Annotated in this window: 60 protein-coding genes, 1 tRNA gene and 1 pseudogene (1 of these 62 only partly in view); 20 read left to right on the top strand and 42 right to left on the bottom strand. The window is 49.4% G+C overall.

Translation table 11 applies throughout. The features are described from left to right. Positions 1-1,049 precede the first annotated feature (1,049 nt). Positions 1,050-1,832 (top strand): EI24 domain-containing protein, encoded by a 783-nt coding sequence (locus IE074_RS08070; protein WP_189384965.1) that lies wholly within the window; start codon positions 1,050-1,052, stop codon positions 1,830-1,832. Positions 1,833-1,995: 163 nt separating this feature from the next. Here IE074_RS08070 and IE074_RS08075 read toward each other — a convergent pair whose 3' ends face one another. The 5 genes from IE074_RS08075 to hemA form a co-directional block, all read right to left on the bottom strand. Then, on the bottom strand, positions 1,996-2,562 hold the full coding sequence (locus tag IE074_RS08075) for a UbiX family flavin prenyltransferase (protein ID WP_189384966.1): 567 nt from the start codon (positions 2,560-2,562) through the stop codon (positions 1,996-1,998). Beyond that, entirely contained in the window at positions 2,555-2,884 is a 330-nt protein-coding gene (gene grxD, locus IE074_RS08080; protein ID WP_189384967.1) for a Grx4 family monothiol glutaredoxin, read from the bottom strand. The genes IE074_RS08075 and grxD overlap by 8 nt, the downstream gene beginning before the upstream one ends. A 64-nt stretch (positions 2,885-2,948) precedes the next feature. After that, positions 2,949-3,770 carry a peptide chain release factor N(5)-glutamine methyltransferase gene (gene prmC / locus IE074_RS08085; RefSeq protein ID WP_189384968.1) on the bottom strand — a complete coding sequence of 274 codons (822 nt, stop codon included), beginning with the start codon at positions 3,768-3,770 and terminating at the stop codon, positions 2,949-2,951. A gap of 19 nt (positions 3,771-3,789) precedes the next feature. Continuing rightward, on the bottom strand, positions 3,790-4,869 hold the full coding sequence (gene prfA, locus IE074_RS08090; RefSeq protein WP_189384969.1) for a peptide chain release factor 1: 1,080 nt from the start codon (positions 4,867-4,869) through the stop codon (positions 3,790-3,792). Positions 4,870-4,940: 71 nt separating this feature from the next. Continuing rightward, complete coding sequence (gene hemA, locus IE074_RS08095) at positions 4,941-6,215, bottom strand: glutamyl-tRNA reductase (RefSeq protein WP_189384970.1); 1,275 nt, start codon at positions 6,213-6,215, stop codon at positions 4,941-4,943. Positions 6,216-6,533: 318 nt separating this feature from the next. On the opposite strand from hemA, the gene IE074_RS08100 reads away from it, so the two are divergent. From IE074_RS08100 to hpaI, 3 genes are all read left to right on the top strand, one after another. Beyond that, positions 6,534-6,609: transfer RNA gene (locus IE074_RS08100), tRNA-Phe, on the top strand. Between the two features lie 428 nt (positions 6,610-7,037). After that, entirely contained in the window at positions 7,038-7,853 is an 816-nt protein-coding gene (hpaH, locus tag IE074_RS08105) for a 2-oxo-hept-4-ene-1,7-dioate hydratase (protein ID WP_189384971.1), read from the top strand. 9 nt (positions 7,854-7,862) lie between these two features. Further along, on the top strand, positions 7,863-8,666 hold the full coding sequence (gene hpaI / locus IE074_RS08110; RefSeq protein ID WP_189384972.1) for a 4-hydroxy-2-oxoheptanedioate aldolase: 804 nt from the start codon (positions 7,863-7,865) through the stop codon (positions 8,664-8,666). A gap of 161 nt (positions 8,667-8,827) precedes the next feature. On the opposite strand, the gene ppk2 is transcribed toward hpaI, so the two are convergent. After that, a complete protein-coding gene (gene ppk2 / locus IE074_RS08115; protein WP_189384973.1) occupies positions 8,828-9,733 on the bottom strand; it encodes a polyphosphate kinase 2 in 906 nt (301 codons plus the stop codon). A gap of 485 nt (positions 9,734-10,218) precedes the next feature. On the opposite strand from ppk2, the gene IE074_RS08120 reads away from it, so the two are divergent. Then, complete coding sequence (locus tag IE074_RS08120; protein ID WP_189384974.1) at positions 10,219-11,175, top strand: siderophore ABC transporter substrate-binding protein; 957 nt, start codon at positions 10,219-10,221, stop codon at positions 11,173-11,175. 112 nt (positions 11,176-11,287) lie between these two features. Here IE074_RS08120 and IE074_RS14855 read toward each other — a convergent pair whose 3' ends face one another. The 5 genes and pseudogenes from IE074_RS14855 to IE074_RS08140 form a co-directional block, all read right to left on the bottom strand. Continuing rightward, positions 11,288-11,716 carry a VOC family protein gene (locus IE074_RS14855; protein ID WP_229793949.1) on the bottom strand — a complete coding sequence of 143 codons (429 nt, stop codon included), beginning with the start codon at positions 11,714-11,716 and terminating at the stop codon, positions 11,288-11,290. 87 nt (positions 11,717-11,803) lie between these two features. Next, positions 11,804-12,196 (bottom strand): annotated as a pseudogene (locus tag IE074_RS14860) (YybH family protein); the annotation flags it as partial. An 89-nt stretch (positions 12,197-12,285) separates the two neighbouring features. Next, positions 12,286-12,675, bottom strand: a complete 390-nt coding sequence (locus IE074_RS08130) for a COG4315 family predicted lipoprotein (protein WP_189384976.1) — start codon at positions 12,673-12,675, stop codon at positions 12,286-12,288. A 286-nt stretch (positions 12,676-12,961) separates the two neighbouring features. Continuing rightward, positions 12,962-13,744, bottom strand: a complete 783-nt coding sequence (gene badI, locus IE074_RS08135) for a 2-ketocyclohexanecarboxyl-CoA hydrolase (RefSeq protein WP_189384977.1) — start codon at positions 13,742-13,744, stop codon at positions 12,962-12,964. A gap of 51 nt (positions 13,745-13,795) precedes the next feature. Next, a complete protein-coding gene (locus tag IE074_RS08140; protein ID WP_189384978.1) occupies positions 13,796-14,563 on the bottom strand; it encodes a glucose 1-dehydrogenase in 768 nt (255 codons plus the stop codon). Positions 14,564-14,624: 61 nt separating this feature from the next. On the opposite strand from IE074_RS08140, the gene IE074_RS08145 reads away from it, so the two are divergent. Then, positions 14,625-15,095, top strand: a complete 471-nt coding sequence (locus IE074_RS08145; protein ID WP_189384979.1) for a MarR family winged helix-turn-helix transcriptional regulator — start codon at positions 14,625-14,627, stop codon at positions 15,093-15,095. A gap of 3 nt (positions 15,096-15,098) precedes the next feature. Here the strand turns inward: IE074_RS08145 and aliB are convergent, their stop codons facing one another. Beyond that, positions 15,099-16,247: a cyclohexanecarboxyl-CoA dehydrogenase gene (gene aliB / locus IE074_RS08150; RefSeq protein WP_189384980.1), complete on the bottom strand. Its 1,149-nt coding sequence runs from the start codon at positions 16,245-16,247 to the stop codon at positions 15,099-15,101. Positions 16,248-16,508: 261 nt separating this feature from the next. On the opposite strand from aliB, the gene IE074_RS08155 reads away from it, so the two are divergent. The 4 genes from IE074_RS08155 (at position 16,509) to IE074_RS08170 (ending at position 20,340) form a co-directional block, all read left to right on the top strand. Next, positions 16,509-18,143, top strand: a complete 1,635-nt coding sequence (locus IE074_RS08155) for an AMP-binding protein (RefSeq protein ID WP_189384981.1) — start codon at positions 16,509-16,511, stop codon at positions 18,141-18,143. Positions 18,144-18,187: 44 nt separating this feature from the next. Beyond that, entirely contained in the window at positions 18,188-18,307 is a 120-nt protein-coding gene (locus IE074_RS08160; RefSeq protein ID WP_373297793.1) for an enoyl-CoA hydratase-related protein, read from the top strand. Positions 18,308-18,356: 49 nt separating this feature from the next. Further along, entirely contained in the window at positions 18,357-19,049 is a 693-nt protein-coding gene (locus IE074_RS08165; RefSeq protein ID WP_189384983.1) for a nitroreductase, read from the top strand. Positions 19,050-19,158: 109 nt separating this feature from the next. After that, a complete protein-coding gene (locus IE074_RS08170) occupies positions 19,159-20,340 on the top strand; it encodes an MFS transporter (protein WP_189384984.1) in 1,182 nt (393 codons plus the stop codon). Positions 20,341-20,442: 102 nt separating this feature from the next. Here the strand turns inward: IE074_RS08170 and IE074_RS08175 are convergent, their stop codons facing one another. Beyond that, positions 20,443-20,814, bottom strand: coding sequence for a hypothetical protein (locus IE074_RS08175; protein WP_189384985.1), 372 nt, complete (start codon positions 20,812-20,814; stop codon positions 20,443-20,445). A gap of 127 nt (positions 20,815-20,941) precedes the next feature. Between IE074_RS08175 and IE074_RS08180 the strand changes: the two genes are divergently transcribed. Next, the gene (locus IE074_RS08180) at positions 20,942-21,163 is read left to right on the top strand and encodes a putative signal transducing protein (protein WP_189384986.1); all 222 of its coding nucleotides are present in this window, start codon (positions 20,942-20,944) and stop codon (positions 21,161-21,163) included. A gap of 51 nt (positions 21,164-21,214) precedes the next feature. On the opposite strand, the gene IE074_RS14975 is transcribed toward IE074_RS08180, so the two are convergent. The 22 genes from IE074_RS14975 to gor all read right to left on the bottom strand — a co-directional run bounded on the left by IE074_RS14975 (position 21,215) and on the right by gor (position 41,166). After that, the gene (locus IE074_RS14975) at positions 21,215-21,349 is read right to left on the bottom strand and encodes a hypothetical protein (RefSeq protein ID WP_268247310.1); all 135 of its coding nucleotides are present in this window, start codon (positions 21,347-21,349) and stop codon (positions 21,215-21,217) included. Positions 21,350-21,362: 13 nt separating this feature from the next. Beyond that, a complete protein-coding gene (locus IE074_RS08185) occupies positions 21,363-22,358 on the bottom strand; it encodes an asparaginase (protein WP_189384987.1) in 996 nt (331 codons plus the stop codon). A gap of 23 nt (positions 22,359-22,381) precedes the next feature. Beyond that, complete coding sequence (locus IE074_RS08190; RefSeq protein WP_189384988.1) at positions 22,382-23,461, bottom strand: tartrate dehydrogenase; 1,080 nt, start codon at positions 23,459-23,461, stop codon at positions 22,382-22,384. Between the two features lie 188 nt (positions 23,462-23,649). Further along, positions 23,650-24,444: an ABC transporter permease gene (locus IE074_RS08195; RefSeq protein ID WP_189384989.1), complete on the bottom strand. Its 795-nt coding sequence runs from the start codon at positions 24,442-24,444 to the stop codon at positions 23,650-23,652. Between the two features lies 1 nt (position 24,445). Further along, entirely contained in the window at positions 24,446-25,255 is an 810-nt protein-coding gene (locus IE074_RS08200; RefSeq protein WP_189384990.1) for an ABC transporter ATP-binding protein, read from the bottom strand. A gap of 6 nt (positions 25,256-25,261) precedes the next feature. After that, positions 25,262-26,296 carry an ABC transporter substrate-binding protein gene (locus IE074_RS08205; RefSeq protein ID WP_189384991.1) on the bottom strand — a complete coding sequence of 345 codons (1,035 nt, stop codon included), beginning with the start codon at positions 26,294-26,296 and terminating at the stop codon, positions 25,262-25,264. A 199-nt stretch (positions 26,297-26,495) separates the two neighbouring features. Continuing rightward, a complete protein-coding gene (locus IE074_RS08210; protein WP_189384992.1) occupies positions 26,496-27,770 on the bottom strand; it encodes a mechanosensitive ion channel family protein in 1,275 nt (424 codons plus the stop codon). A gap of 93 nt (positions 27,771-27,863) precedes the next feature. Further along, positions 27,864-28,622 (bottom strand): phosphonate metabolism protein PhnP, encoded by a 759-nt coding sequence (gene phnP, locus IE074_RS08215; RefSeq protein WP_189384993.1) that lies wholly within the window; start codon positions 28,620-28,622, stop codon positions 27,864-27,866. Positions 28,623-28,685: 63 nt separating this feature from the next. Continuing rightward, positions 28,686-29,291 (bottom strand): phosphonate metabolism protein/1,5-bisphosphokinase (PRPP-forming) PhnN, encoded by a 606-nt coding sequence (phnN, locus tag IE074_RS08220; protein ID WP_189384994.1) that lies wholly within the window; start codon positions 29,289-29,291, stop codon positions 28,686-28,688. After that, positions 29,291-30,436 carry an alpha-D-ribose 1-methylphosphonate 5-triphosphate diphosphatase gene (locus IE074_RS08225; RefSeq protein WP_189384995.1) on the bottom strand — a complete coding sequence of 382 codons (1,146 nt, stop codon included), beginning with the start codon at positions 30,434-30,436 and terminating at the stop codon, positions 29,291-29,293. Before IE074_RS08225 ends, phnN begins: the two co-directional genes overlap by 1 nt. Beyond that, positions 30,426-31,130 carry a phosphonate C-P lyase system protein PhnL gene (gene phnL, locus IE074_RS08230; RefSeq protein ID WP_189384996.1) on the bottom strand — a complete coding sequence of 235 codons (705 nt, stop codon included), beginning with the start codon at positions 31,128-31,130 and terminating at the stop codon, positions 30,426-30,428. Before phnL ends, IE074_RS08225 begins: the two co-directional genes overlap by 11 nt. Positions 31,131-31,140: 10 nt before the next feature. Then, the gene (gene phnK, locus IE074_RS08235) at positions 31,141-31,956 is read right to left on the bottom strand and encodes a phosphonate C-P lyase system protein PhnK (protein WP_189384997.1); all 816 of its coding nucleotides are present in this window, start codon (positions 31,954-31,956) and stop codon (positions 31,141-31,143) included. Continuing rightward, positions 31,956-32,834 carry an alpha-D-ribose 1-methylphosphonate 5-phosphate C-P-lyase PhnJ gene (locus IE074_RS08240; RefSeq protein WP_373297794.1) on the bottom strand — a complete coding sequence of 293 codons (879 nt, stop codon included), beginning with the start codon at positions 32,832-32,834 and terminating at the stop codon, positions 31,956-31,958. The genes phnK and IE074_RS08240 overlap by 1 nt, the downstream gene beginning before the upstream one ends. Then, a complete protein-coding gene (locus tag IE074_RS08245; RefSeq protein WP_189384998.1) occupies positions 32,831-33,931 on the bottom strand; it encodes a carbon-phosphorus lyase complex subunit in 1,101 nt (366 codons plus the stop codon). The genes IE074_RS08240 and IE074_RS08245 overlap by 4 nt, the downstream gene beginning before the upstream one ends. Before the next feature lie 2 nt (positions 33,932-33,933). Further along, on the bottom strand, positions 33,934-34,527 hold the full coding sequence (phnH, locus tag IE074_RS08250; protein ID WP_189384999.1) for a phosphonate C-P lyase system protein PhnH: 594 nt from the start codon (positions 34,525-34,527) through the stop codon (positions 33,934-33,936). A 3-nt stretch (positions 34,528-34,530) separates the two neighbouring features. Continuing rightward, complete coding sequence (phnG, locus tag IE074_RS08255) at positions 34,531-34,974, bottom strand: phosphonate C-P lyase system protein PhnG (protein WP_189385000.1); 444 nt, start codon at positions 34,972-34,974, stop codon at positions 34,531-34,533. Beyond that, complete coding sequence (phnF, locus tag IE074_RS08260; RefSeq protein WP_373297795.1) at positions 34,910-35,686, bottom strand: phosphonate metabolism transcriptional regulator PhnF; 777 nt, start codon at positions 35,684-35,686, stop codon at positions 34,910-34,912. Before phnF ends, phnG begins: the two co-directional genes overlap by 65 nt. A gap of 40 nt (positions 35,687-35,726) precedes the next feature. Next, a complete protein-coding gene (phnE, locus tag IE074_RS08265) occupies positions 35,727-36,521 on the bottom strand; it encodes a phosphonate ABC transporter, permease protein PhnE (RefSeq protein ID WP_189385002.1) in 795 nt (264 codons plus the stop codon). 63 nt (positions 36,522-36,584) lie between these two features. After that, entirely contained in the window at positions 36,585-37,580 is a 996-nt protein-coding gene (gene phnD, locus IE074_RS08270) for a phosphonate ABC transporter substrate-binding protein (protein WP_189385003.1), read from the bottom strand. A 15-nt stretch (positions 37,581-37,595) separates the two neighbouring features. Next, positions 37,596-38,642: a phosphonate ABC transporter substrate-binding protein gene (gene phnD, locus IE074_RS08275; protein WP_189385004.1), complete on the bottom strand. Its 1,047-nt coding sequence runs from the start codon at positions 38,640-38,642 to the stop codon at positions 37,596-37,598. Positions 38,643-38,669: 27 nt separating this feature from the next. Beyond that, positions 38,670-39,518, bottom strand: coding sequence for a phosphonate ABC transporter ATP-binding protein (gene phnC, locus IE074_RS08280; protein WP_189385005.1), 849 nt, complete (start codon positions 39,516-39,518; stop codon positions 38,670-38,672). Positions 39,519-39,810: 292 nt separating this feature from the next. Then, positions 39,811-41,166, bottom strand: a complete 1,356-nt coding sequence (gene gor, locus IE074_RS08285) for a glutathione-disulfide reductase (protein ID WP_189385006.1) — start codon at positions 41,164-41,166, stop codon at positions 39,811-39,813. Between the two features lie 285 nt (positions 41,167-41,451). Between gor and IE074_RS08290 the strand changes: the two genes are divergently transcribed. After that, positions 41,452-41,943, top strand: coding sequence for a C40 family peptidase (locus tag IE074_RS08290; protein ID WP_189385007.1), 492 nt, complete (start codon positions 41,452-41,454; stop codon positions 41,941-41,943). Positions 41,944-42,057: 114 nt separating this feature from the next. Here IE074_RS08290 and IE074_RS08295 read toward each other — a convergent pair whose 3' ends face one another. Continuing rightward, positions 42,058-42,594, bottom strand: coding sequence for a VOC family protein (locus IE074_RS08295; RefSeq protein ID WP_189385008.1), 537 nt, complete (start codon positions 42,592-42,594; stop codon positions 42,058-42,060). Between the two features lie 194 nt (positions 42,595-42,788). Between IE074_RS08295 and IE074_RS08300 the strand changes: the two genes are divergently transcribed. From IE074_RS08300 to IE074_RS08310, 3 genes are all read left to right on the top strand, one after another. Further along, the gene (locus tag IE074_RS08300) at positions 42,789-43,235 is read left to right on the top strand and encodes a MarR family winged helix-turn-helix transcriptional regulator (RefSeq protein ID WP_189385009.1); all 447 of its coding nucleotides are present in this window, start codon (positions 42,789-42,791) and stop codon (positions 43,233-43,235) included. 70 nt (positions 43,236-43,305) lie between these two features. Next, entirely contained in the window at positions 43,306-44,115 is an 810-nt protein-coding gene (gene thiD, locus IE074_RS08305) for a bifunctional hydroxymethylpyrimidine kinase/phosphomethylpyrimidine kinase (RefSeq protein WP_308429754.1), read from the top strand. A 73-nt stretch (positions 44,116-44,188) separates the two neighbouring features. After that, entirely contained in the window at positions 44,189-44,866 is a 678-nt protein-coding gene (locus IE074_RS08310) for a protein-L-isoaspartate O-methyltransferase family protein (protein ID WP_189385010.1), read from the top strand. Here IE074_RS08310 and rfaE2 read toward each other — a convergent pair. From rfaE2 to ubiE, 5 genes are all read right to left on the bottom strand, one after another. Then, on the bottom strand, positions 44,863-45,372 hold the full coding sequence (gene rfaE2, locus IE074_RS08315) for a D-glycero-beta-D-manno-heptose 1-phosphate adenylyltransferase (protein WP_189385011.1): 510 nt from the start codon (positions 45,370-45,372) through the stop codon (positions 44,863-44,865). The genes IE074_RS08310 and rfaE2 overlap by 4 nt on opposite strands. A 14-nt stretch (positions 45,373-45,386) precedes the next feature. After that, a complete protein-coding gene (gene ubiB / locus IE074_RS08320) occupies positions 45,387-46,961 on the bottom strand; it encodes a ubiquinone biosynthesis regulatory protein kinase UbiB (protein WP_189385012.1) in 1,575 nt (524 codons plus the stop codon). Further along, a complete protein-coding gene (locus tag IE074_RS08325) occupies positions 46,958-47,587 on the bottom strand; it encodes a ubiquinone biosynthesis accessory factor UbiJ (RefSeq protein WP_189385013.1) in 630 nt (209 codons plus the stop codon). Before IE074_RS08325 ends, ubiB begins: the two co-directional genes overlap by 4 nt. 209 nt (positions 47,588-47,796) lie before the next feature. Then, positions 47,797-48,783, bottom strand: coding sequence for a Tim44 domain-containing protein (locus tag IE074_RS08330; RefSeq protein WP_189385014.1), 987 nt, complete (start codon positions 48,781-48,783; stop codon positions 47,797-47,799). A gap of 171 nt (positions 48,784-48,954) precedes the next feature. Beyond that, entirely contained in the window at positions 48,955-49,722 is a 768-nt protein-coding gene (ubiE, locus tag IE074_RS08335) for a bifunctional demethylmenaquinone methyltransferase/2-methoxy-6-polyprenyl-1,4-benzoquinol methylase UbiE (RefSeq protein ID WP_189385015.1), read from the bottom strand. Positions 49,723-49,840: 118 nt separating this feature from the next. Here ubiE and phoB point away from each other — a divergent pair, with 118 nt between their 5' ends. The 5 genes from phoB to IE074_RS08360 all read left to right on the top strand — a co-directional run bounded on the left by phoB (position 49,841) and on the right by IE074_RS08360 (position 54,481). After that, the gene (gene phoB / locus IE074_RS08340) at positions 49,841-50,536 is read left to right on the top strand and encodes a phosphate regulon transcriptional regulator PhoB (protein ID WP_189385016.1); all 696 of its coding nucleotides are present in this window, start codon (positions 49,841-49,843) and stop codon (positions 50,534-50,536) included. 102 nt (positions 50,537-50,638) lie between these two features. After that, complete coding sequence (phoR, locus tag IE074_RS08345) at positions 50,639-51,976, top strand: phosphate regulon sensor histidine kinase PhoR (protein ID WP_189385017.1); 1,338 nt, start codon at positions 50,639-50,641, stop codon at positions 51,974-51,976. Next, a complete protein-coding gene (pxpB, locus tag IE074_RS08350) occupies positions 51,930-52,670 on the top strand; it encodes a 5-oxoprolinase subunit PxpB (RefSeq protein WP_189385018.1) in 741 nt (246 codons plus the stop codon). Before phoR ends, pxpB begins: the two co-directional genes overlap by 47 nt. After that, positions 52,651-53,655 (top strand): 5-oxoprolinase subunit C family protein, encoded by a 1,005-nt coding sequence (locus tag IE074_RS08355; protein WP_189385019.1) that lies wholly within the window; start codon positions 52,651-52,653, stop codon positions 53,653-53,655. The genes pxpB and IE074_RS08355 overlap by 20 nt, the downstream gene beginning before the upstream one ends. Positions 53,656-53,737: 82 nt before the next feature. Then, a complete protein-coding gene (locus IE074_RS08360; protein ID WP_189385020.1) occupies positions 53,738-54,481 on the top strand; it encodes a LamB/YcsF family protein in 744 nt (247 codons plus the stop codon). 39 nt (positions 54,482-54,520) lie between these two features. On the opposite strand, the gene IE074_RS08365 is transcribed toward IE074_RS08360, so the two are convergent. Continuing rightward, on the bottom strand, positions 54,521-57,108 hold the 3' portion of the coding sequence (locus tag IE074_RS08365) for a DUF3683 domain-containing protein (protein WP_189385021.1). 1,351 nt of this gene lie beyond the right edge of the window; the window shows 2,588 of its 3,939 coding nt (coding positions 1,352-3,939); its start codon lies beyond the right edge, outside the window — the gene reads right to left on this strand; the stop codon is at positions 54,521-54,523.

Consider the following 57,108-nt stretch of genomic DNA (forward strand, 5'->3'; position numbering starts at 1 on the left):
TTTAATCTCTGTATAATTGCCATCTACTGTTTTATGGTAAATGGTCGCTGCTTCACTCAAAAGAAAATAACGTTTATATGTATAAACCTTACTTCTTCATTTCAAGTGAGCGCTTAAAGTATAAATTCAGCATCACCAGCATTGCTGGTGTGGCCTCTTACATTCCAAGCGCCCACACTTATCGGCTGTTATATTGTTAAAGAGCATACAACACGACCCAACGGTCATGAGGCTGACATAAACCCGCGATAAACTTCATTCAGGTCTTGTCGCATTCAGCTCAACCCGACCCAAACCCGAAGGTTTATTACATCAGACTGACTTGACTGCGTTGCTGTGTCAGCAGCAGAGAAACGAGATTATGAAGCATGTAGTTTTGTTTGTCAAGAACTTTTTTAAAGAATTTTTAAAACCGTTCTTTTTAAACCACCCAGCGAATCGTTAAAACCAATCTGCCAGACCACCTTCTTCACGTTGCCCAGATTAAACTAAATTGCTCATATCTGAACTTCGTTTCACTTTTCACCGCCTGGCGTTTTGGGGTAAACCCTAGCGCTGTTGCTGCGAAAGAATGTAACTATAGCGAACCCAAGCCCACCTTGGCAAGTACTTTCTTCAAATACTTGTAGGTATTTTACACCAAAATCCACAAGCCATTGTTTTATTTGGGAATTGTTGCATATTCATGATTTGTGTTTTTATTGCAACAATGCAACATGGCCTGATTTTTACCCGTTTATCCGGCTGGCAGCGAACATTGTATTAATTATTTATATAAGCCAACAGAAACCTGTCCCCCCCAGCATCAACCAAGTTTGGCAAGCCATTGAAGTTATCGCCACTATATCCCGTTCTTTTTTTACTACAGGGCTGTCCTCAGATTATTTAAGTCAATTACCCAAGCAAATATTTCTTTATTCATACCCCAGCGTCCTTATCCGGGAATTATCCTGAAATGCTTTTTTCCTTACCAGAACGTTTATCACTTGCTTAACACCGTATGAACTGCATATAGTGTGGCAGTCTGTTTTTTTTCTTTTACTATATATATGCCAGCAACTTCCTTTTCAGGCTTAAACCAGGCATTCAGTCGGGGCTTTGTTTCACAGTTACGCCCCAAGATGCTTTTTGCCATTATCCTGCCTTTTTTTGTCGCGCTCATTTCCGCTATTATTTTATTGTCTTTTGCCTGGTCACCACTGGACAACTGGTTTTATGAAAGCGCCTCTTCCTGGAGCTGGTTTCAAACAGCCGCCAGCAATTTATCTGGTTGGGGCTTTCACACAATGAGTGACTGGCTTGCCGGACTGTTTTCTTTTATTGCCTTATGCGCCATTAGCGGCATTATCGGCCTTGCCTTTGCATCTATTGTCATTATGCCTATGGTACTTAAACAGCTTAGCCAGTTTAATTATCCTGACCTGGAGCGCAAAGGCGTCAACGCAACCACTACCAGCATTACCAATGCCATTAAAGTATCCTCTATTTTTATTATTGGCTGGTTGCTTACCCTGCCGTTGTGGTTTATTCCCTTTATGCCTGTCGTACTTTCATTATTCTGGGGCGCATATGCCTTTTCACATATGAGCCGACTTGACGCCATTGTTGAACACGCGACTCCTCAGGAACGTAGCTTCATCCTGAAAAAACACAATAAAGGCTTCTGGCTAATTGGCCTGATTTGTGCCGCCATTGCGCTTATCCCGCCGCTTTCCCTGATAATGCCCGTTTACTCCATTCTGGTTTGTACCCATTACGGCCTTAACGCCTTGCAGGAAACTCGCAAGCAACAATTAATCGGTAACGCCCAGACGGCACCCCGCAAAAGCTGACCTCATTAATAACCATTATGCCTAAGGATTGATTTACAGGCATACCGGTCCAACACCAGTTCAGTCAATAAAAACAGCCCATGAAATTGAACACGGCATTCAATTTCATAGGCTGTTTTTATTAGACAAGGTTTTTACTAACAAAGCATTGCGTGACGGCTGATCAGGTTCCTTCCCATTCGGGACCACCCACATCAATATCAAACAATGCCAGCAAACGCGCGACCGTATGATCCACCATTTCTTCAATGGTTTTGGGATGATGATAAAACGCAGGCAAGGGTGGAAAAACAATACCGCCCATTTCCGTTACCTGAGTCATATTACGTAAATGCGCCAAATTGAAAGGAGTTTCGCGAACCGCCAGCACCAGACGTCTTCGTTCTTTAAGATGAACATCTGCCGCACGGGTAATCAGGTTATCCGAGAAACCGTGCGCAACCGCTGCCAGCGTTCGCATTGAACAGGGCAAAATCAACATACCTGCCGTTGCAAAAGCACCGCTCGCCAACACCGACCCGACATCCCTGAAGTTATAAACATGATCGGCCAGATCGAAAACAGCTTGTCGATCCAAGTCCAGCTCATATTTAATATTCAGCACGCCCGGTGGCGAAATAACCAGATGCGTTTCAACATCCGGGACCTCGCGGACGCGCTCTAGCAAACGAGTTGCGTAAATCGAGCCGGTTGCGCCAGATATACCAACAACAAGCCGACGTTTAGTCATCCAGGGCGCCTGATTCTTGCAGGACCGTTTTCAGCTCGCCACTGGCATGCATTTCTGACATGATGTCAGATCCGCCAATAAACTCACCCTTCACATACAACTGGGGGATAGTAGGCCAGCTGGAATATTCTTTAATACCATCACGAACCTCGGCATCTTCCAGTACATTGACGGTTACCAGTTTTTTGACACCCAGTTCACGCAAAATCTGAATCGCCTTGCCAGAGAATCCGCACTGGGGAAACTGTGCCGTTCCTTTCATGAAAAGAACAACGGGGTGCTCGGTTACGGTTTCGCGAATAAAATCCTGTACTTCACTCATTATATTTTCACCTAATCAACGTTTAAACAACTGTTCCAGCAGAACAGATTAATACCCGAGTATTTTACTCTGAAATTACCCATTGGCCACCAGAAATTCGTTCTATGCCCGATAAGTCTCTGCGACTTTCGACATTAGCGAACCCGGCTTCCATTAACAGTGACCGGACACTTTCCGCCTGATCCCAACCATGCTCAAGCCAAAGCCAGCCACCACCCTGCAAAAAATCTCCTGCTCCGGCAATAATTTTCCGGATGGCGGCCAGGCCATCGCTAAAATCGGTCAGGGCCTGAGGTGGCTCAAACCGAAGATCACCCTGCTCCAGGTGACTGTCTGCATGATGAATATAAGGGGGATTGGAAACAATAAGATCAAACTTGCCAACGGGCAGTTGCTCATACCAGTCACTTTCAACAAAAACCACCCGCGCACCAAGATTTTGGGCATTTTCTCGCGCTACGGCCAGCGCCTCGGCACTCGTGTCAGAAGCCATGACTGCTGCCTGTGGACAATAGTGAGCAACAGAAACCGCAATAGCGCCACTGCCCGTTCCCATATCAAGCATCGTTGCACCGGGCCGGTTTTGCAGTAAATCAATGGCGGTTTCAACCAGCAACTCGGTATCGGGGCGCGGTATCAGAACCGAAGGGTTAGTTTTGAAAACCAGCCCCATAAACTCGCGCTGCCCAAGTATATAGGCCATTGGCTCACCGGAAAGACGGCGCCTGAACATTTCCTGAATTGACACCAAACTTCCGGCTGCGATGGAATCGCTATCATGCGCGATCATCCAGGCTCGGGATACATTTAATACATGCCCCACAATCATTCTTGCTTCAAGCAATGGCAAACCTGATTGGGCAATAACCGAGCGAACCGTATTCATTGATGCCTGCATTCAAACATTAATGATCGCCAAGCTGGGCCAGCAGTTCTGCCTGACGCTCGGCGATCAGCGCTCCGGTCAGCTCATCCAGAGAGCCCTCCATAATTTGCTGTAATTTATATAAGGTTAAATTAATACGATGATCGGTGACCCGGCCCTGCGGATAATTATAAGTACGGATACGTTCTGAACGGTCTCCGGTTCCCACCAGGCTCTTGCGCTCGGCCGATTCTTTGGCCTGCTGCTCCTGACGCTGAATATCATTAATGCGGGCCGCAAGCACACTGAGGGCGCGGGCCTTGTTCTTGTGTTGAGAACGATCATCCTGGCATTCTGCCACGATACCGGTTGGAATATGGGTGACCCGAACGGCGGAATCGGTCTTGTTAATGTGCTGACCACCCGCACCACTGGCCCGGAAAGTATCAATACGCAAGTCAGCCGGATTCAAGGTCACTTCGGCCAGTTCATCAGCCTCGGGAAGAATCGCTACCGTGCAGGCAGATGTATGAACCCTGCCCTGGGACTCGGTCTCGGGAACGCGCTGCACACGATGCGCCCCCGATTCATATTTCAGGCGTCCATAAACCCCATCACCATCAATCCGGGCAATAATCTCACGGTACCCACCCATTTCCGAAGGGTTCTCGGACATGACTTCCACTTTCCAGCCTTTTTCTTCGGCATAGCGACTGTACATCCGGAACAGGTCTCCTGTGAAAATGGCGCTTTCATCACCACCGGTTCCTGCCCGAATCTCAAGAAACACTCCACGCCCGTCATCAGGATCTTTGGGCAACAATTCCAGCTGCAAGGCTTCTTCAAGCTCTGCGATCCTGTCTTTTGCCGCCTTCATTTCCTCTTCGCCCATCTCCTTCAATTCCGGGTCTGACATCATTTCCATGGCTGTTTCAAGATCAGCTTCAGTTGATTCATAGCTTTTGAACAGCTCAACAACCGGATCAATTTCAGCACGCTCGCGCGACAGCTTACGGAACCGGTCCATATCATTAGCGATTTCCGGTTCAGCCAACAGGGCATCTACTTCTATTAAACGTTGGGACAGCTGTTCCAGACGGGAACGCATGGACTGTTTCATAAATAACTCGAAATGGGAAAGAAAGGAAAAGTGGACGGAACAAGAGCGCGATGGCAAAAAATGCAACGGCGCTAATGTTCGTTTTTCTGATAAGGGAACAATTTGGGCAAACAGCCAATAAGCTGTTCACGCTCTGCACCCTGAGAACGGTTTAAGGCAACCATGGGTGCATGAAGAAATTTCTGGGTAAGGCTGCGGGCAAACTGCTCAAGGACTGCCTCGGGGTCTTCACCTTTGGCCAGCATTTTACGGGCACGATCAAGCTCAGCTGCACTGATTTGATTGGCACCCTCGTTAAGGTCGCGAATAACCGGCACAACAGCGCGGGATTGCATCCAATGCATGAAATTTTGCACACGGCCATCAATAATCGCTTCTGCCTGGACCACTGCGGCCTGACGGGAATCATTGCCCTGCTGCACATAACGACCAAGATCATCTACTGTATAAAGATAGATATCGTTAAGCTGCCCCACTTCGGATTCAATATCCCGGGGCACGGCAAGATCCACCATGACCATGGGTTGATGACGACGGGCCTTTGAGGCTTTTTGCACCATTCCCAGACCCAGTATAGGCAGGGAACTGGCCGTACAGGAAACCACAATGTCGAATTCAGCCAAGCGATTGGGCAAATCAGCCAGTTTCATGGTGCTGCCATCAAACTTGCAGGCCAGGCTTTCTGCCCGTTCAAGGGTACGGTTGGCCACCACCATTGATTTTGGTTTTTGTGCCGCGAAGTGCGCAGAGCAAAGCTCTATCATTTCACCGGCACCAATAAACAATACTTTGGTAGCTGAAATATCACCAAATACGCGTTGCGCCAGACGGACCGCCGCGGCAGCCATGGAAACGGACTCTGAACCAATCGCGGTTTGAGTACGCACTTCTTTGGCAACCGAAAAGGTTTTCTGAAACAACTGGTTTAGCAAGGTTCCCATGGCACCGGCATCGCTGGCGGCACGCACGGCGGTTTTCATTTGCCCCAGGATTTGGGTTTCACCCAATACCATGGAATCTAACCCACTTGCCACACGAAACGCATGACGAACCGCCTGATCTTTATTGTATTGATACAAGTGCGGCTTCAGGATACCTGTTTCAAGGGTGTTGAAATCTGCCAGCCAGCGTGGCACATGCTCGGCAATTTCAGGCGATGCGGCACAATAGATTTCCGTACGATTACAGGTGGAAAGAATGGTGGCTTCTTTCAATGAGCCACCAAAAGCCGAACGCAGGCCGTCAAGTGCCGGGCGAATGAGTTCGCCAGACATGGACACGCGTTCACGCACCGACACCGGAGCGGAATGATGATTCAGGCCAAAAGTGAGGACATCAAGTGACATATGTATATAAGTCAATTAAGAAAGAATTGTGTCTATTATAATGCCGAGCCAGCGATTTTGTTATACCCGCATGATTTCTGACAACTTTTTAAGCACTATCATGCCAGTCCTTGATAAAAATCATGATGAAAACACCCTTTTGTATGATCCGGGCACAAAACCGGGACTTAATTCCTGAAAATGGTGCACAAAGGACAACACACAACCAAAATGATGCACACTCACAACAAAAAACTTTATAAAATCATTTTTTAGTTATTATTTTGACATAGGGCTTTACAAGAATCGAAACCATGGTGTAATATTTAAATCTTTCACGGCCAGGTAGCTCAGTCGGTAGAGCAGAGGATTGAAAATCCTTGTGTCGGCAGTTCGATTCTGCCCCAGGCCACCAGAAATTCCTGAAAAGAAAACGCCAACTTGCATAAGTTGGCGTTTTTTTTTCGTCAGTCTTTTTGATTAACGAGTATAGTTAGTTGGGATTTCATCAACTGGTTTTTGTTACTGCCTTGACCTTTCATTGGTTTCACATATGGCAGTTCATGTCATGCTACTTTGCGTATCTCTTCCATCCAATCTTACTTCTGCTAACTCGCCCCGCCATAACCAGAATTTCAGACCAGCGGCTTAGGAATCATAAGGGCGGTACTGCGTCAGTTTTTATCATGACTCTTGCCACCCTGCCGCCAATTGGCATTATTGCCATCAAGACCATACCCTGTTCTCAATTATCCGCACCAAACCGTTAAACTGTTACAAGACATTTAACCCGATTTGGTTTTTTCTTTTTCATCAACCCTATTTTAAAAACGGTCTTACCGCATGTTTGACACAGAACGTATAGAACAGCTGGCTCGTGAACTGAACCAGTCAAAAAACACCCGTACCCCACTTCAGCAATTCACACAACGCTTTCCCGATATGACGATTCAGGACGGCTATAAAATCAGCCGGGCCTGGGTAGCCATGCAATTGGCACAAGGCAAGTCAATCATTGGTCATAAAATAGGACTAACCTCACGGGCGATGCAAATTGCCATGCAAATTTCAGAGCCCGACTATGGCACTTTGCTGGATGACATGCAGTACACCTGCACACCGGGGCAAACACTGGATATCCCGCTTGACCGCTTCATTACCCCCAGAGTTGAAGTTGAACTGGCTTTTGTACTGAAATCCCCCCTGCAAGGCCCGGATGTTTCTATTGAACAAGTACTGGCCGCCACAGACTATGTCACACCGGCGGTTGAAATTATTGATTTCAGGATTGCGCCTGTTGATCCGCTTACCGGCTCTATCAGCAAAGTCTTCGACACCATCAGCGACAATGCCGCCAACGCCGGCATTATTATCGGTGCAGAAAAAATCGCCCCTGATAAACTGGATTTACCCTGGTGCGGTGCCATCCTGAGTCAAAATGGCATTATCGAAGAAACCGGACTGGCCGCTGGCGTACAAGGCCATCCTGCGATTGGTGTGGCCTGGCTGGCCAACAAACTGGCCCCATGGAATGAAACCATGCTACCTGGACAAATTATTCTGGCCGGCTCATTCACCCGACCCGTTGTCGCAAAAGCCGGAGACACTTTCAAGGCCGATTATGGTCCACTGGGCACATTATCATTTCGTTTTTTCTAAGGATGTTTCATGCAACTCCCTATTAATAGCTTTAAACAGGCCCTGCGTCAGGGCAAGCCTCAAATCGGACTCTGGCTTGGCCTGGCCGACCCCTATGCCGCCGAAGCCGTGGCGGGCACCGGATTTGACTGGCTGCTGATAGATGGTGAACATGCTCCCAACGATTTACGGCAAACCTTGGCCCAATTACAGGCTGTCGCCCCCTATCCGGTTCATCCGGTTGCCCGACCGGTAAGTGGCGATACCGCTTTAATCAAGCAATTGCTGGATATCGGCGCACAAACCTTGCTTGTACCTATGGTGGAAACCGCTGAGCAGGCAAAGCAGATAGTTCAGGCTACCCGCTACCCGCCTGTCGGCATCCGTGGTGTAGGCAGCTCACTGGCCCGCTCATCGCGCTGGAGCCAGATTGACAATTACCTTCATCAGGCCGATGCGCAAATTTGTGTGTTAGTTCAGGTCGAAACAAAAAAAGGACTGGAGAATCTTCAGGCAATTACCAACGTTGAAGGCGTTGACGGTGTGTTTTTCGGGCCCGCCGATCTTTCCGCCTCTATGGGCCACTTGGGTGACCCATTACACCCGGCTGTTCAGCAAGCCATTATCGATGGCATTAAAACGGTTTGCCAATCGGGCAAAGCCCCGGGCATATTAATGTCCAACCAAACACTGGCCCGCCAGTATCTTGAACTGGGCGCCCGTTTTGTCGCGGTCGGTGTGGATACAAGTTTATTGGTAAGCGCAGCCACTACACTGGCCAAGGCATTCAAGCCTGAAGCAGCCACCACCACCAAACAAGGGAACGTATATTGATTTCCAACAAGGCATTTGCTGCCAGACAACGTACACTCCCCTGTCAAGGGGCTTGTCAATATCCGTTAGCAGCAAAATCCGGCCTTTTTTTTTCAAGCGGGATTTGCGTTATATTCATACAAAACCCGCTTGCTCTTGACTGCCCATGACCGCAACAAAAATCAATAAATAGCCGGCACAATTATTTCTTTGGGCGTCGGATTACGAATATAGTCAGGATGATGCTCACGCGCCGGCAGCTCGATAGGCTCCCTATGTACGTCACCATAAGGAATCTGCGACAGCAAATGCGAAATACAATTCAAACGGGCCCGTTTCTTGTCTACGCCTTCAACCACCCACCACGGTGCCTCGGGAATGTGCGTCCGTTCTATCATTTCCTCTTTGGCCTTGGTATAAGCCTCCCAGCGACGGCGTGACTCCAGATCCATAGAGGACAACTTCCATTGTTTCAGGGGATCATGCATACGCAGCAGAAAGCGACGATGCTGCTCATCATCACTAATCGAGAACCAATACTTGATCAAGACAATACCGCTACGCGCCAGCATTTTTTCAAATTCAGTTACATCACGGAAAAACTGCTCCAGTTCTTCATCAGTGCAGAAACCCATGACCCGTTCCACACCTGCGCGGTTATACCAGCTACGGTCAAACAGGACAATTTCACCACCCGCGGGCAAGTGAGACACATAACGCTGGAAATACCACTGGGTCTGCTCACGATCACTGGGAGCCGGCAAAGCCGCAACCCGGCAGACACGCGGGTTCAGCCGTTGAGTAATGCGTTTAATCGCTCCTCCTTTACCCGCCGCATCCCGTCCTTCAAAAATAACCACCACCTTAAGCTTTTGGTCAACCACCCAATCCTGCAACTTGATCAACTCTCCCTGCAAACGCAGCAGTTCACGGAAATAAACCCGACGGTCCATGCCATCGCCAGTCGATATTTCACCCAAAACATCATCCAGGCGATTATCATCAATTTCCATTTCCAGCTCTTCATCAAAACTGTCGATCATGTCGGCATAAAGACGCTGAGTGTGTTCAGATAAATTTTCCGTCATAAGAAAACAACTCCTTAAATAATTAATGAAATTTATAGCTTTTATATGACGCGTATATGACTGGGAAATCATCCGCGCGGGTAAGCCGGCGCCGCTCATCACAGATCATCAGATCAATGTGTGATTCACTCATTCTACCGCTTCCAGGATTTAATGAAAGAGGTGCCGATACCAACTGCACGGGCACCAGCCATGCGCATAAAAGAGAATTTGCCCTGCTCACTCTTATATAAGAGCACTGAAGATGAGAATGGTTTCAAAACTGCGGAGTTCTCAACAGGGACGGGCATCCAATAGCTGAAAAAACACAAAACATAATAATAAAAATAATTCTCATTTACAAATAAATAGTTTTTAGAGATAATGATTCCCATTATTTTTTATATGATTGAAGGAAGCTTACTCCAGCCTGCAGGTGGCATTTTTTGCCACTCATGCACTAATGTTTACCCCTTATTTACCCTATACAAACAAAGGATACTTAAATGAAGCCCAAGTTACAAAAAACGAAATGGCTCACCTTGCTGCAGGCAGCGATAGCCATCACTTTTGCCACGACTACCGGGCCTGCTTTGGCACAGGATACGCAAGTCAAAGTGCAACATGCCAAAGGCGTGGCCAGCATCAAGGCCCAGCCCGCCAAAACCGCCGTTTTTGATTTGCCAACCCTGGATAACATGCAAGCATTGGACATTCAGGCAAGCGCAGTGGCCAACTCGCGCTTTCCTGAGTTTCTCGCGGCTTATAACGAAGAAAACATACCCAGGGTAGGCACCCTGTTTGAACCCGATCACCTGGCGCTTGCCAACGTTGCCCCGGACTTGATTTTTGTGGGTGGCCGCTCCAGTGACAAATTTGATGACGTGCTTAAAATTGCCCCAACCTTGGACATGAATATTGATACAAAAGCCCCCCTGGAAAGCATCAAGCGCAACGTGAACACCCTGGGCAAGATTTTTGACAAGGAAGCACAGGCAGCCGAAGCCCTGGATAAACTGAATGCATCCATAAACACCTTGAAAGCCAAATCCGCCAAGGCCGGCAATGCCATGATGATTCTGTCCATCGGTGACAAAGCCAGCGCTTTTGGACCCGGTTCCCGCTTTGGCATGATTTATGACGTATTTGGCTTTACACCCAATGCCGCGGTCAAAGACCTTTCCACCACAGACCGCCACCCCTTCAAACTGGAAGATATTGCCAAGGCCGACCCCGACTGGCTATTTGTGATTGATCGCCACGCAGCCACGGGCAGCAACACCGACAAACCTTCCAGCAAGGAAGTACTGGAAAAATCCATCATCGGACAGACCCGTGCTGCCAAAAACAACCAGATTGTTTATGTCGACCCATACAACTGGTACATCCTGGGTAGCGCGGGTTTGACTTCTATGCAACAGAATATTGACCAGATTTCTGCCGCACTGGATGCAAAAAAATAAAACCGGATTTTGAAATTTGAATTGCCCCCAAAACCCTGTGACCTACAGACGTTATGAGGGCAATTTCCCGGGTGCCGCCAAGCAGCACAAAAAACAGTAAAGTAAATAATCCTCAGGCACACCCCTTCACAGCTTCACGGATATCCTCCTCGCTCACATCCCGCATATGCGTTGCTATAGACCAGTTATGCCCAAACGGGTCTTTAAGGACACCATAACGATCTCCCCAAAAAGTATCATCCATTGGCATAACGGGGGTTGCACCGGCTGCAATGGCCTGCTCATAAATCGCATCGGCGTTGTCCACATATAAATGCACCGTAACCGGTGATCCATTAAGTGCAACAGGCCCCAGCGCACCCCATTGTTTGTTCTCATCCATAAGCATGACAACCGAATCACCGATACGGATTTCAGCATGCATCAACTTACCATCCGGATCGGCCAGACGGGATATTTTTTTTGCATTAAAGGCTTTTGTATAAAACTCGATTGCCTTGCTGGCACCAGCACACACCAAATGTGGCGTCACCGTATTCATGCCCGACGGCACTGACCTGACTTTATGTTCATTATCAGGGTCAAGATCAAACAAAGCCTTAAAAGACATCATATCGAACGGCACAGAAAAATGCTCATGTTCGATCAGCCATTGCCCGTCCACTTTTTTATAGCCGGATGTAATCCTCATCCAAGAGACATGCTGCTGACCGCTTTCATCCTTTTCTCCGCAACGAACCAGACAATAAACCAGCGCCAGCCCCCCGCTAACGGAAATATGCATCTCGGCAGGTTCAAATACCATGTCATTGGCACACATTTCAAGGCAGAACTGCCAATGTTTGCCATAAGCCTCTTTACCCTTGAAACGCAACTGCAAAACGGCATCGTAGGCAACCACATCGGGTGTATAGCTTGACATTATCTGATTGATATCCCGCGTCTGTATTGCACCCTGCCAGCGTTGTATTGCCTGCCTGACTTCTGACTGTGCTGCCGAGTTTCCATTTGAAGCATTCATCACACTGCTCCCATTGCAAAAAATGGCAAGGCTACTTAAACAATAAACAACACTGAGATAACTGCTTCAATAGCCCTGCCAAAATAACACTACTGTTTAATCACATGCCAGACATTCTGGACATCATCCCCAACCATGTCTCCCTGCTTCATGTCTCTTTTATACAGGTACAAAGGCTGTCCCTTATAAGCCCATTGCCTGCTTGCATCATCGCGCATGATAATACTGTAATCCCCTTCGGCATTGCCATCTGCAGCAGCCAAAAGCGGTGGCCAATTCTGGGCACACCGGTCATTACAGACACTTTTACCTGGCATATCGCGGTCTTTATCATAGGTATATAAAGTCATGCCTTCGACATTAACCAATATACCGTTCATTGCTTTTACCGGCGGGCCTGCCGCACGGGCACTTTCACTGGCGAATCCACAACCCAAACTGGCCAAGGCCAGCATAAGTAATAGCTTCCTCATTTTCATCTCCCTTATGGCTAAAAAAGACAAGAGAAACTGGCTTGTATTGCTATTGGCCAGCCTATACAGGATAAACCTAAATCATTGAAAACAAATAACTTTTTTTAAAATCACAAATTATTTTTTATTTCCGGTTTGTAACCTTGTGGGCAGGCATGGGGTCGTTCCCACTCAGGAGCATCGGAACGAGATAGAAAAAAGAAACTCCCACGCAGGAGCGTGGGAGCCAGAGACGGATATTGCCCGCCAGGGACCCTATGGCTGCACCAACCTGCAGCCAGCTTGTTAAGCTTTATTTCACATATTTGCGGAATTCGGGTTTGCGTTTCTCACGGAAAGCGTTACCACCCTCTTTGGACTCATCAGTGTCGTAATACATTTTCAGGGCGTGCATGGACAGTGAAGACATGGCACGGATCATTTCGCTATCCACGTTGAATGAACGTTTTGCCAAGGCAATGGCGGTTGGACTTTTCTCGTTGATTTCATCGCACCATTTCTGTACTTCTTCGTCTAACTGGTCATGTGGCACCACGGCATTGACCAGCCCCATTGCCAATGCTTCCTGGGCCGTATAACGGCGGCACAAATACCAGATTTCACGGGCTCTTTTCTCTCCGACCACACGTGCCAGGTAAGCCGTACCAAAACCGGGATCAACCGAACCCACTTTAGGGCCCACCTGACCCAACTGGGCCTTGTCAGAAGCAATAGCCAGGTCACATACCGTTACCAATACGTTACCGCCACCTACTGCAAAACCGTTAACACGGGCAATCACGGGTTTATTGATATCGCGGATAACGCTTTGCAGTTCCTCTACCGGCAGGCCAATCACACCTCGACCGCCGTAATCACCATCTTTACCGGATTGGTCACCACCGGTACAAAATGCCTTGTCTCCGGCCCCTGTCAATACAACCACGCCTACGCTTTTATCTACTTCAGCGCGCTTGAAAGCGTCAATCAGTTCTTCGCAGGTTTGTGCATCAAAAGCATTATAAACTTCAGGTCGGTTAATGGTAATACGTGCTGTGCCATTGTTAACCTCGTACAGAATTTTTTCGTATGACATGATGAATCCCTCTTCCAGAATAATTTGTTTTAACTTGAAGCAAATAACAATTTAACCAACCATGGTAAGACCACCAGACACACTAATCACCTGTCCGGTAATGAAAGCAGCCTCGTCACTGGCCAGGAAAGCCACTGCACCCGCCAAGTCTTCGGGCTGACCAAGACGACCGAAAGGAATTGCACGGGTCAAGCCGTTGCGCAGTTTTTCACCGTACTCGCCTTCACCGCAGAAATCGCGGAACAACAGCGTATCGGTTGGGCCAGGACACACCACGTTAACGTTGATCTGTTTTCTTGCCAGCTCACGGGCAATGGTTTTGGAGAAGGCGATTAAACCGCCTTTGCACATGGCGTACACGGATTCGCCACTGGAGCCAACGCGGGCTGCATCAGAGGCAATATTTACCACACGACCCTTGCCGCGCTCTGACATGCCTTTGAGTACCGCATGGTGCATGTACAACACACCAAAGAAGTTGATGTCGACAATTTTTTCCCACAATTCCTTATTGGTATCCAGGAAATTGCCGGCCCGGTCCCAGCCTGCGTTATTAACCAATACATCAATCGGCCCCAGTGTGCTTTCAATGTTGTTCACACACTCAATGACTGACTCCTGATTGGTCAGGTTTACCAGGAAAGTTTGCGCGAAGCCACCCGCTGCCTTGATTTTTTCTACGGTTTTATCGCCGGCTTCCTGGTTGATATCAACCACTGCCACTTTGGCACCCGCCTGACCAAACCGCTCGCAAATGGCGCTGCCAATACCACCACCACCACCGGTCACCAATACAACTTTATCTTTTAATCCAAACATTATGTTTCTCCACTAAAATAAGTCTATATGCTTAATGAACCCATTCTTCACTTAAATAATCATGACTACTTCCGATCAAGACAAAGAAGCAGCAATTTATGAAATCAATAACCGGCTTTTTTTCCGTTTTTTCCAGGCTGCCAACACCCTTCATACCAAAGGCACTCAGGCTCTGGAAGAGTTTGGCGTAACCACCCAGCAATGGTCTGTGCTGGGTGCCTTGTCCAGACCCAAGGCGGAAAACGGCATGAGCGTGAATGAGCTGTCCCGCTATCTGCTGATTACCCGCCAGAACCTGACCGGCCTGCTTGGCCGTCTTGAGCGTGATGGCTATATCGTCCGCACACCCAGTACCGAAGACCGCCGATCCATCAGGGTTTCCTTAAGCCCCAAAGGAAAAGAACTCTGGAAGAACCTGGCTGAGCCTATTCATCAGTTTTATGACCTTGCACTGAAGAACATTTCCTTTGATGACCGCCTGGCCCTTATCCATTACATCAATACCTTGCAGCAAAATATGTCAAAAATTTAAGTTTCAACTTAATTTAAGGCCTGTTTTTGTACGGGCAATAATCATTTTCATGATTTGTGCGGTACCATCGCCAATTTGCAGGCCAAGCACATCCCTTAGACGCTGCTCATAAGGGTAATCTTTGGCATAACCACCATGCCCATGAAACAGCAGACACTGGTAAATAATGTCATAAGACAGTTTTGGCCCCCACCATTTGCACATGGCCGCCTGTGAGGTATGGGGCAAATCCTTGTCTTTAAGCCAAAGCGTTTCCAGGCAAACCAAGCGGGCAGCCTGGTAATAGGTTTCATATTCGGCCAGCGGAAAACTGACCCCCTGGTTTTCCACGATGGGCTTGCCAAAAGTTTCACGCTCTTTGGCATACTCCCAGGTTTCATCCAAAGAGGCACGCGCCACGGCCAGGCATTGCAACCCGATTAACGCCCGGCTATAGTCAAAACCCTGCATGACCTGGGTAAAACCTTTACCCTCTTCGCCCAGCATATGACTGGCAGGCACTTTGACCCCATCAAAAAATATTGAACCCCGCCCCACACAACGCGTACCCAGGTCATCAAAAGCGGTACGGGTAATACCTGGAAAATCCATGGGTACCAAAAATGCGCTAATCCCTTTGGCACCCTTGATATCGCTGTTGGTTCGGGCAAAAACCACGGCCACATCGGCCTGATCAGCCAGTGAAATTGAGGTTTTTTCACCCGTCAGGACATAATGATCACCTTCTTTAACCGCCTTTAATTGCAAAGCAGCGGCGTCAGAACCGGCTGAAGGCTCGGTCAATGCAATCGCAATCAGTTTTTCTCCGGCAATGATTTTTGGCAACCATTCCTGCTTGATGGATTCGCTGGCAAAACGGTTCACGATTTGACCGCATAATGACACCAGCAAGCTGACATAAGCCATGTTGAAATCCGAAGCGGACAGCTGCTCAAGCAGCAGACCGCTGGTTACGCAGTCCATACCCATACCGCCATAAGCCTCGGGCATTTCCACACCCAGCAAGCCCAAATCACCCATCTGGCGCACAATCTCCAGTTCAAGGCGTCCTGTTTTATCTCGGTGCTGATAGCCGGGTGCCAGTACCTCTCGTGCAAACCTGCCTGCACTTTCCACCAATACCCGCTGATCTTCTGTAATTGAAAATTCCATATTGCCTCTTCAACCTAATTGGAATATATGTAAATATATTTACCTATTTGCCTATAATTACATAATCCTTGACCAAGTTCAACAAAATTTACCCCTGATTTAATAAAAAAAGCAAAATGAAGGGAAAACACTAGTATTTTAATTACGGTCAATGGTGAAGAATAATAAAAATATTATGCAAATATATTTACGTAAATACGTAAGGAACATATTCACCAATCCATAAGAATTTTTCATCCACTACTACCCACGAGACAGATCATGAAATTTGACACATCCCTGATTGATGCACGCAAAGAAAAAATGACAACAAACGGCTTCTGGAAAAACAGGACTATCGAACACTTCTTCAGACAGGCACTGGAAACGCATCCGGATAAAACTGCCGTTGTTGCCTATAAGGTCGATGGTAAAAACAGTGCTCCCGTGCGTCTTTCCTATCACCAGCTTAATGCGCATATTGACACTATTGCCAAATCCCTTATCCGCCTGGGCATTCAACGCTCCGATGTAGTTAGTTTCCAGATTCCGAATAGCTGGGAGTTTATTGCCATATCCCTGGCATGCGCCCGGATTGGCGCGGTGGCAAACCCCTTGATGCCCATTTTTCGCGATCGTGAATTAAGTTATATGCTAAAGTTTCTTGAATCCAAGGTCTTTATTGTCCCGTCCGTATTCAAAAATTTCAATTATGAAGAAATGGCCAACGGCCTGCTACACAAAATAGACACCCTCCAGCATATTGTGGTCGTTGGCGGTGAAAGCGAAAACAGCTTTGACAAACTCCTGCTGACAGACACCTCTTCCGCCCCCCTTGTTGCCGGTCCGGTTGAACCAGACGACATTCTTATCCTGATGTTCACATCCGGCACCACCGGCGAGCCGAAAGCGGTCATGCATACTTCCAATACGCTGTTTGCCGCCCTTGACGGTTTCGTTGACGCCCTTGAACTGAAAGACAGCGAAATTATCCTGGGCGCCTCTCCCATGGCACACCTTACTGGTTACGGTTATCTGGCCATGTTGCCCATCATGCTTAATTCAACCACCGTAGTCATGGACAGTTGGGACCCCAATTTTGCATTGCAAATCATCAATAAAGAAGCTGTTACCTTCAGCATGGCCTCCAGCCCCTTTGTTTTGGACATGTGCAATGCGACTGAAAAGGGAGCACCGCGATCCCCGCAATTTACCAAGTTCTGCTGCGCTGGCGCCCCCATTCCACCCGTTGTGATAGAACGGGCCCATCAAATCATGAACCTGACCGTATGCTCAGCCTGGGGCATGACCGAAAACGGCGCCATCACCATTACGACCCCCTCGAAGGCGCTGGAAAAATCCAGTATCAGCGACGGCAGGGCCATTCCCGGCATTGAGCTGAAGATCGTTGATGGCAATGACAATGAGTTGCCACGCGGTGAAACAGGACGCCTGCTGGTAAGAGGCGCTTCCCAATGTGTTGGCTATTACAAAAAACCCGAACTTAACGCACTGACCGAAGACGATTGGTTTGATTCGGGTGACCTTGCCTTCATGGACCAAGAGGGGTATATCCGCATCAATGGCCGCAGCAAGGATATCGTTATTCGCGGTGCGGAAAACATCCCCGTGGTTGAAATTGAAAACCTGCTTTACCAGCACCCCTCCATTGCCACGGTTGCCATTGTAGGCTTTCCTGATGAACGGCTTGGCGAAAGGGCATGTGCCTTTGTAACGCTTAAAGAAGGTGCCAGCTTCTCTTTTGAGGAAATGATTCAATATCTGAAAGAGAAAAAAGTGGCTAACCAGTACTTCCCCGAGAAACTGGAAATAAGGAGTGATTTACCCAGAACACCTAGCGGCAAACTGCAAAAATTCATGCTGCGCGAGGAAGCCAAATCCTTCCAAATCAACTAATCCGTCATGCGGGGACACTCCGGTCCTGTATAAAACCAGGGTCATTGAATGAAGGGCTCGCCTTTGAGCGAAAAATGCTTTATGCTACTTTTGCACTGGAGGATCGCAAGGAAGGCATGAATGCCTTTATTGAAAAACGACCGGCCAATTTCAATAATCGTTAATAAAAAAACGGACCAGGTCCGTTTTTGACCTATCAGGCATTTTATATACATGGACACGATTGAACACTCCCCCCAAAACACTGCATTAGCGGCCATTACCAGCCGCAAAAGCATCCGAGGCTTTCTGCCAGACGCCATTCCAGCACCAGTGTTACACACCCTGCTGCAAACTGCATCACGCGCCCCCAGTGGCAGCAATATCCAGCCCTGGAAAGTGCATGTTGTTTCGGGCCAGGCCCGCGATGCCTTATCTGCCGCCCTGCTTGATGCCTTCCATGCCAACACACCCAACCAATGCGAATACCAGTATTACCCCAAAGAATGGCGTGAACCCTATCTGGCCCGGCGTCGTGAAAACGGCTGGTCGCTTTACAATATTCTGGGTATCCAAAAAGGCGATAAAGCAGCCATGCAACGGCAGCATGCCCGCAATTTTGAATTTTTTGACGCACCCGTTGTCTTATTCGTGACGCTTGACAACAACATGGAACAAGGCAGCTGGCTGGATACCGGCATGTTCATACAAAACATCATGATTGCAGCCCGTGCCCTGGGCCTGCACACCTGTCCGCAGGTCGCGCTGGTCAATTACCCGGCCATTGTCAAACAGCATCTGTCTATTCCTGCAGAACAAACCCTGGTCTGTGGCATTTCACTTGGCTATGAAGATACGTCCAACCCTGCCAACAAATTGCAGACTACCCGGGTGCCTCTGGAGGAATTCGTGACTTTTCACGAGTAATCTTCAGGCAGAAATAATAAAGCTTCCAGGTCTATCGCCTGTTAATGGAAGTCGGTTGAAGACTTAAGGTACACTTTCATACTGTTTTTACAGATCTCCTTTTAATAACATGCAAACCACATGGAGACCCTTTGCCTGGGTCGGTGCCGCACTGTGTGCCGGCACCATGGGAACTGCACTTGCAAGCCCCCTCTATCCTTTTTACCAGCTACTGTGGGACCTGAAACCCAGCGAAATCACCTATATTTTCATTGCCTATATGGCAGGCGTCCTGGTTACCCTGCTTTTTCTGGGTAAAGTCACCGCCCACTACGGTTTTTTACCCGTCCTTAAAGGGGGATTGGTTTTTTCCATTATTGGCTTAGGCATTTCCTCCCTGGCCATTTCTCCGTTCCTGCTTGGTCTGGGGCGAGTAACCATAGGCATTGCCTCTGGCATGATCAGCACTTCTGCCATGCTTGGCATGAGTCAGGTTCTCCCGGCAAGCCATAAATCCAAGGCAGGACAGATTGCCTCCATGGTCAGTGTGGCGGGTTTTGGTTCGGGGCCGTTCATTAGTGGCTGGATAGCCCAGTTTCTACCCTATCCGCTGGTCACTCCCTATGTAACCGTCCTGATACCCAGTATTTTTATTCTTTATGGCTTGCGATCTGTCAGGCAGGAAATAAAAAGCAAGCCTGGGCGCCCTTCTTTCATGCCCAAACTTGAAGTACCGGCAGAGCCGACCCTTAAACCGCTCTTCCTGATTATTTCCATGACTGCCTTTGCCGCTTTTGGCCTGTTCAGCCTTTATGGCTCATTGGCGCCGTCTTTCCTTAAGGAAATGATCCCATGGAACGGTCCGGCTATTAGCGGTACGGCCATCGCTTCGGTCCTGTTCATCTCTGGCTGTACCCAGTTCATGCTCAGGTCCCTGCCCCTGCACAGGACTTTATACCTTGGCATGCTGTTTCTGTTACTGGCCTGCCTGGCACTGGGACTCACAATGAGCACCCATTCCACCCTGTTGTTTATTGTTGCCGATATCCTGGCCGGACTGGCCCACGGAGCCACCTTGCTGGCCACTTTTGGCCTTGTGGGACAACTCAGCACCGCTGAAAACCGTGGCCCCATTTTTTCCACTTACTTGTTTATTGGCTATCTGGGCACCATTTTACCCATTGTGTCGGTTGGACTACTGGCCGATGCTTTTGGCCTGTTATCGGCTGTTATTATATTTTGCGTCAGCATAAGCCTGCTCGCTCTGGGGCTGATCATCGGTAAACGCAGACTGGATCAATCGGTTCAATAATGCTCACTAAAAAGCAAAACCTGTGCGCCGGCCAGGCTGGCAGGCAGGTTTATGCTTTCTTGGTGGTACGAAAACCAAGCGCCCGGCCAGCGCCAGAAAAACTTATTGCGCGCTGTCAACTGTCTCATTGACAATGCTTTCGTGACTGACGCTAACGGATTGATTGTCAATACTGGACGAACTCACCACCTCTGTTGTTCCTGTAACCAGAGGAAGATTGGCAATGGTTTGATGCTGCAGGAAGAAGAGGGTTTTATTACGGTCCTCGCAAGGACCCACACAGCTTACCCGGGAATTTCTTTCTTCCAGTTTATCCTGCTCGAAGCCGCGGAATTTCAACTCATGATTATTATTGTTGTTGAACCCTACTTCCAGGGGCGGTGAATACTCGAAACTGGCTGCACCCGCAGGAATGGAGAGAAAGCCTGTTCCCAGAACAGCAAAGGCAGAAACAAATATTAAAGATTTTTTCATGCTGCACCTCCGAAAGGTAAAAACAGAAAAGCCTATTTATTAACCCCAATGGCCATTTCGTATAGAATACACTTAAACAATTGAAAAATATACTCTATTTTTGTTACCGGCTTACAATGAGAATGCGATGAACATGATCCCGATTTATACAATGCAGTCAGAACCGGAAGCGGCCGTTATTTCTTCACTCATGACAGCCTATAATATTCATTTTATTATTTCAGGTCGAGGATTCAGTTCCATGTATCCTGGTGCGATATCCAATAGCCTGAATGAACAGATTCTGATGGTTCGGGCCGACCAGGTTGAGCTGGCCAAAACCCTGCTTGAACCTTTTTTCAGCAGTTAGGAAATCCCATTGCACTGGCCACAGGCATGCCATGCCAACAAAGGCTCAACGTCAATCAAGATCACTTTTGTCAATTTCCTTCGGAATACCAATCGCCCGCTTTATAAGCTTCCAGGCAATCAAGCCAATACCCAAGAACAATACGCCCAATACAATGGCAAGTAGAAAATAGCTGAAATTACTCATGTTTTTCCTGGTGTTAGTGGCTTGTACCCCATTGTCCAAGCAGTTCTTTTATTTGTTCTCTTTCACAATTATTCCATAGTGCTGCAGCAAGTAACAGCCGGGCCTTGCGTGGACACAACCACTGCCCCATTAGAATACCATTTTTCTGCAGGTCTATTTCTGCACCTTTATAACCATACACGGCTTGGGTGGTACTACCCGCACCGGTTCTGGAGCAGACAATCACCGGTATCCGTTTGGCAGCCGCCACCAGCACATCCCGCAAGGACTCAGAGACATGGCCGGATCCGAAGCCGGCAATCACGACCCCTTGGCAAGCCTCATGCGCCAGAGCCAAAGAAAGTATGCCAGGGTCATCACTAAGCGTATGTTCCAGCAGCAACACTTTAGCCTTGAAGCTGGTTGGGATCGCCAATTGTGGCTTACGCACGGTTGGCCTGAAATACTGTACCTGCTTTTCAAGTACTACTCCTGCAGCACCAAATACCGGAGATGCAAAAGCATTAACCCGGCTTGAGTGGACTTTACGAACATGCCTTGCCTCGTGAATTTCATCATTCATGACAAGCAATACACCCCTGTTGGCAGATACCTGGCTGCTGGCAACAACTACCGAAGCCAGCAGATTGGCAGCACCATCGGCACCGGGTTCTTCGGGCGAACGCATTGCCCCCATTAATACCAGGGGTTCGGCATGACGCCAGAAAAGATCCATAAAAAAGGCGGATTCTTCAAGCGTATCGGTGCCCTGGGTAATAATGACGCCGTCAGCACCTTTTTCCACCTCTTTTTCGGCCCATGCCAGGCAACTGAAAAGATGGTCAAAACGAATGGAACCGCTAGGCAGTTTTTGCAAGGTCTGCAGGCTAAGGTCAGCCAGCCCGGCAAGGCCCGGCACACTTTCTGCCAATTCCCTGGCACCCAGCGTTGCGGTTACGCCCCCGGACTGGCTGGCCGTCATGCTAATGGTGCCACCCAAGGCGCCTATGGATATTCGTTTCTTGCTCATGCGGCTTCCTTGTTTGCCAAGGCTTAAATAAGACTGGCAATCGCCATGCCCACTTCAGTGGTATTGGCAGAGCCACCCAGGTCACGGAATTTGGGTCCCTGCACCAACACGGTTTCAATGGCAGCCATAATGGCGTCATGGGCCCGGGCGAAGGCCTCGTTCTGTTCACTGAAAAAATCAAGCATCATGGCACCTGACCAGATCATGGCAATCGGGTTGGCTATGTTTTGCCCGTAAATATCAGGGGCAGACCCGTGCACCGGCTCAAACAGCGACGGAAAGGTACGGTCTGGGTTCAGGTTGGCAGAAGGTGCCAGTCCAATCGTACCGGTACATGCCGGTCCAAGGTCGGACAGGATATCGCCAAACAGGTTGGACGCCACCACCACATCAAAGCGGTCGGGCTGTAGCACGAAACGGGCCGACAGGATGTCAATATGCTGCTTGTCCCACTGTACCTGCGGGTAGTCTTGCGCCATTAAGGCTACCCGCTCGTCCCAGTAAGGCATACTGATTGAAATGCCATTGGACTTGGTGGCTGCCGTTAATTTTTTACGCTCACGCCTGGTGGCCAGTTCAAACGCATATTTCAGAATGCGGTCAACGCCCTTACGGGTAAAAACCGATTCCTGCAAGACCAGTTCACGATCAGTGCCCTCAAACATTTTGCCACCCACCGACGAATATTCGCCTTCGGTATTTTCGCGCACAACCAGGAAATCAATATCTCCGGGCTGGCGATTGGCCAGCGGGCATGGCACACCGGGTAACAGCTTAACGGGACGCAAGTTGACATACTGGTCAAAATCACGCCGGAATTTCAGTAAAGAGCCCCACAGGGAAATGTGATCAGGCACGGTATCGGGCCAGCCTACGGCACCAAAATAAATGGCATCAAACTGCCGCAGGGTTTCAAACCAGTCGTCGGGCATCATTTTGCCGTGACGGGCATAATAATCGCAACTGGCCCATTCAAATTCTTCTATGTGCAAATCCAGCCCGAACTTTTCCTGTACCGCTTTCAATACGCGCAAGCCCTCGGGCATGACCTCCTTGCCAATACCATCTCCGGGAATGGCTGCAATCCTGATTTGTTTTGTCATTTTCATCCAGCAAAAAATAAATATTGTTATTTGTTTAAACTACATTAATTCATCCAACATATTACCCAGATAACAAGATCAATGGTATATGGCGTCTGACTTTCACATAAAAAACCTCCCGACCACCGGCTTGTGACAGACCGATCCCGGGAGATTTTTCATGGGTGAAAGAGGTATAAAATCGATTTTTACAATTTTTCGGTTTCACCCGATGTCGGTTTCCAGGTCAGGAAATATTTTTCAGTCAGGCTCACCAACAGATCAAGCAGCAAGGCAAATACCGTCAGTACGATGATGCCGGCGACCACCGTATTGATATCAAAGGTGCCCTCTGCCTGCAAAATAAGATAACCCACACCACTGGCAGACCCAAGATACTCACCTACCACGGCGCCGACAAACGCCAGGCCAACCGAGGCATGCAAACTTGAAAACACCCAACTGGTTGCCGATGGCAGATAAACATGGCGCAGCAATTGCTTGCGATTGGCACCCAGCATTTTTGCGTTATCAAGCAATGTGGGGCTAACTTCCTTGATGCCCTGGTACACGTTGAAAAACACGATAAAAAACACCAGGGTCACCGCCAGAGCCACCTTGGACCAGATACCCAGACCAAACCACATGGCAAAAATGGGAGCAAGAATGACCCTTGGCATGGAGTTGAGTGCTGTCAGGTAAGGATCAAGCACCAGGCTGGCTGTTTTGGAAAGCCCCAGCCATAAGCCAAAAAGCATCCCGAACACAGTACCGATGACAAATGCCAGCAATGTTTCTGAAAGCGTTATACCCAAGTGACGGTAAATATCACCGTCAACGACAAACCAGTTCCAGATGGACTCTGCCACACCAAGAGGCTGCCCAAAGAAAAATGCGACATTGTCGTTAAGTGAAGCGAAATACCAGGTACCCAGTATTACCGCCAGAATAATAATTTGCCACAAGCGGAAGTTGCGTGTGTTTGGTTTAATTGAATTCCACATGTCAAACCCGTTTCTGTTGATCATACCCTTTCAGGACTTCTTCGCGCAGGACATCCCAGATTGCCTTGTGCAATTCGGTAAAACGCGGATGAGAACGTACCTCAGCAACGTCTCTGGGGCGTGGCAGGTCAATCTTGAACTCACCAATGATATGCGTTCCCGGCCCAGCCGAAAGAATAACAACCCGGTCACTCATGGCAATGGCCTCATCCAGGTCATGGGTAATGAACAAAACGGCTTTGCGTTGGCTCATCCAGATTTCCAGCACTTCGTTTTCCATGAGTTGGCGGGTCTGGATATCAAGGGCTGAAAAGGGCTCATCCATCAGGATGATATCGGGATCACGAATCATGGTTTGGGCCAGCATGGCGCGTTTACGCATACCACCCGACATTTGATGGGGGTACTTGTTAACGGCATGTGACAAACCGACCCGTTGCAGCCAGTCCATGGCCTGTGCCCGCGCCTGTTCTTTGGGGACATTGGCAAATTCAAGGCCGGCCATCACATTTTCAATCGCACTGCGCCAAGGCATGAGTGCCTCACCCTGAAACATATACCCGGCCCGGTGATTGATGCCCTTCAAGGGTTGACCAAACACCCGGACCGAGCCTGCCGAAGGTTCAAGCAAGCCCGCCCCCACGTTAAGCAGGGTTGATTTGCCACAACCGGTAGGGCCCACTACGGATACAAATTCACCCGGTGCAATATGCAGGGTGGCGTCACGTAATGCGGTATATTTTTCGTTTTTGTTATCACGTGATACAAAAGTACACGTGATTTTATCCAATGATAATGCAGGTTCTGACATATTGAATTAAGTTGTTTGAGCTTTTGCAGCAAAATCGTTAGTCCAGCATTTGGACAAGTCAATTGCCTCAGCGTTAAAGTTTTTAATGTAACTGGCCAATGCTTTCAGGGCCGTTTCAGGACCTTTCTCATTTATCAGGCCATCGGGCGACAAGCCCTCGAAACTTTTGGTCAGGGCCAGCTTATACACGTCGGGATTACCCAAAAGATAATTTTCGGGCACAACCTTGATCACCTCATCGACGCCTGCCTGCTGGATCCATTTGTCGGCTTTTACAATGGCATTGGCCAAAGCCTGGACCGTATTGGGATTTTCATCAATAAAGCGTTGTGACGCATACAGGCAGCCTGAAGGCATGGGGCCGCCAAAAATATCTTCGGTAACCTGCAGGCTGCGGGTATCGGCAATAATCTGGATATCCCCCGCGTGATCAAGAATACTTAGTACCGGGTCTACGTTACTGATGGCATCAATTTGGCCTGAACGCAAGGCAGTAACGGCACCCGAGCCGGCTCCCACACCAATAATGGAAACATCGGAGTCTTTCAGGCCATGTTGTTTCAAGAAAAAACTAACCAGCATATTAGTGGATGAACCCGGTGCAGTGACACCGATTTTTTTACCTTTCAGGTCGGCCGGCGATTGGTAATCGGGCATGTTCTTTTTGGACACCGCCAGGCCAATCATGGGCGCACGCCCCTGCAGCACAAATGAACGGTAAAACTGCTTCTTGGTCTGCAGGTTGATAGTGTGTTCAAACGCACCTGAACAAACATCGGCACTGCCTCCGACCACGGCCTGTAAGGCTTTTGAACCACCGGCAAAGTCGGCGATTTTCACATTCAGGCCTTCTTCCTTGAAGTAGCCATTGATTTCGGCAATTGACAATGGCAGATAATACACCAGGGCCTGGCCACCTACCGCTATTGAGACGTCTGTTTTCTCGAGTTTTTTATTTTGGGCACGCGCCAAAGCAGGTACCATGGCAGCCAAACCGGAAACACTGGCAACTTTCATTAAATCACGACGGGAAATAGCCATTTTCAATCTCCTAGATGGTATTTTTATATAAAAACAAAAAAAAGAATTTACTGGTTTAGGGTAAAAACAATCACGGACTATTGTAGCAGAGCACTTTCCTGATCAAGTCGCGACATTCACGTCGTGGTTGAATCGGGTCATTTCTTGTCTGTACTTATAGTTAAATGCCCGATCCTCACGATTGCAAGTGGCCCTGTTTTCAGGCCGACAGGCTTTGCTTTTCTGCCACCCTGGAGAGGTGCCGGGAAATTGATGCAAAGTCATGCCCGCTGGGCGACTGGTGCAGGCGCAGTCCAAACTCGGGCACCACGGCAAAAATATGATCAAAAATATCAGACTGAATGCTTTCGTATTCAACCCAGACCACCGTATTGGTAAAGCAATAAATTTCAATCGGCAGCCCATCTTCGGTGGGTGCCAGCTGCCGGACCATAATCGTCATGTCTTTGCGAATATTGGCATGGTTGCGCAAAAACATTTCCAGATAGGCCCTGAAAGTGCCTATATTGGTCAAACGCCGTCCATTCAGGGCCGTACTCAGATCCCAGTTATGTTCCTGGTTGTATTGCTCTACCTCCCGGTTCTTTTCCAGAATATAATTGGCCAGCAAACGGCTTTTGGCCAGCTTTTTCATTTCAGTCTCACTGATGAAATTGATGCTGGTCACGTCAATATTAATAGACCGCTTGATACGACGCCCACCCGACTCCGACATCGCCCGCCAATTCTTGAACGAATCCGAAATAAGCGCATAAGTGGGAACTGTGGTGATCGTATTGTCCCAGTTCCTGACCTTGACGGTAGTCAGCCCAACATCTATCACCGCGCCATCGGCATTATATTTAGGCATCTCAAGCCAATCACCCAGCTTGAGCATATTATTGGCCGATAACTGTATGCCGGCCACCAACCCCAGAATAGGATCTTTGAAGACCAGCATCAAGACAGCCGTCATGGCACCCAGACCGCTAAGCAAAATAACCGGTGAACGGCCAATGAGCAGGGAAACAATGAAAATACCCACCGCAATGGATGCAACCAGCTTGATCGTCTGGAAAATTCCGTTTAAGGGAAGCTGTGTGGCCACCTGCTTTTTATAACACCAGTCCAGCAAAATATTCAGAATTGAAAACAGGGCGGCCAAGGCATAAATGTATATCCATATTTGCACGACTGCCAACATGCCATTCAGAAGCTTTCCCTGCAATAGCCATAAATTGGCCTGCAACCCCACCAGAATCCCCTGGATAAAATAAACAACCCGACTAAGCAGGCGGGACTGGCTTAACAACTGTAAAAACAAATAGGGCGATTTTTGCATTTGATTTCGCAAAAATCTAACCACTCCGTAATGCAGTATGAAGTGAATGATAACTGTTGTGAGAAGTATCAAACCCAGTGCGATCCAGGTGGCCTCGTTTTCCGTCACGTCATATTCCCAGGCCTTGAGCCAATAGGACAATGGTTCCAGCATGTCTTGTTCCTGTTTGTTTACGATAAATATTAAAAAAAATACCCCGATTAACGGGGCATGAACCTGAATATTAAACCATCTGGCCCAACAATATCAAACCGTCAGGATTTGTCCATCCCTGGCCACCTTCACATTCTCAGGCAAAGAGTCTGGATGATTCATGAGCCAATTATCCATTTCATGGCCAATATGGGTCAGCAGCAAAGTACCTATTGCCAGGCCATCACACATTTTCAGGGCCGTATTAAGGTCATTGTGATTACGCGGGGGAGTCTCACGGGGAGGATGGGAACAATCCACAATACAATAATCCAGCGACTGTTTTTGCAACCAGGCATATGTATCGTCCCCCAGACCAACCGTATCGGTCAGGTAGGCGATTTTTCCGTCTTCTTCCTCGAACAAATAGCCAAAACAGGGTTTTGAATGCACCAATGGCAAAGCCGTCACTTGCAATTTCTCACCCAGCTGGCGGGTTTCAAAGGCGCTAAAGGGCTGAGAAAAATCAAGAATACCTGGATGCCTGTATAAATCGGCAAAACCGGCCTCATCAAACGGGCCGTGCACGGAAATACGCATATCGACGCCCCAGCGCAAGTGCAACAAACCCTGGGCATGGTCGGCATGGTAATGTGTTTGCAAAATCCCGCTTAGGGTGCCCGGCGCAAAACGCTGGCATAAATCCATATGACCGCCATCCACCAGCCATTGGTCTGTCCCGCTTTGTACAAGCACACTGCTTGGTTTGCGCATAAACAGTTTATCCTGGCCTGCCCGCTGGCAAGCCGGACACTGGCAGTTATATACGGGAACCTGGGCAGTATCCCCAGTGCCCAGAAATGTCAATTTCATCAAATGCTCCAGAAAAAAATCTCGGCCTGCATGCCGGGTGAGAACGTCAAGATACCGGACCTCTCAGGATAAAAACGTACTCTTTTCAGATTGGATCCTGGCATTGCACCACGTTTCCAGTTTATCGCGCAACTGCTCAACCGCCAGCGACAAATCACCAGAGTTGTCCAAGAGAAAGAAACTGATTTGCCGCAAGGCAAGCTTGTTGTGCAATACCTGTTCCAGGCATCGGTTACGCTCTAAACGCAGGGTGATTTCCTGCAAAGACTCCCGTCCACGATTGATCAGACGCTGCCTGAGCAGCTCGGGCCTGACCGCAACCAGAACGATGATCACATCGGGGTATAACTGGCTTACATGGGTACAATAAGAACGTGAACCGTTAACCAGTACCGTTTTCCCTTCTCCCAGATGACGATCCAGGTCCTTTGGAATACCATAGGCCAATCCGTTGGCTCGCCAGCTCATGGCAAAACCGCCCTGGGCCTCGATTTGTTCAAATGATTGCATTGAAACCGAATCGGCCACCTCACCCGGCGAGTTTTCAGGGCGTGTGATGACCCGTTTCATAATGACGCAATCATGAGGCAAATCGTTGGCCAATGCCTGCAACAGACTATCTTTGCCACTACCTGAAGGCCCTACCATATAAACCAGTTTTCCCGCCATCAGAACACCCTGTTCCCTTCTCGCCAGACCTGCCGCACCACAAACTGGGAACCGGCCTGTGCCACATGAACAAGATCAGCCCGCAAGCCAAGCCTGATTTCACCACGATCATTCAAATTGGCCGCACGTGCGGGCAACAGGCTGATGGTGGCAACCGCCTTGGGCAAGTCATAGCCATTTTCCTGCTCACTAAGCTTTTTAACCGCCTGCAACAGGCTGGCCGGATAATAATCGCTGGAAAGAATATCCAGCACGCCATGACCGGCAAGATCTGATGCGGCAATATTGCCGGAATGGGAACCGCCACGCACAATATTCGGTGCCCCCATCAGCACTTTCATGCCCAACTGGTGGCTAAGCGCCGCGGCTTCATGCGTGGTGGGGAATTCGGCAATTTTCATGCCGAAACCGGCCGATTCCGTCACGTGTTCATGGGTGGCATCGTCATGGCTTGCCATCGAAAGGTTTTTTTCCTGGCAAATACCCGCAATCCTGCGACGATAGTCATCACTGTACTTTTCGGCATTAATGCGCTGACGAACAATGAAAGCTTCCATCTCGGTATCACTCAGGTGATACTTGCCCTGGTAATACTCGCGGTATTTCTCGTATTTCACGAACTGGCGCTGTCCGGGTGTATGGTCCATGAGAGAAACCAATTTGACCAGCTCATGATCAACCAGATTCTCGAATACCTCAAGAGTTTTTTCATGACTGACTTCACAACGCAAATGCAGCATGTGCTCTGCACGCGTATGACCATCCTGGTCAGCCTTGCCAATGGCCTCTACCATGCGAGGCAATTGCTGAAGACGGTTCCCTTTGGGGTTAACATCTCCAATCGACAGCGCATCAAACACGGTGGTGATACCGGATCCGATGATTTGGGCATCATGGGCCAGTACGGCGGAGTCTGATGGCCAATCCACGCCCGGACGGGGATTCATGTATTTTTCCAGGTTATCGGTATGCAACTCGATAAACCCCGGCATCAAATAGTCACCGTTCAAATCCTGGGCGGCGCAAAGGTTGCTGTGTGCTTCATCAATCTCGCAAATCAGGCCATCCCGAACCACTACCGTACCGGTAAAAATCTCATCGGCCATAACGACCTTTGCATTGGTGTAAATCTGCTCATGCGGCATGACTGGACTCCTGGGCATTCATGTCAATATAACGGTCGGCCACCACCTCGCGGGCAGCCTTGTCATGGAAAATACCAATGAGCGCTGAACCCGCCTGTTTGGCTTCGCCAATCAAGTCCAGCACTACCTGGCGGTTGACTTCATCCAGTGAAGCCGTGGGCTCATCCAGCAGCATAACCGGCCAGGTAACCATAAATCCCCTGGCAATATTGACCCGCTGTTGCTCACCCCCCGAGAAAGTGCCCGGTGCCAATGACCACAAGCGCTCGGGTATATTCAGGCGGCTTAGCAATTGGCGTGCTCTTTGTGCCGCTTTGTCTGCCGCCCAGCCCCTGGCCAGGGCCGGCTCCATGACCACATCCAGGCAAGTCACACGTGGAATCACCCGCAAAAATTGGCTGACATAGCCCATGGTTTCGCGGCGCACTGCCATAATCTGGCGCGGTTCAGCACCCACCATTTCAAACATCCGGTCCTGATGCAGGACACGAATGCTGCCACTGGCGGGCAAATAATTACCATATAGCGTGCGCATCAGGGTTGATTTACCTGCACCGGAATGACCGTTCAACACCACACACTCACCTGCACCCACATTAAAACTGATGTTCTTGAGCACATTCAACACAACGCCCTGCTGTTGATGCAAGGTAAACGTTTTATGTAAATTTTCAACTTCAATAATTGTTTGCATTGCATTCACCTTAAGGCTGTAAAACAGATGAAACCAGCAACTGGGTATAAGGATGCTGCGGATCATCAAGGATCTGGTCGGTCAGACCGCTTTCCACCACGCGGGAACGGCGCATCACCATCAGCCGGTCCGCCAGCAAACGGGCCACCGCCAAATCGTGCGTCACGATCACCACGGCAAGATCCAGTTCCCGCACCAGGCGACGCAGCAAATCAAGCAAACGGGCCTGCACCGAAACGTCCAGACCGCCAGTAGGCTCATCCATGAATACCAGTCGTGGGCTGGACACCAGATTGCGGGCAATCTGCAAACGTTGCTGCATGCCTCCTGAAAAGGTCCGTGGCAGGTCATCAATACGATTGGCATCAATTTCCACGTGCTGCAGCCAGTCCAGCGCTTCCTGGCGCAAGACCCCATAATTGCGCACACCCTGGGCCATCAGTCGCTCGCCAATATTGGCACCGGCCGAGACCCCCATGCGCAATCCGTCACGGGGATTCTGTTCAACAAATCCCCATTCGGTACGCAGCAGGGTACGGCGCTCGGCTTCACTGCTGCTGTATAAATCAATAATCTCGCCCTGCTGGCCCCGATACGTAATGACCCCATCCTGAGGCTGGCTACGTCCGGACAGAACACTTAACAGAGTGGATTTGCCCGAACCGGACTCACCAACGATGCCCAATACCTCGCCAGGATACAGGTCAAATGAAACGCCCTGGCAACCCTTTTCAGGTCCAAACAGGCGACTGATATTTTCAACTGACAGCAAAGGCTGATCCGGCACTGTCGCCGTCGTTTCCATGATTGAAGGCAAAGCAGCCATTATTGTTTCTCCTGCTGGGCAACCCGCTGGTTGCAGTAATCGGTATCCGAACAAACGAACTCACGGGTTCCGCTGTCATCGACAATAATCTCATCCAGATAGGAATGATCACTGCCACAAATGGCGCAGCTATGATCCCATTTTTGTATTTCAAAAGGATGATCATCAAAATCCAGACTGCTGACACGGGTGTAAGGCGGTACGGCATACAGTCGTTTTTCACGCCCTGCGCCAAACAGCATCAAGGCAGGACTCATGTCCAGTTTAGGGTTGTCAAACTTAGGAATCGGTGAAGGATCCATCACATAACGGTCATCCACCAAAACCGGATAGGCGTAAGCGGTGGCAATGTGACCATATTTGGCAATGTCTTCATATAGTTTTACATGCATGACACCGTAATCATTCAACGCGTGCATGGTTTTGGTTTCACTGTCAGAAGGCTCGATAAAGCGCAACGGCTCTGGAATGGGTACCTGATACACCATGATCTGGTCTTTCTTCAGTTCAGCCTCGGGGATACGATGGCGTGTCTGGATAATGGTTGCCGCTTCAGTCCTTTCGGTTGTCTGCACACCCGCCGTACGGGAAAAGAAGCGCCTGATCGACACTGCATTGGTCGTATCGTCGGCACCCTGGTCAATGACCTTGAGCACATCCTGTTCTCCAAGAACAGCGGCTGTAACCTGCATGCCGCCGGTACCCCAACCATAAGGCAACGGCATCTCACGTCCGCCAAAGGGAACCTGATAGCCAGGAATGGCAACCGCCTTGAGCAGGCCGCGACGAATCATGCGTTTGGTTTGCTCATCCAGATAGGCAAAGTTATAACCTTCTGTCAGCCCCTGCTGAACCTGTTTTTCCGATCCGGTCATCATGCCCGTTTCTCCTGTATGGAATACTCTTCATCTTCTGCCTGATCCTGCGCATGCATTTTTCGGATCAATTCCAGTTCTGACTGGAAGTCGACATAGTGTGGAAGCTTTAAGTGTGAAACAAATCCGGCAGCTTCAACATTATCACAATGCATCAGCACGAACTCTTCCTGCTGGGCCGGTGAAGTGATTTCCTCGCCCAGTTCTTCGGCACACAGGGCCCGGTCTACCAGGGCCATGCTCATGGCTTTGCGTTCGTTATAGCCAAACGCCAATCCGTAGCCACGGGTAAACTGGGCAGGTTCGGTTTTTGATCCAACAAACTGGTTCACCATTTCACATTCGGTTATTTCAATATCACCCAGCGGCACGGCAAAATCCAGCTCTTCGGGCTCTATCCAGACTTCGGTAAAACCAATGCGAATCTCTCCGGCAAAAGGGTGATTACGGCCATAACCACGCTGGGTGGAGTACGCCAGTGCCATCATGAATCCCTCGTCACCCCGGGCAAGCGCCTGCAAGCGCTGCATGCGATTGGTAGGAAAGTCCAGCGGTTCACGGGTAATGTCAGGCACCTCGGCACGGGTATTTTTTTCAACCCGCATCAGGCCTTCCTTCTCAAGCATTTCCAGCACACGCGGGCAAGGCTCTGCCTGCAGATCTTCCTGCGCCGGGGCTGGCAGCTCATTGCCCTCTGCCATGAGGGCGAAGTCCAGTAAACGGTGGGTATAGTCAAAGGTAGGGCCTAACAATTGGCCACCCGGCAAGTCCTTGTAGGTCGCGGAAATACGGCGTTCCATTTGCATTTCACCGGTTTGCAGCGGCACAGAAGCGGCAAAACGGGGCAAAGTGGTACGGTAAGCGCGCAACAGGAAAATGGCTTCCAGCAAATCACCGGCTGATTGTTTGATCGACAGTGCAGCCAGCTCCTCGTCGTAGAGCGAACCTTCGGTCATGACCCGCGCAACAGCCATGGACATTTGCCCCCGGATCTGTTCAACACCCAGTTCAGGAATATCAGTTGAACCACGCCGCTTTTTGGCCAGCAGGTGGTGGGCATGGTCGATGGCTTTTTCGCCACCTTTTACGGCAACATACATGATTAATTCTCCTGCTGAAAGTTGACTTGCGTGCTGCGGGGCAAGGCCATGATCCGCTCACCGGCAATAAAATACATATCAATACCGCAGGGAAATTTCGTGACGGCCTGGCGGTTTTGCCAGAAAACCGTTTCTACCGGCAAGGCAACCTCTCTCTGGGTTTCAATACCCGGACCTTGCCAGATCGTGGTCTGGCCACCGTCCAATGAGCACAGCTGAATCAGGGCCGTACATGAAAGCTCGGGATCCCGGTCAGTACCGTTATTGAACAGCGTGATATATTCCGCCTCGGATGCCTGCAACAGGGCAAAGTCGGCTTCCTGCGCTTGCCCGGTAATAGGGCAGGCACAATGAAAAGCCAGGTTCGCCCTGACGGCGGGCGTATCCAGTGAAGGACTCAACCAGACCGTGGTGTCACTGTCAAGCAAAGTCAGTGCCAGTGCATAAGTGGCTGGCGCCAGGCTATCCAGTTCTGCCACCAGTCCCAGGTCATGACTCAGGCCAGGCTCGGAAATAGCCTTGAGCGCGATACGGAAACCCTGCTGGGCACTATCAACCGGATTCTCAAAAGCCGGTCTCAAATACTGTGAATTCATTGCTTAATCTCCGCGAACCATCGTAAAGAAATTAACCTTGGAAGCTGCAATGTCAGCCTCCCTTTGCAGGCGTTTGTGTTGTTGCTGCCGTTGCAACGGGCGCACCAGCGTTTCCATCCAGCGCTCCTGCTCCTGCCCTTGCAAGTGGGCATCCGCCAACGCGGCCAGTTCGGCATGCTGCTTGTTGCGTCCGGCAATGTAGCTATAACCGGTACTGCCATCATCCAGGCGCACCACACAACGGGTAACCGTCATTTCGCCCACATTGAATGCTTGCCCGGTACCACCGGCCCGGCCACGCACCATCACCATGCCGGTTTCCGGTGCGCGGATACGACGGTAAGTGGCGGCAGTCAGTTCTGCCTCAAAAGACATCAATGCATCACCGGCCCTGGCCAGTACCTGCATCCATTGCTGACGCAAGGTTGTGTTTGCTTGAGCTGTCATGCTCGTTAACTCCATTAATAAACACTTGATATTGAAAGTGATCGGCACGGCTGACGGAAAAAGACAATTCCATTGGCCTGCCATGCTGATCCCTGGATAAGGTCTGGACGGTCAGCACCGGCTGCTGATGGGATATCAGCAAGCGACTGGCTTCATCCACGGTAGGCATGCGTGCACCAATCAGGCTGAAAACCCTGACCAGTTCACACCCCCTTTGCTGCAAATAGGCGCGCATTGACCCCTTGGCATAATCCTTCAGCAAAAAGGCATACTGTTGCGAAAAAAAATGACTGATCAGGCTGACCGGTTGATCCTCGATCAGCCTGAGGGTTTTATATTCAAGAACATTCTCATCTTCCTTCAACTGAAGGTGTTTGACTTCATCGGCATTGGCAATACGCTGGTAAACCTTCAACAAACGGGCTTCGGAACTGTATCCCATGGCACTGAAAGATTCGCTGTAAGCACTGTCGGCACGAACCGGATACAGCATGGGCCGGTTCAGGACCTGGGTACCTTTACCCTTGATGCGAATCACGCTACCTTCCTGGGCCAGGATATCCAGTGCCCTGCGAATCGTATGCCGGTTAACCCCAAAACGTCTGGCCAGCGGCAACTCGCCAGGCAGCAGATCTCCTGCCTGATAAATAGACAGTTCCGCCCTGAGCGTGGCTGCCAATGTCAAATAAACCGGACCTTCTTGTCTAGACAAGTTCATAATTGAAAAAGGGCAGCTCACTGCCCATTACCCTTTAGATGAAAAAACGGCGTAATCGCTGTGAAATCATGTCAATAAGGCTGACGGCAACAATAATGATTAACAAAATAGCTGCACTTTGCCCAAACTGAAAGCCACGGATAGCTTCCCACAGCAGTACTCCGATACCACCCGCACCCACCATACCCACCACCGTTGCAGAACGCACATTTGATTCAAAACGGTACAGGATGTAGGAAATCCACAAGGGCAATACCTGAGGTATGACCCCAAAAATCACTTCTTGCAAGGCACTCGCACCTGTCGCACGCACTCCTTCAACCGGACCGGGATCAATTGACTCCACGGCTTCGGCGAACAGCTTGGCCAGTACCCCTGTGGTTCCCAGAAATAAAGCAAGGGTCCCCGCAAAAGGACCTAAGCCAACCGCCACCACAAACAACATGGCAAAAACCATATCATTAATAGAGCGCAAGGCGTCCATCAAACGACGTACCGGCTGATAGACCCACCAGGGCACAATATTGGCCGAAGAAAGAATACCCAGCGGAATGCCACAAATAACGGCCAGGACAGTCCCCCAAACGGCAATTTGGATCGTTACCAGCATTTCACTCAGGAACAGACGCCAATCGGAAAAATCCGGTGGAAAAAAATCGGCAGCAAATTCTGCCATATTCCCGGAATCTTCCCATAACAGGCGGGGATTCATTTCAGCACCTTCCCAGGCCCAGGCAAGGAAAGCCAGAAACAAGCCCCATCCCAGCAACTGCATCAGGGAATTACGTTGAGGTTTTTGCAAACTGATTTGTGAAGTAAGTGTTGTCATATCTTTTCTGTATCTATGGTGCACAGCACCTGGCCATGCACCTTTTCAATTCCTGAACAAGACTCAGGATTTTTTGGCTTCCAGCTCTTTCATGCGTGCAACCAACTTGTCCAGATCGGCATCCAGTGCTTGCAACTGAGCCTGTTTGTCTGCATCGGACAATTTGGCATCATTGACCACTTGATTACGTTTTTTGAACAATTCAAGCTGACGAATGGGCAGCAACTGGTCATTGCTGGATACTTTAAACTTACCCCAATCCAGATTGTTCAACACAGCCAATTCTTCTGGTTTGTCGCCATAAGTGGTAAAAAATTCGTTAAATTTGACCTTGACATCTTCAGGCAGGTTTTTACGCCATACGATCGGATCGGCCGGAATCAAAGGGGAACGCCAGATTTCCTTGATCAAGGCCGCTTTTTCAGGATTGGTTTTTTTCAGGCGATCAACGCTTTCTGTATTATTGGTCGCCACATCAAGCTGTTTATTCGCGACAGACAAGGCATTGACTTCGTGGCTGCCATTGACAGCACGTTTGAAGATTTTATTGGGGTCAACATTATTCTGGGCAAAAACGTAGTAACCAGGAACCAGGTAACCCGAAGTTGAATTAGGATCACCATTACCAAAGTTAAGGTTTTTGGCCTGTGCCAGCATATCATCAAGATTATTGATTGGACTGTCTTTATGGGCAATCAACAAACTCCAGTAACCTGGTTTACCGTCTTTATCCACTGACTGGAAAATAACTTCGCCGTTGGCACGATCAACGGCTTCCATGGCTGATTTGTTACCGTACCAGGCAATATCAACCTTATCGAAACGCATGCCTTGAATAATGCCGGCATAGTCAGGGGCAAAAAACGCCTTTACTTTGTAACCGGTTTTTTTGGACATATCATCCAGGAACGGTTCCCAGACCTGTCTCAGGTTTTGTGACGATTCAGTGGAAATAATCCCGAAATTAATTTCCTTTTTTTCTTGGGCATAGGCGGCACCTGCTGTCAAGGCGGCGGCCAAAAGGGAAACTCCCACACGCTGGTAAATAGATTTAAGCATTGTTTATCTCTGGTTTCAGGTTATCAGTAACAAATAATTAATTGGGTTAATAAAGAAATACAACGGTTTCAGGACTGGTTTTTTTTCCAGCGCCTGCATACGTAAAGAGATTTTTTCCAGTTCAGCATCCAAAAGAGCGGTCTTTTCCTGTTTTTGTTGCTGGCTCAGTCTTGCATCAGTGGCAATTGCTGATCGTTGCTGGAACAGATCCAGTTGACGGATTGGCAGCAACTGGTCATTGCTTGATGCTTTGAATTTGGACAAATTCATTCCATTAAGCAGTTGCAATTCGGCAGCCTCATCACCATAAGTGTCAAAGAATGTCTTGATGACCAGCTTGGTTTCATCGGGCAGATCAGCACGCCAAACAATCGGGTTGTCCGGAATAAGCGGAGACTGCCAGATCACTTTCAGTTTTTCCGCCTTCTCTGGATGACTCCTGCTCAGTCGATCCATGGCACCGGTATTGAAAGTGGCCACGTCTAGCTGTTTATTGGCAACAGACAGCGCATTAACTTCATGATTGCCATTCAGCGAGCGCTTGAAAATTTTGTTCGGTTCAACATTGTTTTTGGCAAAAACGTAATAGCCAGGAACCAGATAACCGGAAGTGGAATTAGGGTCACCATTGCCAAAATTCAGGTTTTCCGCCTGGGCCAGCATCTGTTCAACGCTGTTGACCGGACTGTCTTTATGCGTAATTAGCAAACTCCAGTAACCCGGCTGCCCTTCCTTGTTCACCAGCTGATAAATAACCTCGCCATTGGCACGGTCAACGGCTTCCATGGCAGAATTATTGCCAAACAAAGCCAGATCCACTTTATTGAAACGCATGCCCTGGATAATGCCGGCATAATCAGGGGCAAAAAAGCTTTTCACCTTGTAACCGGTTTTGCGTGACATATCGGCTAATAAAGGTTCCCATTTGTTTTTCAGGTTCTGGGATGACTCGGTTGAAATGATGCCGAAATTCAGTTCTTTAACTTCTTGTGCTTGTGACGCACCCACCACCAGACAGCCGGCAAACGGTAAAGCAAGCAGGGTTTTATATAATTTTTTCATTGCCATCATATTTACTTTATATTTAAATCAAGCAACCTTGCGTTCCACTTGCTTAAGCATTGGTTCGTGCAGTTCTTCTTTGGCTTCCTGATGATCGGAAAACAACAAATTCGTACCCAGCTCAGACCCATACAGATCATTCAGGAAATGATTGGTTAAACCACTGATTGGGCCATCAAAGTGCTTCTTGCCATTTTTCAGGGCAACCGCATGTTTGCAATACTTGACGGCATAATCCACCTGATGCAGTGTGACAATGACGGTTTTCCCATCTTTTTTATTGATATCTGCCAGGGCATCCATCACATTACGTGCAGATTCCGGATCAAGCGAGGCGATGGGCTCATCAGCCAGAATAATTTCGGCCTGCTGACAAAGCGTACGGGCAATCGCGACACGTTGCTGTTGCCCACCCGACAGGGTTGAGGCACGGCGATAAGCATGTTCAAGCAGGCCCACGCGTTCAAGCGCATGCAAGGCACGCTCTTTTTCTTCAGCATTGAACAGACCCAACGTACCACGCAACCGAGACATGCGCCCCAGACAACCCAGCAAGACATTTTGCAGCACGTTTAAGCGACCAACCAGATTGAATTGCTGAAAAATATAGCCAATATCAGAACGGATACGGCGCACATCATGACTTAAATGACCATTCCCCTGAATCTGTTGACCCAGTGCATGAATGGTTCCACCATTGGTGCGGTCGGCACTGGCCAAACCTGACAAATGGCGTAATAATGTTGATTTGCCTGAACCCGATGCGCCAATCAGTGCCACCATGGCGCCTTTGGGAACATCCAGTTCCATGTTGAATAAAACCTGTTTGGAGCCAAACGTTTTATTCAGGTTTTGTACTTGAATAGCTGAAGCCATTTTTTCGCCTTTTTACAAAGGATTAATTCGAAAGATGGCTGCATGGTAAAGCGGTGATATGACAGGATAGTTAATGATTTATGACGGAATTGCAATATTTTTCTTTTAAACCCCTCCCGATAACTAGACAGGTTGATTCCCGTTGACTTTGATTCTATCTATGTAAAAAAAAAGGAATTACCGGTTTCAGGCAATTCCTTTTGGACAAAAAAACTAGACAGGTTAAATAAAAGATAAATTTGTAACAGCCTCAGCCATTAGCAAAAAATCAACCTTCTGCTACATTTTTTAACTAACCCCGCATGGTAACGAACTCTTCGGCTGCGGTAGGGTGAATGCCAATCGTACTGTCAAACCCGGCCTTGGTCACACCCGCCTTAACCGCAACGGCAAAGCCCTGGATAATTTCTCCGGCATCGTCACCTGCCATATGCATCCCCACTACTTTATCGCTAGCCACATCAACAATCAGCTTCATGAAAACGCGCGCGGCACTGCCGCTTAACGTATGCTTGAGCGGCCGGAACTCGGAACGGAATACCCGGATATCGCCAAATTTGTCCCTTGCTTCTTCTTCCGAATAACCGACTGTTCCAATATTGGGATGGGTAAACACTGCAGTGGGAATATATTCATAACTCATTTTTTTCTGTTTTTTACCGAACAGGTCATCTACCAGCACCATGGCTTCGGCAAGGGCCACCGGTGTGAGCTGGACCCGGTCTGTCACATCACCCAGGGCAAAAATGGAAGGAATTGAAGTTTGATAACGTTCATTGACCTTTATTGCACCGTTTTTGGCGGTTTGCCCACCCAGCGCTTCGAACCCCAATCCCTTGATATTGGGAGCCCGTCCCGTTGCATAAAGAATCTGGTCTGCCACCAGCACTGAGCCGTCTTCAAGGGTTGCTTTCAGGCCTTCTGGTGTTTTTTCAACTGAGGCAATATTTGTGTTGGTCCTTATATCAACACCTGCCTTGCGCATTTCACCGGCCACAAAATCACGGATTTCACGATCAAAACCACGCAAGATTTGTTCAGAGCGATAAAGCTGAACAACCCGTGAACCCAAGCCGTTAAAAATAGAGGCGAATTCACTGGCAATATACCCTCCGCCCACCACCAGCAAGCGTTGTGGAAACTCGGGCAGGTCAAAGATTTCATTAGACGTGATCACATATTCTTTACCCGGCACATCAGGAACAACGGGCTTGCCACCGGTCGCAATCAGGATATGCCTGGCGGTGTATGCTTTGCCATTATCAAGCAGCACGGTGTTTGGATCTTGCAATTTTGCCCAACCACGAATGAGCTCCACGCCGGCTCCCTTGAACAGGTTTTCATACACCCCGTTAAGACGACTGATTTCTGTTGCCCTTTGACGCTTCAGGGTTTCCCAGTTAAGCACCGGTTTCTCTCCTTCCCAGCCATATCCGTGCGACTCTTCAAATGCCTCGGCATAATGCGCGGCATAACTGTACAGTTTCTTGGGAATACACCCCAGGTTCACGCAGGTCCCCCCCAAGGGAGCCCCTTCGGCTGCGGCAACCCTTGCCCCTGTTTGAGCCGCCATACGCGCAGCCCGGACACCGCCACTTCCGGCACCAATTACAAACAAATCAAAATCAAATTTATTCTGTTCACTCATTGCTGTTTCCTACGTTAATCATCCGGTTCATTATACGTGCTTTGCGCTGATTTCATGTTTGAAGGGAAATGCCTGGCCGGCACTCCCGGCAAAACCAGCATCCCCCACCCTTGCATTGCTTAGCTGATTGACTGACTCATTGATTAATTACATTAAAAAAACACAGTAATGAGTTGTTTTAAAACAATATATTTTAAATAAAATGCTTATTGGCAAGCCAAAGCCTTTATCAAGACCTTATTGCCTGCGATACTGTTAAGACACTTTCTTGCCAAAGGTGAGCTTATGTCCTTCCGCTTTTTGCTTTGCGCGTTCATCTGCGCCCTGTTACTGGCCGGCTGCTCCAGCAGCCCCAAACTGTCAGATTCGTCCAAATACGCCAGGGTTGATCCGGCCAAACGACAACCCGTGATGAAAAACGCCCTGTCTTATATTGGCACGCCCTATCGCTATGGCGGCAACCATCCCGAAGAGGGTTTTGATTGCAGCGGTTTTGTCAATTATGTTTTCAACAAAACCGCCAAGGTCCAACTCCCCCGCAAGACCTCAATGATTGCCAGCGTTTCCAGGCCAGTCTCCAAATCGGCCCTGAAAAATGGCGACCTGGTTTTCTTCAACACCTCGGGTCCCTACACCCACATGGGCATTTACATTGGCAATAACCAATTCGTCCATGCACCGTCAAGCCGCAATAATGGCAAGGTCAGGGTTGACTCTTTAGACAGCCGTTACTTTGCGCAACGTTTTACCGATGCACGCACACTGTTTATCCAATAGAAAAAGCCCGCCAATATGAAGCATCCAATGTTGGAATTCACCTCAATAAGGCGGGCTTGTAACACAAGAGGTTACTCATGGTGGCACTTTATGATGTCGCCATGAGACCAGGCACTATTGCTTGAATTCGGGCTCGTGCAACCAGGCTGCGTGTTTGGGCGCTCTTTTGGTTTTCGACCACTCTTCCAGCATTTCCCATTTCACTTCATCCAGTTTACGATCCATTTCAGGCGTGGCGGTTTTAGCTGCCAGCTCCAGACGGTGGCCATTAGGATCACGAAAATAAATGGATTTGAAAATCACGTGATCGGTCACGCCAATCACTTCTATGCCCTTGGCCTGCAATCTTGCCTTGGTTTCTTCCAGCTCCTGGACGCTACCAACCTGGAAAGCGATATGCTGAACCCAATCGGGGGTATTGGTATCACGACCCATTGGAGGGGAATTAGGCACCTCAAAAAAAGCCAGGATATTCCCGTTACCGGCATCCATGAAAATATGCATGTAAGGATCCGGGGCCTTGGTTGAAGGAACTTTGTCTTCTGCTATAGCCAAAACGAAATCCATACCCAGGTTTTCTTTATACCAAAGTACGGTTTCTTTTGCGTCTTTGCAGCGATAAGCAACGTGATGAATTTGTTGGATAGCCATGATATTTGCCTCTGAAAGTTTTATAGGTGTGTATCATTTTAATTAGTAACGATGGTTACCATTAAACTATTAATCTATTTATATGTCAACATTAATTAATGAAAATCAATTATTTATTAAAAAAACCGTTATTTTTTAGGTATCATTTAATTAATAATTACGGTTACTATATAAAATTATCCCATTATTCCAACATGAACTTGAACCTGGACGACTTCCTTCCCTACCAGATCAGTGTCCTGGCTGAGCTTGTCAGTCAATCCATTGCACCTGTTTATCAGGCACGCCATGGTTTAATGCGCGATGACTGGCGTGTGCTGGTTGCCCTCAATCAGGGAAAACACATGCGTGCCACCGATATCTCCCTTCACGCAAGCCTTGATAAAATGCAGGTTAGCCGTGCCATCGCGCGGCTGGAAGAAAAAAACCTGCTGGCAAGAACCGTTGATGAACATGACAAGCGCAACCTGATCATTTCAGTGACCCCAAAAGGGCGCGCGATTTACCAGGAAATTGCGCCCGGCATGCTGGCGCGCAACCAATTTCTGCTGGACTGCCTGCCCCAAAACGAACAGGAACAGCTGAAAACCATCCTGCAATCCATCCAGCAGCGGGCCGAACAGCTTATCAGGCAAGGCTGACAAAACAATCCATCCCGAAATTTAAGTTATTATTGCTGGCATTCTTCATCAATGTAAATACGGACTGGACTTGATTAACAATACACTTACCATTGCCGGAATGGACCCATCCGGCGGCGCTGGCATACTCGCCGATATCAAAGCCATGAGTGCGCTGGGCAGCTATGGCTGTGCAGTTGTTGCGGCCCTTACCGCACAAAACACACAAGGCGTGACCGGGGTGCAGGCCATCACTCCAGAGTTTGTCGCCCTGCAACTGGACACTCTTTTTCAGGATGTCCGCATTGACGCGGTCAAGATAGGCATGCTGGGGCATGAAAAAGTCACCCTGGCAGTTGCCGAAAAACTGGCCCGATTCAAGCCTGAATATGTTGTGCTTGATCCGGTTATGGTGGCAAAAAGCGGTGATGTGCTGCTTGAAAAAAATGCCATTCATGTATTGAAAGAAACGTTAATTCCACTGTCTACCATAATCACCCCCAACCTGCCCGAAGCTGGCGTCCTGCTCAATGCCCGCCCGGCCGAGGCGCTGAAAGAGATGTACCGCGTTGCTGAAAAACTGCGCAAACTCATGTCTGACCAGGAGAACAAATGGGTACTGCTCAAAGGTGGGCACCTTCCCGGCAACGATACCGTTGATTTACTCTATAACGGTGACAAAATGATAGAGCTGCCCGGACAACGCATTGCCACCAAAAACACACACGGTACCGGCTGCACGCTATCAGCGGCCATTTGCGCCCTGTTGCCGCAACGAAAAAATGTCCCTGAAGCCACGCAAGAGGCCAAAGAATACCTGATTGCCGCCATTGCCAAAGCAGATCTTCTTACGGTTGGCAGCGGTCATGGCCCCGTGCAACATTTTCATGCATGGTGGTAAGGAATACGACAAAACCCTAATGATCTTAGTACAATAGGTCTAACTTTCATTTGAATGATTACAAGTAGCCAATATGAATGCCCCAACATCTTTAATTGAACAAAGCCGCTTTAATATGGTGGAACAGCAAATCCGCCCGGCCAATGTGTTTGACAGCGCGGTGCTTGACACCATGCTTTCATTGCCACGCGAGAACTTCGTTCCCGAACGCTACAAGAATCTGGCTTTTTCCGACATTGAAATCCCCCTGGAAGTCAATGGGATTGATACCCACGAAACCATGCTGGCACCCAAACTTGAAGCCCGCCTGACACAAGAGCTTCAATTAAAGCCCAGTGACGCAACACTGGAAATTGGTACTGGCTCAGGTTTTCAGGCTGCCCTGCTCAGCCGCTTGTGCACCCAGGTTCTCAGCATCGAAATCGACACACATATTGCCGCTTTCGCCAAAGAAAACCTGCAGCGTGAAAAAATCAGCAATGTCAATGTTGAAATAGGTGATGGTCGCACGGGCTGGGGCTCTGCCGAGTTCAATGCCATTCTGGTTACCGGTTCTTTACCCAATATCCCCGATTCCCTGAAATACCAGCTCGCCATCGGTGGCCGTCTGGTTGCTGTAGTGGGTCAGGCTCCTGCCATGACTGCAGTACGCATCACCCGTACCACGGCTGCCTCTTTCGAAACCGAGACCCTGTTTGAAACCTGCATCAAACCACTTAGCGGCACAACGGTTTCACATTTCAAATTCTAGCTATCCGCGTCTGGCACCTGCCCTGCTTCCCTGATTTTTTTAACCAGGGAAGTGGTGGAACGCTCAAATTCAAAGGGAATGGCAATTGCCTTGCCGCCCCAGCTTTTCACCCTTGCCGTTTCAGGCAGCTTTTCCATTTCATAATCACCTCCCTTGACAATAATGTCAGGTTTGAGCTGCTCTATCAGTTCCAGTGGCGTGTCTTCAGAAAAACTGGTAACCGCGGTTACGCAAGACAGTGCCGCCAGCAAAGCCGCACGATCCTCTTGCCTGTTTAACGGGCGATCAGGTGCCTTGCCCAGGCGTCGCACCGATTCATCGGTGTTAACGGCGACAATTAGCGTGGCTCCCAGTTGTGCCGCCTGATCAAGATAACTGACATGACCTCGATGCAAAATATCAAACACCCCATTGGTAAACACCAGGGGCCGTTTGAATTGACCTTTTTCAACTGCCTGCAGGCATTGCTCGCGGCTAAGTATTTTTTTTTCAAAACGAATCGCCATTCTTGCTCATACCCTTATTTATTGAACAGGCCGGCATTGACCGCCAACCACAGGAAAAGAAATGCATTCAGCGCCAGCACCATACCGACCACCATTAACACCCGCTTGGTTTTGGCCTGTGTCTGGTTGAGCTTTTCCAGCTCGCCCCTGAGCTGGGGGTTGCTATGATCCCGGGCCAGACTGGCATGCACCAGACGGGGCAGCTCTGGAATAATATGCGACCATTGAGGGGCCTCATGCTTGATACGCTCAATAAACCCTTTAGGACCAATACGATTCCACATCCATTTCTCAAGGAAAGGCTTGGCGGTTTTCCATAAATCCAGTTCGGGATCCAATTCACGACCCATACCCTCAACATTGAGCAGGGTTTTTTGCAGCAGTACAAGCTGGGGCTGAATTTCAACATTAAAACGGCGTGAAGTCTGAAACAACCTCATTAACACCTGACCCAATGAAATTTCAGCCAGGGGTCGGTCAAAATGCGGTTCACATACTGCCCGGACAGCAGCCTCAAGCTCTTCCTCACGGGTGTTTGGAGGAACCCAGCCCGATTCAATATGCAACTGTGCCACGCGGCGGTAATCCCGCTGGAAAAAGGCCAGAAAATTCTGTGCCAGATAGTTTTTATCAAATTCCGACAGCGACCCTACGATTCCGAAGTCAAGCGCAATGTATTTACCCAGGGAGGCAGGATGGTCAGACACCAGGATATTGCCCGGATGCATGTCCGCATGGAAAAATCCATCCTCAAACACCTGAGTGAAGAAAATTTCCACACCCATGCGTGCCAGTTTTTTAATATCCACACCGGCATTGCGCAAGCGCTCAACCTGACTGACCGGAATGCCATCCATCCACTCCATGGTAAAAACCGTTTTGGTGGTCAGGTTCCAGATCACCTCAGGCACCATGATCAGCTGACTTCGCTCGGGATCGGCAGAAAAATTACGCCTTAACTGACTGCAATTGGCCGCTTCCACCTGCAAATCCAGCTCATCGTGCAGATATTTATCAAATTCAGCGACCACTTCCTTGGGTTTAAGGCGTTTCCCGTCTGCCAGCAGTTTTTGTATCAGGTTGGCAAATACCCGCATAATGGCCAGGTCTTTTTCAATCACCTCAAGCATGCCGGGTCGCAGCACCTTGACCGCCACCTGCCGTCCATCATGCAAAACTGCCCGGTGCACCTGGGCAACCGAGGCTGAAGCAACCGGAACAGGATCAAACCGGGCAAACAGTTGATCGGGGGACTTGCCAAAAGCCTTGGTAATACTTGCTATGGCCAGCTCAGAGGAAAAGGGTGGCACCCGATCCTGCAGGGCTGACAATTCATCGGCGATATCATGGGGAACCAGGTCGCGCCGGGTAGACATGACCTGTCCGAATTTAACGAATATCGGCCCCAATGATTCCAGTGCCAGACGCAATCGTTCGCCACGTGGTTTTTTATATTTACGCCCAAAGCGAACGACCTTCAATAAATTGGTCGCAATGGGATGTTTGATACCACTTAAAACCAGTTCATCCAGACCATAACGAAATGAAATTAAAATAATCCTGAGCAGGCGAAAAAAAGTCATGATCATGAAATACCCCGGTCACTTCGTTTGTTTTGCAGTGCCCGGATTCTTTGTTGCAAATCATCCAACTGTTGATTTGTTTCCTTCACCTTTTCCTGAAGACTTTCAAAAGCGGAACGAGACAATATGAGGCGCGCTTCTTCAGAAAAATATTCGCTCATGTTTTCCGTTCCACGACGCGCCAATTCCTGGGCATTTTCCCGGATAAAACCAAAACCTTTCAGCAGCCGTTTTGCCAGAATGGGGCCAACCATACGCGTTAAATCATGCTCAATATCCCAACGTAAATCACGGGCAAGATCAGACACCAGTTGCGCAAGGCCTGCATCACCCTCCAGGTGCAGCAAGGAAGACAAAAGCTGCGGATTATCACGATTGCGAATCGCGTCTGGCAACTCGCTGAATTTATCTTCGGGCAAAGAAAGACTGACATTGGGAACAACCGCGGCATCAGCCACACTTAATGAGCCGTCATAATGCAGGGTATATAGAAATGAAAAACGGGCGATATTGATCCGCACGGTTTTACCTGCATGAGCGGCAACCTTATCCTTGGCCCACGGCTCTCGGTTAAGTAAAGCATTCAGCAGATTTACGGAAACCTGATTAGGATGAAGAAAAGAGGGGAACATTTGATGCGTCCGGCAGAAAAAACAGTTTGGCAAACAAACTTCAAGTTTACCTTTTTTTGTCATCGCCCTGCCATAAACCTTAGCCGAACAGACAATACAACCGTGCAAGGCACTGACAAAAAACAGTAAAGGCGCCAGGTGTAAAGGCGCCTTTATGAATCTCAGCCTGCTGATTTAATGGAAAAAGCAGGCAACCTGATCAGATGGCATCAAGAGGCATATTCAACCGGAATTTGCTGGATACCCGCTAACAGCCAACCACCCTGCTCGGGTTTGTACAGGTTCCATACTTCCTCAAAACGGAATGCCGCAGTATTAACTTCTTCACGCAACATACCTGAGAAACGTACACTGGCCAAATAGCCGTCACTGACCTGTTCGATACCCAGCAGCTCTGCATTGAGCAGCACCACTTCAGTGACAGTTTGACCGGCACGGGCCGTAATTTGAGGACTAAGTTCGGCAATCAGGTCATCGGTCAGGTATTCTTTAAGGGCGGCAATATCACCTTTATCCCAAATACCCTGGATAGCCTTGAATTGTTGCTTGGCATTTTGCAGAAAGGCAGGCGTATCAAAGTCGGCCGGCACAAACCAGGACTTATCCACATTGGGATTTTCGCCAGCAACCACCTCAGGAGCGGCTGCAGAGACCGGAGCCGCTGCTGGTGCCGGCGTAGCAGGCATTGCCGGTTTTTGGCCAAACATGGGCTGCTGCTCGCTTTGACGATACATATTATTGTTGCCACCAGCCCCTTGCATTGCAGGCTTTGCTGCACCACCACGCAAGCGACGCACAATAAACATAATGGCAAAAATAACAATACCAATCAGGATGGCACTGGATAGAAACTCAAGAAAAGCCCCCCCCAACCCCATGCTGGATAACAAAGCAGCGATACCCAAACCAGCGGCTATACCTGCGATAGGACCCAGAAAGCGGGAAAAACCGCTTTTTTGTGCAGCAGCACCTGTTGCAGCCGCTGAACTGCTGGCAGCGGCAGAGCGCTGAGTAGTATTGGCGGCAGCCGGAGGAGTCGTTGCCGCACGATTTTGAGTAACATTACTGGACTGACGGCCAAAGCTGCTGCCACCACCCATGCGACGCGCTTCCGCATCGAAAGAAACCGTGAGCATGGCTGAGGTTGAAACCACCACCAATGCCGCGGCTAAAAATCTAGACCATTTCTTAGTCATTAAAACGAGCTCCTTGTATGAATCAAGCCTGCCTATACAGGCGTACCGGCTAATCTTACAAAAAGCTGAACGTTTTAACAAGTAAAAAAAACCAAAACGGCCAGGCTATTGTTTCAAAACACTACATTTCAAACATGCCTGCCCTGTTTCATGATACCGCCAGTACTGACTTCAGCCCAGCTTGATTCCCTCGTGCACGGCAGCAATGCCGGCAGTCAGGTTGAAATACTGCACACGCTCAAAACCCACCCCACGCATCATGCCGGCCAGTGTTTCCTGATCGGGGTGCATGCGAATGGATTCAGCCAGATAACGATAGCTGTCTTCATCACTGGCAATTTTCTTGCCCAACCAGGGCAATATATTGAACGAATACCAGTCATAGGCGGGCTCGAGAGGTTTGTAAACCCTGGAAAACTCAAGTACCAGCAGTTTACCGCCTGGCTTGAGCACCCTGAACATTTCAGCCAGCGCCTGGTCTTTATGCGTCATATTGCGCAGGCCAAATGCGACGGTCACGCAATCAAAATAATTATCGGGAAATGGCAAATATTCAGCATCGCAAACCGCAGTAGGCAAAACCACGCCTTTGTCGATAAGACGGTCTCGGCCCACACTTAACATGGAGCTGTTGATATCGGTATGCCAGACTTCTCCGGTTTCACCCACTTTTTTACCAAACGCCAAGGCAAGGTCTCCGGTGCCACCGGCAATATCAAGCACTTTCATGCCACAGCGTACATTGGCCCGACCAATGGTGAATACTTTCCAGACACGATGCAATCCTGCCGACATAAGATCATTCATGACATCATAACGGGAAGCCACCGAATGAAAGACTTCTGCCACCTTGCCGGCCTTTTCAGATTCACTGACGGTTTTAAAGCCGAAATGGGTGGTTGAATTTTCGCTGCTTTCTTGGTTCGTATCAGGTTTCATACAATAATCTTATTTAAACGGAGAGTTGTCACAAACATGACATAATTAGGCAATACCATAAGTATCATACATAAATATTGCATTTTAACATTGGTACTACCTTAAATTTTACTTCATTATGGCAAGCACGATCCTCGTAGTAGAAGATGAACCCGCAATTCAGGAACTCATTTCCGTCAATTTATCCTTTGCGGGTCATAAAGTTTTACGCGCACTTGACGCTGAACAGGCAAAAATCCTGATTAACGCCGAGCTCCCGGACCTGATCCTGCTGGATTGGATGCTTCCCGGCGCATCGGGCCTAAGCATGGCAAGAAGCCTGCGGGCCGATGAGCGGACCAAAGACATTCCCATTATCATGCTAACCGCCAAAAGTGCCGAGGAAGATAAAGTTGAAGGTCTTGAGAGCGGTGCCGATGACTATATTACCAAACCCTTCTCGCCAAAAGAGCTGATGGCGCGCATCAAGGCGGTTTTACGTCGACGGGCACCACAACTCACCGATGACGAAATTGAAATCGCCGGCCTGAAATTGGATCCGGTTTCTCACCGTATTACCGGAAATGGCAGCAATCTGCCTCTGGGCCCCACCGAATTCCGTCTTTTGCATTTTTTCATGACACATCCAGAACGTGTCTTTACCCGCAGCCAATTGCTTGACCAGGTTTGGGGCGATCATGTGTTTCTTGAAGAAAGAACGGTTGATGTCCATATCCGCCGTTTGCGCAAGGCGCTTGAACCATCCGAGCATCACGGCCTGATTGAGACCGTGCGTGGCAGCGGCTACCGGTTTACGACCCGCCTTCCACAATAAATAACCGCATAATGCGATAAAATCCTTTTGGCAGTCCAAAGGGCCTGTTCTTTACCCTTCATTTACGTTATTTTGGGCACACAGGCCCGGTGGTTGATTATCATGAGATGGATAAAACCCTTGCTATGGCTTTGTTTCACAGTATTGTTGTGCATTGGCATTCAATATCTGGCACAGGGTTATTGGGGTATTGTTGCCCTTGGACTCATCTTTGCGGTTTACTATTTCCTCGAAGACAGGCATTTTCAACTTACCGTTAAATGGGCTCGGGATGTTGAAAGCCCGCCATCTCCCGATCTTGGCAAGTATGACGACATTGTCAGCCCGATTTACAAGCTGCTGCGTTTTCGTGGCAATGAGCTGAAAGCACTTAAACACCTGTCCCACAGTGTTTTATCCGCTGCCCAGGCCTTGCCAGCCGCTGCCATCACGCTTGACCGCAGTTTCCATATCGAATGGTGTAACGGTCTGGCAGAAAAGATGCTGGGCCTGAGTTACGAACAGGACAAAGGCTATAACATTTTCAACCTGGTCCGTTTACCCGAATTTTTTGAATATGCGCAAAACGGTGACTGGAGCCATTCTTTTGTCACCCACATGGAATCTGACGGCCAGTTCCGTTGTCTTAAATTTGACCTGAACCAATATTCGGAAGAAGGCATCCTGATGCTCTGCCAGGATATCACACAGCTCGAAAAGCTACGCACCACGCAACAAGACTTCGTGGCCAATGTCTCGCACGAAATCCGCACTCCACTGACCGTTCTGATCGGTTTTCTGGAAACCTTGCAAGATTTGCCTCCGGAAGCGGTTTCTCCCGAGCAGCGCAAGCAATATGAAACGCTCATGCATGAGCAGGCCCAACGCATGCTGGCGATTGTTGCCGATTTGCTCACCCTGTCCACCCTGGAATCCACACAGGCAAGTGGCGGGCAAAAGCTGGTGCTTGCCCAACTTATTGAATCTGCCGGCCAACTGGCCCATTCGTTATCAAAAGGCAAGCATAAATTCATTTTTGAGATAGACGAGAAACTGGCTATTCATGGCCAGCAAACTGAAATATCTTCGGCCATCAGCAACCTGATGACCAATGCCGTTCGCTATACACCCACCGATGGAACCATTACTGTCAGCTGGTACAAAGACAACAAGGGCAATGCCGTTTTCAGTGTCAACGATACCGGACTGGGCATTGCCAAACAGGATATCCCACGCATCACCGAGCGTTTCTACAGGGTCGACAAAAGCCGTTCACGGGCATCGGGCGGCACCGGTCTGGGCTTGGCTATTACAAAACACATCGTAATACGGCATAATGCCAAATTGGTCATAGACAGCGAAATCAACAAGGGAAGTACGTTCAGCATCATTTTCCCTCCCGATAGCATTATTAATGAGCCCAACATCCGTTCCTCAAAAAAACTGGCGGTTCACGCCTGAAGGTGATGCCTGCATTATTATCCGCTTCAGTCATGAAGGCCTTGACACCCAGGTAAGCCAGCTTTGCCTGCAAGCGGCCCAAAGCATTGGCAACGCCGGCCTGCCCGGCATTAACGACATTGTTCCCGCCTTCAACTGCGTGGGGGTACATTACCGGGCTTCCTGCTGGGGTAAGGCACCTTTTCAAAACCTTTGCCAAACCCTTGATTTACTGCTGGCCCAACCACACTTCCCGCCCAATGCCGCACCGGAACAAACCGTTGACATCCCGGTTTGTTATGATCCTGAATTTGGCATTGATCTTGAGCCGCTGGCCAGAACACTCGAATGCAGCACTGAACAGCTCATTGCCATGCATACATCACGGGCCGTGCGGGTTTTCATGCTGGGTTTTGCGCCAGGAATGCCCTATATGGGCTTACTGGATAGAAAAATGGATGTACCCCGCCTTGCCACCCCACGCCTGGCGATCCCAGCCGGTTCAGTGGCCATCGCCAACCGGCAAACCATCATTTATCCCCAGACGTCTCCGGGTGGCTGGCACATTATTGGCAGAACACCCATTGCGCTTTTCAATCCGGAAAGCGCCCCCCATACATTGCTGGCACCGGGCGATACGGTCCGTTTCAAGGCCATCAGCAAGGAAATGTTTACTCATTTAAAGAACAGTCGCCATGAGCATCCAGGTTATTAGTCCAGGCCTGCTGTCCACCTTTCAGGATGAAGGCAGGCACCGGTTTCAATCACTTGGGGTGCCGGTTGGCGGTGCCATGAACCCAAGCAACCTGCGGCTGGCCAATTTACTGGTGGGTAACCCGCCTTCAGAACCCGTGCTGGAAATTACCCTGACCGGTCCTGGATTATTGTTTGAAGAAGATACCTGCATCGCTTTAAGCGGCGCCCCCATTCATGCCTTTGCCGACGACGTACCCATACCGGCAAATCGGCCCTTTCTGATACAAGCCGGACAAACCCTGCATTTCAGGCAGGGCCAATTCCCGCCAATGACCCGATGCTGCCTGGCCGTGCATGGCGGATTTGAACTGCCCGCTGTAATGGGCAGTTGCAGCACCGACCTCAAAAACCGGCTGGGCGGCCAACACGGGCGGGCGCTGCAAAAGCAAGACCACATTCCAGTCAGAAAACCCCTTGACTCACGCCACCGGCAAATTCTGCAGGATTTTTTCAACCAGCTTGAAATTTATCTTCCCGCCAATCTGGGATTGCAGAAAAAAAACAGCATCAGGGTAATCAAAGGCCATCACTGGAATCACTTTACCCAGGAGTCCCATGAACGGTTTCTTGGCACACCATTCAGGATCACCCCCCAATCCGAGCGCATGGGATACCGTCTGCAAGGATCTGCCCTCGCCTTGCACTCGCCGTCGCAAATCCTGTCTGAGCCCACGGCGTTCGGCACCATTCAGGTACCCCCTGACGGCAATCCCATTATCCTGATGGCTGACCGGCAAACCACCGGCGGTTATCCCAAAATTGCCAATGTTATTTCAGCCGATCTGCCAGTGCTGGCACAATTGCTGCCCGGCGAGCACATATCATTTTCCCTGACGGAACTGGAGAAAGCGCAAGCATTAATGCTTGATCGGGAAGAAAAATTCATGACTTTGCAAAACCGGCTGGCAATGATTGCACTGAGACTGTCAGAATATTACCTTTAACCATCCATCTGCGCCTGATGCACGTTTATAGATGGAGAATTTCACACTATTAGCCAAACCCCCAAATGAAGGAGCCATAACGGTGAAAAAACTGGATTTCAATTGTGATATGGGTGAAAGTTATGGCGCCTGGACGATGGGCAACGATGAAGCCGTCATGCCCTATGTCACTTCCGTCAATATTGCCTGCGGATTTCATGGCGGCGATGCACACATCATGCGCAAGACGGTAGCCAATGCCATCAAGCACCATGTGCATATTGGGGCACACCCCGGCCTGGACGACCTGCCCGGCTTCGGGCGCCGGCCTTTGCCCGTTTCTGCCGACCAGGCCTATGACCTGGTAGTGGTGCAGGTTGGGGCGCTGGCGGCGGTGGCCAAAACCCAGGGCGTCTGCCTGCATCACGTCAAGACCCATGGCGCCCTTTACAACATGGCCGCCAATAACGACGCCCTTTCACATGCGATTGCACAAGCCGTGCTGGATGTGGATGATTCGTTGGTGTTATATGCCCTGGCCAACAGCCGGCAGGCGCACATTGCCCAGGAAATGGGCCTGCAGGTTGCGCACGAGGTATTTGCCGACCGCAGCTACCAGGATGACGGCACACTTACCCCCCGTGGCACGCCCGGCGCCATTATTAGCGACCCCCGGCAAGCCATAGGGCAGCTTGTCACCATGCTGGAACAAGGCCATGTTATTGCGCTTTCGGGGAAACAGGTGCCCATACAGGCAGATACCTTGTGCATTCACGGTGACCAGCCCGGTGCTGCAGCTTTTGCACTGGAAATTCACGAGACATTAAAAAGGCAAGGGTTGCTTTAAAACCCTTGCCTGAGATCATGCCTGAAGATTTACCCGCGCTTACACCAGTACGCGCTCAATGCCACCTGTATTGGCGTTTTTCACATAATCGGCCATCCAGTTTTCACCCAGCATGTGACGGGCCATTTCCACCACGATATAATCGGCATCAATAGCAATATCGCCCTGATAACGCGTCAGGCCCTGCAGGCAGGAAGGACATGAGGTTAACAGTTTGACCTCTCCGGCAAAGCCGTCGGCACGCATGGCAGCCGAATTCTTGCGCAATTCCTCTTCCTTGCGATAACGGATCTGGGTGGAAATATCAGGACGGCTGACCGCCAGCGTACCAGACTCGCCGCAGCAGCGATCAGCCTTGATGGTAGTGTCCCCAACCAGGGACTTCACCGTTTTCATGGGGTCTTGCTGTTTAAGTGGGGTATGGCAAGGATCATGATACATGTACCGCTTGCCAGTGGCGCCGTCCAGTTTCAGGCCTTTTTCAAGCAGGTATTCATGGATATCAATCAGACGGCAGCCAGGGAATATCTTATCAAACTCATAACCTTCAAGCTGGTCATAACAGGTGCCACAGCTGACGACAACGGTTTTGATATCCAGATAGTTCAGGGTGGTGGCCATCCGGTGGAACAGCACCCGGTTATCGGTAATGATCTGCTCGGCCTTGTCCAGCTGGCCGTTTCCGCGTTGTGGATAGCCGCAACACAGATAACCCGGTGGCAGTACGGTTTGCACCCCGGCATGCCACAGCATGGCCTGGGTTGCCAGCCCAACCTGCGAAAACAGGCGTTCTGAGCCACAGCCCGGGAAGTAAAACACCGCTTCGGTATCGGCACTCGTTTTATGGGGATCACGGATAATTGGTACAAAATTCTTGTCTTCGATATCCAGCAACTTACGGGCGCTTTGCTTGGGCAGGCCACCCGGCATTTTCTTGTTCACGAAGTGAATGATCTCTTCTCGCAAAGAAGCGCGTCCAACGGTCGCCGGGGGATGGGCGGTTTGTTTTTTGGCAACCGAATTCAGGACCTCATTACCCAGGCGCTGGGCCTTGTAACCAATATCCATGACCTTGCGGGTCACATTAATGGTGGTGGGATCAGTCGCATTCAGGAAAAACATGGCGGCCGTTTTACCGGGACGCACCGATTGCTTGCCCATGCGATTAAGGACCGCACGCATATTCATGCTGACATCGCCAAAGTCAATATCCACCGGACAGGGGTTATAACACTTGTGGCATAAGGTGCAGTGCTCGGCCACGTCTTCAAACTCGGACCAATGCTTTAAACTAATACCACGACGGGTCTGTTCTTCGTACAGGAAAGCCTCGACCAGCAATGAAGTAGCCAGAATCTTGTTACGGGGCGAGTACAGCAGGTTGGCCCGTGGCACATGGGTGGCACAGACCGGCTTGCATTTGCCACAACGCAGGCAATCCTTGATAGAGCTTGAGATGGCGCCAATATCACTTTGCTTCATGATAAGGGACTCATGGCCCAACAGGTTGAAACTGGGCGTCCAGGCATTGCGCAGGTCGGAACCCGCAAACAGCTTGCCCGCATTGAATCGACCTTCAGGGTCAATTTCCTGCTTGTATTGGCGAAACGGAGCCAGTTCGGCTTCAGTCAGGAATTCCAGTTTGGTAAGGCCAATACCATGCTCGCCGGAAATCACACCATTCAGGTCGCGGGCAATTTGCATGATACGCACAACGGTTTCATTGGCCTCACGCAGCATTTCGTAGTTGTCCGAGTTAACCGGAATATTGGTATGCACGTTACCGTCGCCGGCATGCATATGCAACGCAACAAACACCCGTCCTTTCAGGACGCGATCATGAATCGCCTGCATTTCGGTAAGAACCGCGGCCCTGTCGGCACCTGAAAAAATCACTTCCATTTTGGCCAGGATCTCTTTTTTCCAGGAAATGCGGATTGTGCGATCCTGCAATACCTCAAAGATACGGCAGTCAGGTTGGTCCTGCAAACGCTGCTTCAGGACCCCCATGAGCTCATCCAGGCCCAGCTGGGACAATTTATCAAGGCTGCCAGCCAGTGAATCATCCATATTGTTCAGCAACCAGGACCAGCGCGAAGCAGTCAGGCCCAGCACCTCACGGGCCTCTTCAATGCGACTGCCAATCACTTCTTCCCGGGTCAGTTCTTCATCAAGAAAATCTTCCGACTTGTGTACCGGCAATTCGGTTTCAAGAAAAGCCTCAAGCGCTTCGACCAGCTTGAGTTTGTTACGGGTGGATAACTCTATATTGATGCGTTCAATTTCTTCGGTGTATTCACCCATGCGATCAAGGGGAATCACAACGTCTTCATTAATTTTAAACGCATTGGTATGACGTGCGATCGCGGCGGTCCGGGCACGGTCGGCCCAGAATTTCTTGCGCGCTTCGGCGCTGACGGCAACAAAGCCCTCGCCGCTGCGACCATTGGCCAGGCGCACCACCTGGCTGGTAGCGGCAGCCACCGCATTTTCATCATCACCGACAATATCGCCAATCAGCACCATTTTCGGGAAAGCCTCGCGCTTGCTTTTGGTGGCATAGCCAACCGCCCGCAGATAACGCTCGTCCAGGTGTTCAAGGCCGGCAAGAATGGCGCCTGTTTTAC

This window comes from Advenella faeciporci, from assembly GCF_014652395.1.
In the GTDB taxonomy this organism is placed as follows: Bacteria; Pseudomonadota; Gammaproteobacteria; order Burkholderiales; family Burkholderiaceae_B; genus Advenella; species Advenella faeciporci.

Excerpts from the sequence above, each read along its gene's own strand:
- IE074_RS08310 (WP_189385010.1), top strand. The coding sequence starts at position 44,189 with ATGAATGCCCCAACATCTTTAATTGAACAAAGCCGCTTTAATATGGTG.
- prmC (WP_189384968.1), bottom strand. The coding sequence starts at position 3,770 with ATGAATACGGTTCGCTCGGTTATTGCCCAATCAGGTTTGCCATTGCTT.
- IE074_RS08190 (WP_189384988.1), bottom strand. The coding sequence starts at position 23,461 with ATGACAAAACAAATCAGGATTGCAGCCATTCCCGGAGATGGTATTGGC.
- IE074_RS08290 (WP_189385007.1), top strand. The coding sequence starts at position 41,452 with ATGTCCTTCCGCTTTTTGCTTTGCGCGTTCATCTGCGCCCTGTTACTG.
- IE074_RS14855 (WP_229793949.1), bottom strand. The coding sequence starts at position 11,716 with ATGAATACGGTGACGCCACATTTGGTGTGTGCTGGTGCCAGCAAGGCA.
- phnH (WP_189384999.1), bottom strand. The coding sequence starts at position 34,527 with ATGAATTCACAGTATTTGAGACCGGCTTTTGAGAATCCGGTTGATAGT.
- IE074_RS14975 (WP_268247310.1), bottom strand. The coding sequence starts at position 21,349 with ATGAGTAATTTCAGCTATTTTCTACTTGCCATTGTATTGGGCGTATTG.
- IE074_RS08075 (WP_189384966.1), bottom strand. The coding sequence starts at position 2,562 with ATGACTAAACGTCGGCTTGTTGTTGGTATATCTGGCGCAACCGGCTCG.
- aliB (WP_189384980.1), bottom strand. The coding sequence starts at position 16,247 with ATGGAATTTTCAATTACAGAAGATCAGCGGGTATTGGTGGAAAGTGCA.
- IE074_RS08325 (WP_189385013.1), bottom strand. The coding sequence starts at position 47,587 with ATGTTCCCCTCTTTTCTTCATCCTAATCAGGTTTCCGTAAATCTGCTG.
- IE074_RS08355 (WP_189385019.1), top strand. The coding sequence starts at position 52,651 with ATGAGCATCCAGGTTATTAGTCCAGGCCTGCTGTCCACCTTTCAGGAT.
- phnN (WP_189384994.1), bottom strand. The coding sequence starts at position 29,291 with ATGGCGGGAAAACTGGTTTATATGGTAGGGCCTTCAGGTAGTGGCAAA.
- grxD (WP_189384967.1), bottom strand. The coding sequence starts at position 2,884 with ATGAGTGAAGTACAGGATTTTATTCGCGAAACCGTAACCGAGCACCCC.
- IE074_RS08225 (WP_189384995.1), bottom strand. The coding sequence starts at position 30,436 with ATGCCGCATGAGCAGATTTACACCAATGCAAAGGTCGTTATGGCCGAT.
- prfA (WP_189384969.1), bottom strand. The coding sequence starts at position 4,869 with ATGAAACAGTCCATGCGTTCCCGTCTGGAACAGCTGTCCCAACGTTTA.
- IE074_RS08300 (WP_189385009.1), top strand. The coding sequence starts at position 42,789 with ATGAACTTGAACCTGGACGACTTCCTTCCCTACCAGATCAGTGTCCTG.
- phnL (WP_189384996.1), bottom strand. The coding sequence starts at position 31,130 with ATGCAAACAATTATTGAAGTTGAAAATTTACATAAAACGTTTACCTTG.
- IE074_RS08070 (WP_189384965.1), top strand. The coding sequence starts at position 1,050 with ATGCCAGCAACTTCCTTTTCAGGCTTAAACCAGGCATTCAGTCGGGGC.
- IE074_RS08180 (WP_189384986.1), top strand. The coding sequence starts at position 20,942 with ATGAACATGATCCCGATTTATACAATGCAGTCAGAACCGGAAGCGGCC.
- IE074_RS08165 (WP_189384983.1), top strand. The coding sequence starts at position 18,357 with ATGGACACGATTGAACACTCCCCCCAAAACACTGCATTAGCGGCCATT.
- IE074_RS08140 (WP_189384978.1), bottom strand. The coding sequence starts at position 14,563 with ATGTTTGGATTAAAAGATAAAGTTGTATTGGTGACCGGTGGTGGTGGT.
- IE074_RS08200 (WP_189384990.1), bottom strand. The coding sequence starts at position 25,255 with ATGTCAGAACCTGCATTATCATTGGATAAAATCACGTGTACTTTTGTA.
- phnD (WP_189385004.1), bottom strand. The coding sequence starts at position 38,642 with ATGAAAAAATTATATAAAACCCTGCTTGCTTTACCGTTTGCCGGCTGT.
- IE074_RS08330 (WP_189385014.1), bottom strand. The coding sequence starts at position 48,783 with ATGACTAAGAAATGGTCTAGATTTTTAGCCGCGGCATTGGTGGTGGTT.
- IE074_RS08245 (WP_189384998.1), bottom strand. The coding sequence starts at position 33,931 with ATGTATGTTGCCGTAAAAGGTGGCGAAAAAGCCATCGACCATGCCCAC.
- badI (WP_189384977.1), bottom strand. The coding sequence starts at position 13,744 with ATGTCATACGAAAAAATTCTGTACGAGGTTAACAATGGCACAGCACGT.
- ppk2 (WP_189384973.1), bottom strand. The coding sequence starts at position 9,733 with ATGACGGAAAATTTATCTGAACACACTCAGCGTCTTTATGCCGACATG.
- phnD (WP_189385003.1), bottom strand. The coding sequence starts at position 37,580 with ATGCTTAAATCTATTTACCAGCGTGTGGGAGTTTCCCTTTTGGCCGCC.
- phnG (WP_189385000.1), bottom strand. The coding sequence starts at position 34,974 with ATGACAGCTCAAGCAAACACAACCTTGCGTCAGCAATGGATGCAGGTA.
- phnC (WP_189385005.1), bottom strand. The coding sequence starts at position 39,518 with ATGGCTTCAGCTATTCAAGTACAAAACCTGAATAAAACGTTTGGCTCC.
- IE074_RS08155 (WP_189384981.1), top strand. The coding sequence starts at position 16,509 with ATGAAATTTGACACATCCCTGATTGATGCACGCAAAGAAAAAATGACA.
- IE074_RS08175 (WP_189384985.1), bottom strand. The coding sequence starts at position 20,814 with ATGAAAAAATCTTTAATATTTGTTTCTGCCTTTGCTGTTCTGGGAACA.
- pxpB (WP_189385018.1), top strand. The coding sequence starts at position 51,930 with ATGAGCCCAACATCCGTTCCTCAAAAAAACTGGCGGTTCACGCCTGAA.
- hpaH (WP_189384971.1), top strand. The coding sequence starts at position 7,038 with ATGTTTGACACAGAACGTATAGAACAGCTGGCTCGTGAACTGAACCAG.
- phoR (WP_189385017.1), top strand. The coding sequence starts at position 50,639 with ATGAGATGGATAAAACCCTTGCTATGGCTTTGTTTCACAGTATTGTTG.
- rfaE2 (WP_189385011.1), bottom strand. The coding sequence starts at position 45,372 with ATGGCGATTCGTTTTGAAAAAAAAATACTTAGCCGCGAGCAATGCCTG.
- ubiE (WP_189385015.1), bottom strand. The coding sequence starts at position 49,722 with ATGAAACCTGATACGAACCAAGAAAGCAGCGAAAATTCAACCACCCAT.
- gor (WP_189385006.1), bottom strand. The coding sequence starts at position 41,166 with ATGAGTGAACAGAATAAATTTGATTTTGATTTGTTTGTAATTGGTGCC.
- IE074_RS08170 (WP_189384984.1), top strand. The coding sequence starts at position 19,159 with ATGCAAACCACATGGAGACCCTTTGCCTGGGTCGGTGCCGCACTGTGT.
- phnK (WP_189384997.1), bottom strand. The coding sequence starts at position 31,956 with ATGGCTGCTTTGCCTTCAATCATGGAAACGACGGCGACAGTGCCGGAT.
- IE074_RS08185 (WP_189384987.1), bottom strand. The coding sequence starts at position 22,358 with ATGAGCAAGAAACGAATATCCATAGGCGCCTTGGGTGGCACCATTAGC.
- phnE (WP_189385002.1), bottom strand. The coding sequence starts at position 36,521 with ATGACAACACTTACTTCACAAATCAGTTTGCAAAAACCTCAACGTAAT.
- IE074_RS08295 (WP_189385008.1), bottom strand. The coding sequence starts at position 42,594 with ATGGCTATCCAACAAATTCATCACGTTGCTTATCGCTGCAAAGACGCA.
- hpaI (WP_189384972.1), top strand. The coding sequence starts at position 7,863 with ATGCAACTCCCTATTAATAGCTTTAAACAGGCCCTGCGTCAGGGCAAG.
- IE074_RS08240 (WP_373297794.1), bottom strand. The coding sequence starts at position 32,834 with ATGATGACCGGATCGGAAAAACAGGTTCAGCAGGGGCTGACAGAAGGT.
- IE074_RS08145 (WP_189384979.1), top strand. The coding sequence starts at position 14,625 with ATGACTACTTCCGATCAAGACAAAGAAGCAGCAATTTATGAAATCAAT.
- IE074_RS08210 (WP_189384992.1), bottom strand. The coding sequence starts at position 27,770 with ATGCTGGAACCATTGTCCTATTGGCTCAAGGCCTGGGAATATGACGTG.
- IE074_RS08205 (WP_189384991.1), bottom strand. The coding sequence starts at position 26,296 with ATGGCTATTTCCCGTCGTGATTTAATGAAAGTTGCCAGTGTTTCCGGT.
- IE074_RS08120 (WP_189384974.1), top strand. The coding sequence starts at position 10,219 with ATGAAGCCCAAGTTACAAAAAACGAAATGGCTCACCTTGCTGCAGGCA.
- ubiB (WP_189385012.1), bottom strand. The coding sequence starts at position 46,961 with ATGATCATGACTTTTTTTCGCCTGCTCAGGATTATTTTAATTTCATTT.
- hemA (WP_189384970.1), bottom strand. The coding sequence starts at position 6,215 with ATGTCACTTGATGTCCTCACTTTTGGCCTGAATCATCATTCCGCTCCG.
- phoB (WP_189385016.1), top strand. The coding sequence starts at position 49,841 with ATGGCAAGCACGATCCTCGTAGTAGAAGATGAACCCGCAATTCAGGAA.
- phnP (WP_189384993.1), bottom strand. The coding sequence starts at position 28,622 with ATGAAATTGACATTTCTGGGCACTGGGGATACTGCCCAGGTTCCCGTA.
- IE074_RS08130 (WP_189384976.1), bottom strand. The coding sequence starts at position 12,675 with ATGAAAATGAGGAAGCTATTACTTATGCTGGCCTTGGCCAGTTTGGGT.
- IE074_RS08195 (WP_189384989.1), bottom strand. The coding sequence starts at position 24,444 with ATGTGGAATTCAATTAAACCAAACACACGCAACTTCCGCTTGTGGCAA.